The following is a 55,932-nucleotide window of genomic DNA, read 5'->3' as shown; positions in this document are numbered from 1 at the left end:
CGTGGCACTGCAGGTGCGCGAGGGCCACGCCGTGCTGAGCGTGGCCGACAACGGTCCCGGCGTGGATGCCGCGCTGGCCCTGCAGCTGCAACAGCGCTGGGCGCAGGGCGACCATGGCGTGCGCCTGGGCCAGGGCGCGGGGCTGGGCCTGTCCATCGTGTCACGCTACGCGCAGCTGATGGGCGGTCGGCTGGCGCTGGAGCCGGCGCCGCTCGGGCCGGGCCTGGTCGCCAGCGCATGGTTGCCGATCGCTGGGCCCACCGAGGGCCCGGGTGCGGCCGGCGTGTGAAGAGCCCGTTCTACGGTGCTGCCTGCTTCGACGCGGCACTGCGCTGGGCGAACCGCTCAGCCCACTCCGACACCGGCATGAAGCTCGGGTCGGTGCGCACCACGCGCTCGGTCTGCGCCCAGATGGCCTCGTCGTCCTGGTCCAGGTCCAACGGGTCGCCGTGGGGCTGGCTCACGTACCAGGGCGTATCCAGGTACACCTCCACGGTGTTGTCCTCGGGGTCCATGCAGTAGATGGAAATGGCATTGCCGTGGTTCAGCCCGCGCATCTTCGTCGCGCCCAGGGCCAGGGCGCGGCGGCGTGCCTCGCGCAGGTGGTCGATAGTCTTGACCTTGAAGGACAGCTGCATCACCGTGCTCGGCGCGTCGGCACCGCGCCCGCCGGCCAGCACCAGCTGGTGGTGCTGGTCCTCGCGGCCGCTGAGGAACACGATCTCGAAGCGGAAGGTCACGCCCTCGCCGCGGTCGGTCTCCTGCATGTCGAACACGCCGGTGTAAAAGCGCTTCATCACCTCCAGGTCGCGGCAGAAGATGCCGCAGTGCGACAGGTTGGCGGTGTAGGGTGGGTTCATACGGACAAGCTCCGGGAGATCAAGGGACGAGAACCAGCTTGCCCAGCGTGCCGCCGCTGTCCAGCAGCTCGTGGGCTTGGCGTGCCTGGGCCAGGGGCAGGCGCATCGCACGCGGCGCACGCACCTGGCCGCTGGCCATGAGCGCAATGGCCTGCTCCATCAGGCCGCGGCGCTGCACGATGTCGGCATCCACCGCGTGGATGGAGAAGGTGCGGATCGCCAGGCTCCTGGCGAGCAGCTTGCGCAGCTCGTCGAACACGTCGGCCGAGGGTGGGCCGGCCAGGATGTTGTACGACACCGCCATGCCCGAGGGCGCGAGCGAACGCAGGCAGGCGATGAAGAGTTGCGCGCCCACATGGTCGAAGGCCAGGTCCACGCCGCGCCCGCCCGTGAGCTCTATCACGCGCTGCGGCAGCGCCTGCAGATCGCCGCCATCGACCAGGTCGGTGACACCGTTCTCCAGCGCAAAGGCCCGCTTCTCCGCGCTGGAAGCGGTGCCGATCACGCGCAGCCCGCGCGAGCGCGCCACCTGGGCCAGCGCCGTGGCCACGCCGCCAGCGGCCCCTGGCACCAGGATGGCCTGGGCCGGCAGATTGCCGTTGCTGGCCAAGAGCGCCAGCGCCAGCTGAAAATTGCCCAGGCTCACCGCATCGTCGAAGGCAATGCTGGCGGGCAGCACGAAGGGCACGGCCTGGTCCACGCAGATGGCCTGCACGTAGCAGCCGCCGCGCTGGGGCAGCTCGCGCGCGCTCACCAGCACCCGCTCGCCCACGGCCAGGCGCTCCACGCCCGGGCCCACGGCGTCCACCACGCCGGCCAGCTCGTTGCCGGGCACGGCGGGCAGCGGAGGCATCCATTTGTAGGTGCCGTTGCGGATCAGCACGTCGGGCCCGCCCGCGCCAATGGCATGGGCGCGCACGCGCACCTGGCCCGGGCCAGGTTGGGGCAGCGGCAGATCGACCAGGGACAGGACTTCGGGGCCGCCGGTGGCCTGCAGTTGCACGGCCTGCATGGTGGTGTGTTCAGCCATGTTCAGCGCTGCCCGTCGTGCACCGAGACCTGCTCGCGCGTGAGCCCGCCCAGGCGCGAATGGATGCGCCCGCCATCGGCCATCACCAGCGCGAAGAGGATCTCGTCGGGGCGCGGCGCGTCCTGGATGCCCACCTCGGCGCTGTTGAAGTGGCTGCGCACATAGGCCGCGTGGATGTAGTGCAGCGGCACCATGAGCCGGTAGCCCGTGGCCGCCACGGCCTTGGCCGCCGGCACGATGGCCTTGGGCTCGCCCAGCACCTGGCGCATGGCCCAGCCACCGGCCTCGTGCCAGACGGCGCCGTGCTCCAGCTCGCCGTTGACGCCGACGATGGCCGCCTTGCTGTAGGCCTGCACATTGTCCTTGCCCAGCGTGGCCACCAGCTCCTCGGCCAGCAGGGTGCCCAGGCTGCGCAGCTCGGCCATGAAGGGCAGCAGGTCCGGCTCGTAGCGGCCGGCGTAGGGGTTGCGAATCACAGCGCAGGCGGAGGCCACGCGCAGCGGCGTGTCGGCCGGGGGCCCGCCCTCGTGGTACACGGTTTCGATGGTCAGGCTGCGTTTGCGGATGGCGATCAGGCTCATGCGAAAGGTCTTTCAGTCAAATCGGTGCTTCATTGTTTCGGTATCTTGGCATCGGCCACGACCTGCTGCCACTTGTCGATCTCGTGGCTCACCATAGCCTTCATCTCCTCGGGCGTGCTGCCGCGCGCCTCGCCGCCCATGTCCTCCAGGCGCTGGCGCACGGCCGGCGCCTGCAGTGCGCGCAGCACCTCGGCATTGAGGCGGTCCACTACCAGCCGGGGCGTGCCGGCAGGCGCCAGCAGGCCGGCCCACGAGCGCACGTCGTAGCCCGCCACGCCCTGCTCGGCCACGGTGGGCACATGGGGCAGGCCCGGCCAGCGCTGCGGGCCTGTGGTGGCAATGGCGCGCAACTTGCCCGCCTGGATGTTGGACATCACGGCCGTGGGCGGGGCGATGATGAAGGGCACCTCACCGCCCAGCAGGGCAGTGAGCGATGCTGCATCGCCCCGGTAGGGCACATGCATCAGGCTCACGCGCGCCATCTTGGCCAGCAGCTCGCCCGCCAGATGGTGGGTGGAACCGACCCCGGCCGTGCCGTAGGCCACGGTGCCGGGCGCGGCCAGCGCACTGGCCAGCACCTCGCGCAGGCCCTGCACCTTGGAGCTGGCATTCACCACCACCAGGAAGGGGAAGAAGGTGACGGTGGAGACCATCTCGAAGTCCGCCACCGACTTGTAGGGCAACGTGTTGTACAGCGCCCCCGCCACCGCATGCCCGCCCGTGGCCAGCAGCAGGGTGTAGCCGTCGGGCTTGGCGCGCGCCACGGTGGTGGCCGCGATGGTGCCGCCCGCGCCGGACTGCGCCTCCACCACTACGGGCTGGCCCAGGGCCTTGCCCATCTCCAGGCCCACGGCGCGGGCGATCGCGTCGGCATTGCCGCCGGGCGCAAAGCCCTGGTAGAGCTTGATGGCCCGCTCCGGGTAGCCTTGGGCCAGGGCCGGCAGCGCAGGCCACCCCAGGGCAGCCGCACCGCAGGCGGCCAGGATCTGTCTTCTGTGCATGGTGCTTGTCTCCAGGGGGCGGCGGCCGTCTTGGGGCTGCGCTCTGCCCGTGTGAGGTGAATGGATGGATGCCCGTTCTCAGCCTTGTGCGACTACCGGGTTGCGCAGCAGGCCGATGGCTTCGATCTCCACCTCCACCACATCGCCGGGCTTCATGAACTGCGGGGGCTTCTTGCTCCAGCCCACGCCGGCCGGCGTGCCCGTGATGACCACATCACCCGGCACCAGCGTGAAGATGGTGGAGGCATAGGCGATCAGCCGCGGGATGGAGAAGATCATGTGCCCGGTGTGGCTGGACTGCACCACGGCGCCGTTCAGGCGCGTCTCCAGCTTGAGCTCGCGGCCGGGGGCGATCTCGTCGGCCGTCACCATCCACGGGCCGAAGGCACCGGTGGACTCGAAGTTCTTGCCCGATGCGATCTGCTTGGCATGGAACTGCCACTCGCGCACGCTGGCGTCGTTGTAGCAGCTGTAGCCGGCCACATGGTCCCAGGCATCGGCCTCGGCGATGCCGCGCCCGGGCTTGCCGATGATGACGGCCAGCTCGCCCTCCCAGTCCAGCGACTCCGACACATGCGGGCGCACGATGGGCCCCTGGTGCGGCGTCTGCGAGCGCCACACGCGCAGAAAGATCGGCGGCTGCTCCGACAGCTCGCGCTGCATGCCGGCGGCCAGCACTTCCTGGTGGTGGTCCATGTAGTTGCGCACGGCGCAGACGATCTTTTCGGGGCGCGGGATCACGGGCAGAAAGACCACATCGGACAGCTGTGCGTCGGCAGCTAGGCCCGCCACCAACGCATCGCGGCGCGCGAAGTCGGGGCTGGCGATGAAGTCGGCCAGCGTGGCATGACCGGTGCGCGCAGCCAGTTCGGCCACGCCGTTGCCGACAACGGCACCCCAGGTGTCGCGGCCGGAGATCGAATAGGACATCAGTTTCATGGTTTTCCTTCAAGGGGATGGGAGTGATCGGACGCACGCTGTCCGGCAATCTGCCGGCACACCTTGTTCAGTGCATGAAGTTATTTTTATGCATAAAAATAACTTCATGCATAGTGGTTTATACCGAGCACAAAAATTGGAACCAAGCCGCGGGGATGGAATCGCCCCTGCCCCTGGCCTGGAAAGCGCGAGGAAACGCGAGAGAGAGCCCCGGAACGACAAAGCCCCGCGTCGGCGGGGCTTGGGGAGGGCGGCGCTGCGTTGGGCAGCACCAGGTGGCAGGAAGCGGGTTCAGCCCGTCTGCTGGCGGTGCTCCACCTGGTCGAGCACAGCCAGCACATTGCGCTCGGTGCTCAGGATGTGCTCTTCGAGCAGCGCGCTGGCGGTGTCCGCATCGCGCCGCAAGGTGGCGTCCATGAGCTTGCGGTGCTCGTTGGACTTGCGCCGCGAAGTCTTGCGAAAGCGCGCCGAGTAGCGGCGGTAGCGCTCGGCCTGGTCGAACAGGCTGGCGCTCCAGGTGCGCAGGCGCTCCGACGGGCAGGCGCTGATGAGCGCCATGTGGTAGGCCGTGTGCAGGTCGGTCCAGCCCTCGTCCAGCACCACGGGGCCATCGCCGAGGCGGGCTTCCACCTTTTCGAGCCGGTGGAAGGCGCCGACCACGGCCGCCTCCCATGCATCGTCGCCATGGGCGATGGACTCGCGCAGCGCCTGCACGTCGAGCATCACGCGCATGCGCGTGATGTCGGCCAGGTCCGCCGCCGAGATCGCCGCCACCCGAAAACCCCGCCGCTCGTCGGCGCGGATCAGGCCCTCCTGGGCCAGGCGGCTCAGGGCCTCGCGCAGCGGGCTGCTGGAGAAGCCATAGGCCGTCTGCAGCTCATCGAGCTTGAGCTTGGCACCCGCGCCATAGGTGCCGCCCAGCACATCGCGGCGCAGTTGCGCGAAGGCCTGGTCGACCAGGGGGGGTGTACGCGTGGGTTGTTCTTTTTCATACATGATTTCAATTTTATGCATAAACTCGCCCCATTGAAAGAAGGAGCAAACCCTAGTGACCGCCGATCTGAACGCCCCCGTCCGCCTTGTCGCCATCTCCGGCAGCATCCGCCGCGCCTCGCACTGCACGGCCGTGCTGCGCAGCCTGCACCCGCTGCTGCCGCCCACGGCGACGCTGGAACTCTTTCCGCTGGACGAGGTCCCCATGTACAACGCCGACCTGGATGGCGACACCCCGCCAGCCCCGGTGGCAGCGCTCAAGGCCGCCATCGCCAGCGCTGATGGCCTGGTGATCTGCTCGCCCGAGTACAACTACGGCATCCCAGGTGTGCTCAAGAACGCCATCGACTGGGCCTCGCGCCCAGGATTCGCCTCGCCGCTCAAGGGCAAGCCGGCGCTGGTGATGACGGCATCGCCAGGCACGGCCGGCGGCGTGCGCGCCCAGGCCCAGATCCGCGACGCGCTGGCCGCCACGCTGGCACGCTCCCTGGTGCGCCAGCACATCGCCATCGCAGGCGTGGCGGCACGCATCCAGGACGGGCGCCTGACCGATGCGCCCACGCTGGAGTTCATCCAGGCCGGCCTGGTGGACTTGCTCGACGAGATCCGCGGGCTGCGGGCTGCCCGCCAGCCACAGGCCTGAAACCCTGGGCCTATGCCCGGCGCGCCCCCATCAGCACGAACAGCATGGTGGCAGGCCGGTCCGTGTGGTTGCGCCAGGCATGGCGGTTGCCATGCTGTACCGCCACGTCGTGCCGGCGCAGCAGCACCTGCGCGCCATCGTCCAGCTCCAGCGTGATCTCGCCGTCCAGTACCACGTCGTAGTCGATGCTGTCGGTGGTGTGCATGCCGGGGCAGTCGGGCTCGAAGCGCTCGGCCAGGCCCGGCACCTTCTGCGCAAACTCCGCACCGAAAGCCGCGCCGTCGAAGTCGGCGCGCATCATCACCGAGTCCGGTGGAAAGGTGACGAACATCAGCAGCGTCTCCCCCACCCCGGGCACAAAGCCCGTCTGCCCGGTGCGGTCGGCCACCGCCCCCCGGCCCAGCGCCTCGCGCGCCGACGTGGCCCACAGCAGCGCCGCAGCAAAGCCCTGCGCACTCTCGAACGCCACCGCCCGCGGCGCCGCCCCATCCGCAAACACCTGCGAGCGGCCATCCCCACCGACCCCCGCCACGACTCTTCTGATCTGCATAACGATTACCTCCAGTTGAAGTTATTGCGCGCAGCCCCCGCAAACGCACGGCACAGGCCAGGGCCGCCCTGCAAGGCCCCCCCGCCGCAGGGGCGGCGTCCCCCTGGGGGGATGGCGCGAAGCGCCTCAGGGGGTTAGGGGTTTATGACGAAATTGCTGAACCCGCCATTGCGCGAGGCAATGCCCGAGATCGCCTCGTTGATGCGCTCCAGCGGGTGGCACACATGCTCGAAGACCGAGAGGTCCAGCGTGCCGGCCTCGGCCATGTCGGCCATGTCCTGCCCTTCGCCGGCGGTGAACCAGGCCGATCCTTCGATGGACTGCTGCTCGTCCATCATGGTGTGCAGGTCCATGCCCACCATACCGGCAATGGCCCCAATGTTGTAGGCCCGCCCGCCGCGCTTGAGCGCACGCACGCCCTGCTGCAGCGTCTCGTGCGCGGCCCCGGGGCCCAGCGCGTCGAAGAAGGCATCCACGCCCAGGCCCTCGGTGCGCGACTTCACCCAGGTGTCGATGGCCCCGCCATCGGCGTTGGAGAACACCTCGATGCGGTCCGGCGCCAGCGCCTTGACCCGGTCCAGCAGGGCCTGGTTGCGGCCCGTGCCCAGGATGCGCGTAACCCCCATGGCCAGGCCGAACAGCGCCCCTCCAATGCCCAGGGTGCCGCTGATGCCGTTGACCAGCATGCTCTTGCCCGGCCCCATGCCGGCCTTGCGCATGGCCGAATACATGGTGCCCAGGTAGCCGAAGCGCGCGGCTTCGTTGAAGCCCACGTTGTCGGGCAGCTTCACCAGCGCGTACTGCGGCGCCAGCATGTACTCGGCCAGGCCTCCGCCCGGGTAGTTCTTGTACAGCTTGAGCGAATTCTGCGAGAAACCGAAGTAGCCGCTGAACGCATAGTGCGTGCAGTTGATCAGATCACCGCTGCGGCAGGCACGGCAGCCGCCGCAGTACAGGCCGGGGTTCACGTACACCCGGTCGCCGGGCTTCCAGGCATGCACATGGGAGCCCACCGCCGTGATCTCGCCCGCCGGGTCCAGGCCGAAGACGGCGGGCAGCGGGGGCAGCGGCAGCTCGGGGAACCAGGTGGTCCAGTTGGCCAGGATGTTGCCCAGGTTGGGCACGATGCCGCAGGCGCGCACACGCACCACCACGTCGTTGGCCGCAGGCGTGGGGATGGGCAGCTGTTCGATCTCCATGGGAGCCCCGACCTGGTGCAGGCGGGCCGCTTTCATCATCGACATGTCGTCTCCTTGGTTGAATGCATAAATGCACAAAATTGTTTTTATGCATTTTTCATTCACCACAGCAGACCGGCATCGGGATCAACCCTGAATGCACATTTCAATTTTTTATGCACAATTTTGTTTTATTGCACCAAGGTGACTAACGCAACCCAGCCTGCCCCGGAAGGCGCCACGAGGGTTGTGCCAGCTTCTTTGGAAACCACCCATGACTTCCCTGCCCCCTTCCGCCTCCACAGACGTTGCGATCATCGGCTTCGGCCCGGTGGGTGCCAGCCTGGCCGCCCTGCTGGGCCAGCGCGGCTGCCGTGTGGCAGTGTTCGACAAGTCCGAACAGATCTATCCCCTGCCCCGCGCCTTCGCGCTGGACCACGAGGCCATGCGCACCTTCCAGCAGATCGGCATTGCCGGCGCGCTGGCGGCGCACATCACGCCCTACCGCCCCACCATCTACCAGGGCGCCGATGGCCAGCCCATCCAGCACTTCGACATGGGGCCAGCGCCCTACCCGCTGGCCTGGGCGCCCTCCTACACCTTCAACCAGCCGGCGCTGGAGACGGCGCTGCGTGCCGCCGTGCGCGCCCTGCCCCATGTCGAGGTGCACCTGGGCCATGAAGTCACCGCCGTACAAGAGGCCGCAGCCGATGGCGCCGTGCTCACGGTGCAGGCATCCGACGGCCGCCAGCACACAGTGAACGCACGCTATGTGGTCGCCTGCGATGGCGGTACCAGCCCCACACGCAAGCGGCTGGGCCTGCGCCTCAAGAGCCTGGACTTCGACGAGCCCTGGATCGTGGTGGACATGCATGTGGAAGAGTCCGTACTGGCCCGGCTGCCGGACACCAACATCCAGTACTGCAACCCCGCGCGCCCCTGCACCTATGTGGTGGGCCCGGGCACGCACCGGCGCTGGGAGTTCCTGCTGCTGCCGCACGAGGCTGAACGGCGCGAGATGCCGCCAGAAGCCATATGGCAACTGCTGTCGCCCTGGCTGGCACCGGGCGAGGCCCGCATCTGGCGCGCGGCGACCTACCGTTTCCATGCCGTGGTGCTGGAACAATGGCGCCAGGGCCCGGTGCTGCTGGCCGGCGACAGCGCCCACCAGATGCCGCCCTTCCTGGCCCAGGGCATGTGCCAGGGCCTGCGCGACGCGGCCAACCTGGCCTGGAAGCTCGACTGGGTGCTCAAGGGCCATGCGGACGATGGGCTGCTGGACAGCTATGGCGCCGAGCGCGGCCCGCAGGTGGAGGCCGTGACGGCCACCGTCAAGCGCCTGGGCCAGATCATCTGCGAGCGCGACGCAGGCCGCGCCCGCGAGCGTGACGAAGCGCTGCGCGCCCAGCAGGGCCACCAGGTGCGGGTGCAGCTGCGCCAAAGCCTGCTGCCAGGCATCCACCACGGCCTGATCGACCGCGACCAGCTGCCCATGGGCACGCCGTTTCCGCAGCCCGTGTGCCGCATCGGCGATGCGGGCCACGAGCAGATGATGGACGACCTGCTCGGCCATGGCTACGTGCTGGTACTGCGCGATGCCCCCACGGCGGAGCAGATGGCGCCATGGGCAGCCGCCTTGCGCCGGCTGCAGGCGCAGGTGGCCAGCATCGCCCCCTTGCCCCAGGCAGACGGCGTGCAGGTGCTGCACGAGGCCGACGGCATCCTCGCGCGCTGGTTCGCCCAGCATGGCTGCAGCGCCGCGCTGGTGCGGCCCGACCACATCGTGCAGGGCATTGCACACGGCGCCGAGCAGACCGGCGCGCTGCTGCAGCGCGCCTGCGATCAGCTCGACCGGCAGCCCGCCCCGGCGCTCTGAGCGCCCGCGACAACAGACACAACGACGGAGACAGACTGCATGCAACCCCACTTGTACCCCCGACGCAGCCTGCTGGCCGCAGGCACAGCCCTGGCCGCCACCACCCTCATGCGCCCCGCATGGGCCCAGTCGCCTGCCGGCATGCGCAAGCTGTTCGTCGGCTTTCCGGCGGGCGGCACGGCCGACAGCCTGGGCCGCGCGCTGGCGCAGCAACTGGCCGACGCCAGCGGCGGCTATGTGGTGGAGAACAAGACCGGGGCCTCCGGCCAGCTGGCGGCCGATGCGGTGCGCCTGGCGGCGCCCGACGGCACGGCCCTGCTGCTCACCCCATCGTCGGTGATGACGCTGGTGCCCCAGCTGTACAGGAAACCCATGTACGACACGCAGCGCGACTTCGTGCCGGTGGCCTGCGTGTGCGACCACTCCTTCGCGCTGGCGGTCAACGGCAACTCGCCGCACACCAGCCTGGCCTCCTTCATGGCCTGGGCCAGGGCCAACCCGTCGGCCGCCACCTATGCCACGCCCGGCCCCGGCAGCGGGCCGCACTTCCTGGGCACCATGGCAGGCCGGGAACTGGGCGCTCCGTGGGTGCACGTGCCCTACCGGGGTGTGGTGCCCGGCCTGCAGGACCTGATGGGCGGCCAGGTGGCCTGCACTTTCAACCCACTGCCCACCATGCTGGAGTACCACCGCGCGGGCCGCATCCGCATCCTGGCGGTGACCAGCCCGCAGCGCCTGGCCAGCCTGCCCGAGGTGCCCACCTTCGCCGAAGCCGGCCACCCCGGCCTGCAACTGGTGGAGTGGTACGGACTGTTCGCATCGGCCAAGGTGCCCGCCGCCACCGTCGGGCGGCTGGGCGGCGAGGTACACCGCGCCATGGCCGCGCCCGAAATGCAGGCCGCCGCCCGGCGGCTGGAGGTGGTGCCCCGCTACGAGGACGGCCTGGTGCTGGCCCGGCTGGTGCAGCAGGACCAGGAACGCTGGCGCGGCCTGGTGACCAGCACCGGCATCCAGCTGGAATGACCCGGCGCATCCATCCTCTCTTCCCCTTCACACCCGACGACCATGACCACCGACACCGAATCCCTGCTGCTGGACCTGGAAACCCAGCGCTGCGACGCCATGAAGCGCGCCGACTATGCGCGGCTGCGCGAAATCCTGCATCCTGGCCTGACCCATGTGCACGCCAAGGGCCAGACCGATGACTACGACAGCTATTTCCGATCCGGGGGCACGCATGTGGACTACCAGCAGATCGACCGCTCCGATCTCAAGGTGCAGGTGCTGGGCCACAGCGCGGTGATGACCGGCCGCCAGATGCTGGTGGCCGTGCGCAAGGACGGCAGCGGCACCGTGCGCATCGATTCGCGCGTGCTGCAGGTGTGGACTCAGGACGGCGCCCAGGGCCCCTGGCGGCAGATCGCATTCCAGACCACGCCGCTGGCGATGAGCATCACCTGATTCGGCGACCACCGCCCCTGCTTGCCGCCATGCAGCGCGGCTACTCGAACTTCACGTTGTGCTGGCGGACCGTGGCGCCGAAGGCGTCGTACTGCGTGCGAAAGAACTCGGCGAACTTTGCAGGGTTCATGCCATAGCCCTCGAAGCCCTGCTGCACCAGTTGTGCGTGCACCTCGGGCCGCTTCAAGGTGTTCTGCAGCTCGCGCGACAGCTTGTCGGTGATGGTCTGCGGCAGCCCCGGCGGCCCGAAGAAACCGGCCCAGGGCGTGATGGTGAGCGAGCCCAGCCCGAGCTCGGTGCCCGTGGGCACTTCGGGCAGCAGGCCGCTGCGCTGGGGCAGCAGCGTAGCCAGTGCGCGGATGCGCCCCTCCTTCACAAAGCCCGGCGCCAGCGTGCCGGTGGTGAACATCATGTGGATCTGCCCGCCCAACAGGTCGGTCATGGCCTGCATGTCGCCCTTGTAGCGCGCGTTGACCACCTTGCGCTGCTCGCCCAGCAGCTGCAGCATGGCCAGTTCCGAGGCGCTGTTGCTCGATGCCGAGTTGTAGGCGCCGGGCTTGGCCGCGACCAGGGCCAGCAGCTCACTCACGCTTTTGGCCGGCAGGCTGGAGGGCACCACCAGGAACATCGAGAACTGGCCGGCCGAGCTGATGGGCGTGAAGGCCTTGAACGGGTCGTACGGCGGCGTGGGCCGCAGCGTGGGCGCGGCCACCATGGCGGTGTTGGTGCCCATGAGCAGGGTGTAGCCGTCCGCCTTGGCGGACGACACGGCCTGGGCCGCCAGCACGCCATCGGCGCCGGGGCGGTTCTCCACGATCACCTGCTGGCCCAGCTGCTTGGACAGGCCTTCGGCGATGATGCGCGTGAGCGAATCCGCCCCACCGCCGGCCGCAAAGCCCACGATCATGCGCAAGGGCTTGTCCGGAAATGGCTCGGCCCCGAAGGCCTGCGCCGCCGGCAGCGCTGCGCCGGCCGCCAGGGTGATGAGCTGTCTGCGTTGCATGTGCCGCCCCCTTTCTCAGAAGAGGTGGCGCACGCCGAATTCCCAGCCCGACGAGCTGCGCCCGCTGGCCGGTGCGGCGCCGCCGCTGACCACGTAGCGCGCCTCGCCCTTGTTCGAAATCCGGGCATAGGTGCCGTAGAGCGCCGTGCGCTTGGACAGGTTGTGCACGTAGCCGGCGCCGAGCTGGCGCGCGTCGTCGCCGCTGCGCGCCAGACCACCCGCAGTGCGCAGGCCGCTGTCGCTGCGGTCGTCCAGAACGGCATAGCTCAGCCGGATGCGGCCCACCTCACCGGCCGGGATGTGCGCGCCGATCTCGGCCGTGTTCTTGCGCACCGTGCCGGCCGCAAGCTTGACCGTGACCCGGTTGTAGAGCGCAAAGAACTTGGCAAAGCCCGCATCCCAGGTGCCGCCGATGTTGGCATGCGTGTAGTTGCCGATGGCGGCCGTGCTGCTGAACTGCGAGCGCGTAACGGCCGCCGCGATGTCAAAGGGGCCCGAGGCATAGCCCAGGCGCGCCCCGGCAAAGTTGCCGTCGTCGCTGTTCGCCACGCTGGAATCGTTCTCGCCGGTGCCCGCCATGGCCATGCCGTAGACACCGCCGAGCTTGCCCGGCAGCCAGTAGCTCACCGTGTTGCTGCCCGTGATGGCCGTGGGCAAGGGCCCGGTTCCCACACCCGCAAACGTGAGGTTGCCGGCCCGCGCCACGCCGTTGGCGTTGAACGGGTCGAAATAGATGCTGTTGTAGTGCGTGGGAATGAAGTCATGGCCCAGGCGAACCTCGCCCCAGCTGTCGTGCGACAGGCTCACGTAGGACATGCGGTCGAAGGTAAGCCCCCCCGCCGTGGTCGCGCCCGTGGGCTGGTTGTTGGTGTTGGTCGCGCGGCCGGTGCCGCTGTCGGGGTTCAGGCTGCCTTCGAGCCAGAAGCCCGCGCGCAGGCCGCCGCCCAGGTCCTCGGTGCCGCGAAAGCCGATGCGGCTGGTCGAGAGGCCGCCATTGGACAGTGCCCTGACCGAGCCGGCGCCCGCGCCCTTGGTGTACTGGACGCCCAGGTCCACCACACCGAACAGGGTGACGCTCGATTGCGCGTGCGCCGCGCTTGAGGCCAGTGCAATGGCCGAACAGATCCACAGTTGCTTTGTCTTCATGGTGCTTTGTCTCCTGCTTCTTTCTTCTCTGGGTTGAACAACTCGCTCACTCGAAAATCGCGCATGGCTGCGCCACCGGGGGCGGACACAGGTCCGCACCGGTTGGCGAAGGCCGGGGGAAAGGGGCTTAGCCGGACAGCTCGGTGCGTTCGGTGCGCACCAGCACTGCGCCCTTGGACAGCGGGCTCACGTTGCGCCGGTACTGCTGCAGCCAGCCGGTATCGAAGGCCGGCGCTGGCGCCTGCCAGTCGGCGCGGCGCGCCTGCAGTTCGGCATCGGTCAGCGCGATATCGAGGCGCCGCGCATCGAGGTCGATGGTGATCACGTCGCCATCGCGCACCAGTCCGAGCGGCCCGCCCAGCGCCGCCTCGGGCGAGACCTCGGCAACGACCAGGCCCTTGCAGACCAGGCCCGAGAGGTGGCCGTCGGTCAGGATCGCGACCTGGTCGCCCAGGCCTGCGCCATCGACCGCAAAGACCACGCGCGAGGCACCGCCGCCCATGGCCGGGCCACCGCAGGCGCCGGCACCGCGCATCACCACCACCTGGCCGGGCACAATGCTGCCGGCCTTGAGTGCGGCTATGGCCGCATCCGACGTCCAGAAGCACACGGCCGGGCCGGTGAAGCGGCGCACCTTGCGCTCCACGATGCCGGTCTTGATCAGGCCCGACTCGGGCGCCAGATTGCCGCGCAGCAGCACGATGGCCGGCAGCGGCGCCACGGGCTTGCCGATGGGGCGGATCACCTCGGCATCCGCCACTTCGGCATCGCGCAGGTTGTCGGCCACGGTGGCACCCGTCACGGTGAGCGCGCCGGTGTCAAGCAGCGGCGCGAGCTGCTTCATGAGCGCACGGCAACCGCCCGCGGCCTCGAAGGCCTCGATGGAATGCTGGCCGATGGGCCGCACGCCCGCGAGCACCGGGGTCGTCGGGCCCAGGCTTTCGAACAGGCCGTAGACGTCGACCCCGGTCTCGCCCTCGGTCGCCACGGCCTGCAAGTGCTTGGCGGTATTGAGCGAGCCGCCGATGGACAGCACTGCGCGCACCGCGTTGGCAAAGGCGCCGGGGGTGAGGATGTCGCGCGGCTTCAAGTCATCGAGCACCATCTGCACGATGCGTGCCCCGGCCGCGCGCACGTCGGCCATCATCTTGGTGCTCAGCGCGGCCACCGGCGCGCTGCCGGGCAAGGCCAGGCCCAGCGCCTCGCACACGATGTGCATGGAGTTGGCCGTGCCCAGGCCCGAGCACACGCCCGGCCCACGGATGGCCTCGCGGCTCATGCCCACCAGTTCCTCCACCGGCAAGTGGCCGGTCACGGCATGCATGGCGCCGATGAACACTTCCTCGATGTCCATGTGCTGGCCGCGGTACTCGCCACTGGGCTGGTAGCCGCAGGGCACGAGCAGCGTCGGTATGTTCAGGCGCGCCGCCGCCATGAGCTGGCCCGGCACGGTCTTGTCGCAGGACGTGAGGCAGACCATGCCGTCGAGCTGCGCGCCTTCGACCGCGACCTCGATGTCGTTGGTCACCAGGTCACGCGCCCCCAGCATGTAGGCGCCGCGCGCCCCTGCGCCGGTGATGAAATCGCTGGGCGCGGCCGTGCGGATCTCGAAGGGCACGCCGCCCGCGGCGCGGATGGCGGTCTTGATCTCGGCCGCCACCTGGTCCAGGTGACTGAAGCAGGCGGCCAGTTCCGAGGAGCTGTTGACGATGGCGATCTTGGGCTTTTCGCAGTCCTCCTCGGGGATGCCGAGGGCGCGCCAATGCGCATTGCGCACCGACCAGAGGTAGGAGCCGCGCGGGAAATTGCTGCGCAGGGGGCGGGTCATGGGCGGTCTCCGGTGGTGGGGTTCTTCTTGGTGATCTCGACCACGCCGCGATCGGCGTCCACACGCACCCAGTCGCCGGTTGCTATGCAGGCCAGCGGGTCGCGGTCGAAGTCGGTCATGGCCGGCGCGTGCGTGACCACGGCGCCCAGCGCCATCTTGGTCGTCATCTCGTTGAACAGAAAGGCTGCCGGCGCCACGTTCATGAGCCGCGTCATGTGGAACATGGCCGACCAGCCCGACGAGCCCTTGGCGCCGGGGAACACCAGCACCTTGCCGGCAAAGCTCTGGCCGCGCAATGCATGCCGGGTTTCAACGACGGTGCCGGTGCGCGGGTCGATGCCGCCCCAGCCCGAGATGCGGTCGCGCGTGACCAGGGCCTCGCCCTCAGCCACGCCGCCCACCACCTTGCGGCCGCGGATCACCAGGGCGCGTTCGATCACGATGGTGCTGCCGCTCATGCCTGGCCCCCGTTCCAGCGGCCGGTGCAGGCCGCATCGATGCATTCGGCCGTGCTGCCGAACCAGGCCTGCACGCCAAGGATGGCGGGCAGGTAATGCGCCTGCTTGGCCGAGTCGAGTGCCACGGTCTTCGTGCCCTTGGGCACGGCGCGGCTCATGGCCGAGCAGCTGTCGGTCATGAGGATGCCGCCCGCGTCTTCGATGATCTTCGTATACCCATTGCGGTCGGCCAGCGACTTGATGGCGCGCGGCGTGAATATCCACAGTTCGCAATCGGGGTGCACCTTGCGGCCCTCGATGAGCTGGGCCGCCTCCCAGATCTGCTCGATGGTGTAGTGCGGGCAGCCCAGCATCACGTACTGGATCTCGGCGTTCTTGCCGGTGGCGTTGATCTTTTCGTAGGTAGCGCGGCGCTCGGCCGCGCCGTAGCGCAGCACCTGCACCGGCTTGCGCCCGCCCAGGGCCTGCTCCAGCGTCAGCGCCTCGGGCGTGACGCCGACGATGTGGTACATCTCCACCCCGCCCGAAGACGAAGCCGCCGCGCCGAAGTGCTTGAGCCGCGGCAGGTTGGGCACGCGGCCAATGCCGCCCTTGCGGTGCACCACGGGCACACGCTCCTGCACATGCTCGCCCATGAAGTAGCCGAGCAGGCCCCAGTCCTGCACCGATTCCACCTCGACATCGAGCTCCACCACATGCGTGGCATGGCGGTTCTCGTCCAGGTGGTAGCCCCAGTAGGGAATGCGGCCCGTGAGCATGGCGGCGCCGGTGCTCTCGCGGCCTTCGGTGTTGGTACGCGCGCCCAGCACCGAGTTGCAGTACACCACGGCCGACGACTCCATCCACGCGCAGTGCTCGCCGCGCGTGGGGATGTTGCCCACCTGGTAGGGCGTGCAGGTGTTCATGATCTGCGCGCCCAGGCCGGCCGCGTGGCGCTCGCTCTCGTGGTAGAAGTTCACGACCGCCTCGCTCACGCCCATGCGCTCGGGCTGGCCGGGGTCAAAGCCCAGCTGCAGGTGGCTGGTGAAGACCTTGAATTTGGGGATCTGCACGGTCTCCTGGCTGTCCAGGCTGAATTCGGAGAACACCGCGTCCATGCCGCCGCCCTTGGCCAGCGCGAAATCGCGCTGGAAGGGCGTGGTCGAGGTGATGCTGGCGCAGACGTTGCGCGTCTCCACCAGGCGCTCGGCGCCCAGGGCCTCGCCGTAGCGCACCAGCAGGTCCATCGCCTTCTGCAGGGCCGGCCCGTCGCGGCCGTCCAGCATGGCTTGTTCTTCATCGCTCAGGTACATGGCCTGTTGTCTCCGTTCTTTTTCGTGGGGTTCGGCCGGGGCTATCCCGGCAAAGGGGTCGGCACATGGCCGCCGATGTCGCGCGCAATGGAGAGCGCGATGTCGTGCAGGCGCGGCGCCAGTTCGCTGCGCAGGCGCTCTTCGGTGAAGACGAAGCCCGCCCCGCCGCCGTTGAGCGCCATCACCTCGCCATCGGGCCCGATCAGGGGCACCGACACCGAATTGATCTCGCGGTGGAATTCGCCGAGCGACAGGCAGTAGCCCAGGCGCCGGGCCTCGCCGATGGCGCGGTTCATGCCGGGGGCGATGCTGTCCCATTCGGGGCCGCGCAGCAGGCGCATGGAGTCGATCAGTTGGTTGCGCTGCGCCTCGGGCAGGGCCGACAGGTAGGCGCGGCCCAGGGCCGAGTTGGCCAGCGGCGCGCGCGAGCCCACGTCCAGCCGCGCCGACAGCATCGACGAACGCGGCCGGCAGGCCTCGATCAGCACCATCTCCATGCCGTCGCGTATCGCCAGGTAGACCGAGGCACCCACCTCCTCGGCCATGGCCTGCATGCTGGGGCGCGCTGCGGCGCGCACATCGAGGCTGCCCAGGAACACGCGCGACAGCGACACCACGCCCGGCCCGAGCATGAAGCGGTCGGCCGCCTGCGCGGCCTTGAGCATGCCCAGCGAGAGCAGCGTGGCGACCAGCCGGTTCACCGTGGGCCGCGGGATGCCGGTCATGCGCGCGATGTCGGCATGGCCGAGCACCGGGCGGTCCTCGCTGAAGCAGCGCAGCACCGAGATGCCGCGCTCCAGCGCGCTCACGGTATCGGAGCGGTCGCCGCGCGCGTCGGCGGATTCGGCGGCGGACAGGGAGGCGTCGTTTTTGTCAGTGGACATGGTGGAAGAACCCTTTGCAAGACTCTGCACTGTAGAGGCTGGCGAAGGAGAATCGGTCAGGTGCACGGCAAATCACTCATGCACTGGCTTCGGCCGCCACGGGCACCTGGGCGCCCTGCCCGGCACCCGGGCGCAGGTACACGCCCTGCGCCAGCAGCGCAGCCTGCAGCGCCGCCACGTCCACCGCCCGCGGCTGGATTCCGCCTTGCGAGGCCAGGGCCGCCGCCACGCCGGCCGCCTGGCCGGTGATCCAGCACTGCGGAATCTCGCGCATGAAGCCGTGCGAGTTGCGGTCGCACGAGATGTGGCGCCCACAGGCCAGCAGGCCGTCGAGCTGCTGCGGAACCAGCGCCCCGTAAGGGATGGAGATGTTCGGGAACTTGGGCGACACCGCGGGCGTGACGCCGATCTCGTCGGACAGCGCCACGCCGTCGGGCCACTGGCTGCGCAGTACCGCGCCCACGCCGGTCAGGCGCCGCGCATGGCGCACGCCGATCTGCGGCGCGCTGAGCATCAGGAAGGCATCCTCGAAGCCCGGCGCATGGGCACGGAAGTAGTCGAGGTGCGCGGCCATGGCACGGTGCGAGCGCACCTCCACGGCGGTGAGGTCGTCCACATCCAGCGCCGAATAGCCCGACTGGCGCGGCCCCATGAACAGCGCCACATCGTTGCGCCAGGAGACGAAAGGCCGCTCGAACAGGCCGAGCTGTGCACGCCCCTGGGCCATGAAGGCCGAGAAGGCCTCGGGCTGGCCGGCCTTGAAGTCGATCCAGCGGTTCATGTCCACGCCGCCGAACAGCCAGGAGGTGTTCATGCAGTGGTGCACGTCGGCTTCTTCGATGTCGTTCACGTAGGCCGCACCGGCCCGGGCGAACAGGTCGCCGTCGCCGGTGGCGTCGACCACCACGTCGGCCATGATGGCCATGCGGCCTTCCTTGCTCTCGAACACCACGCCCTTCACAACCCCGTCCTGCACGATGGGGATGGCGGCCCACGAGTGGTAGATGAGCTTGACCTTGCGCTCCAGCACGATCTCCTGACTCAGGAGCTTCAGGCGCTCGGGGTCCACCGTGGGCGACCAGGTGACCACGCCATGGTAGGCGGCGGTGCGCTGCGACCAGTGCGCGGCCTTGGCCGCGTCCTGCGAGCCCCAGTCCTCGCGCACCGGGCCGGCAATGGCGTCGGCCGGCAGGCGGTCGAACAGCTCCTCGGCAAAGCCGCGGATCACGAGCTGTCCCTCCCAGTCGGTCATGCGGTCGATCCAGATCACCAGGCCGCCGGTGGACAGGCCGCCCAGGTGGTTGTAGCGCTCGAGCAGCGCCACATCGGCACCGGCCCGTGCAGCCGCAGCGGCCGCCGCGGTGCCCGAAGGCCCGCCACCGACCACCAGCACGCCACAGCGGTGGTAGACCGGAATGTCCTTGCCGGGCTCGGCCCAGCTGCCGTGGTCGGGCCGCTTGGTGCGGCTGTCGCGGTCGAAGATGTCGGAGGTCAGGATGCGCTCGTCGGTGCGGACGACTGTTTTCATGGAGTAGCTGCCTTGGTGATCGATTTCGCTGAATTATGATTTCATCTTCCATTTTGTCAAAACAAAAAGGCCTGAACTCCGGGTTTTCCCGGACTTATATGGACTTTTTGTGATTTCAAAGATCAAAATACAAACAACAACCAAGGAGACATCGATGAAGCAACTTCACGGCACCCGCCGTGCCTTCGGCCTGGCCGTCGGCGCCGCGGCCCTTCTGGTCATGGCGCCGCAGGCCATGGCACAGGACTTTCCGGCACGCGGCAAGCCGATCCGCATCGTCGTGGGCTTCACGGCCGGTGGCGGCACCGATGCGCAGGCGCGCATCGTGGCGCAGAAGCTCGGTGAGGTGCTGGGCACCAGCGTGATCGTCGACAACCGGCCCGGCGCCAGCACCATGCTGGCGGCCAGCGAGGTGGCGCGCGCGCCTGCCGACGGCTACACCCTGATGTATGCGCCCTCGTCCACGATGGCGCAAAATCCCCACACCTTCGCCCAGGTGCCCTACGACCCGTTCAAGGATTTCACGGCCATCTCGATGGGCGGGCGCGGGCCGCTGGTGCTGTCGCTGAGCACCAGCGTGCCGGTGAACAACGTGAAGGAACTGGTCGCCTACGTGAAGGCCCACCCCGGCAAGGTCAGCTACGCATCTTTCGGCGCGGGCACCTCGTCGCACATCTATGGAGAGGCCTTCGTGAAGAAAACCGGCATCGACGCGGTGCACATCCCCTACAAGGGCGGCTCCGACGCGGCCAAGGACCTCATCGGCGGGCGTGTGCAGTACATGTTCGACTCTGCCTCGTCGGCCATCATCACGGCCGGCACGGGCAAGGTGAAGGTGCTGGCCGTGGCGGCCAGTGCGCGCATTCCGGCACTGCCCGAGGTACCCACCCTGGCCGAGCAGGGCTATGCAGGCCTCGATCTGCCCAGCTGGCTGGGCTTCTACGGGCCGGCGCGCATGCCGCAGGCCGTGGTCGAGAAGCTCAACACCGCGCTGGCCCAGGTGCTGGCCATGCCGCAGGTGCGCGAGTTCTACCGCAACGGCGGCTACGAGGCCGGCAGCACCACGCCACAGGAGTTCGCGAGCATCACGCGCACCACCTACGAGCAATGGGGCGCGATGGTGCAACAAGTGGGGTTGACCAAGCAATGAGCACCCTGCCCCACGACCTTGCCCGCCGGCGCCTGGCCACCGGGCTGGCGCTCGGCGCACTCGGCGCGGCCCTGTCGCCACTGGGCGCCCCGGCCGCCGAGCCCTTCCCCGCCAAAGGCCGCACCATCCGCATCGTGCTGGGCCTGGCGGCCGGCGGCGCCTCCGATGCGCAGGCGCGCTTTGTCGCCACCAAGCTCGGCGAGGTGCTGCAGACCCCGGTGATCGTGGAGAACCGCCCCGGCGCGAGCTTCATCCTCGCGACCGAAGAGGTGATACGCGCCGCGCCCGACGGCTACACCATGATGTATGCGCCCTCTTCCGTGGTCGCGCAGAACCCGCAGACCCTGGCCAACGTGCGCTACGACCCGTTCAAGGACCTCACACCGATCTCGCTGGGCGCGCGCGGCCCGCTGGTGCTGACCGTGCACACGAGCGTGCCCGCGCGCTCGGTGCGCGAGCTGGTGGACTACATCCGCGCCAACCCGGGCAAGATCGGCTATGCCTCCTTCGGCACCGGCACCTCGTCGCACATCTACGGCGAGGCCTTCGTGCGCCAGGCCGGGCTGGACGCGGTGCACGTGCCCTACAAAGGCGGCGCCGACGCGGCCAAGGATTTTCTCGCGGGCCGTGTGCAGTTCTACTTCGATGCCGCGCCCAACGCCATCCAGAACACCGCCACCGGCAAGGTGCGCATGCTGGCCGTGGCCGCCCCCCAGCGCAGCCCCTTGCTGCCCGATGTGCCCACCATGGGCGAGCAGGGCGTGAACGGCATCGACATGGCGAGCTGGCTCGGTTTCTACGGGCCGGCGCACATGCCGGCACCAGTGCTTGACAAGCTCAACGCGGCACTGGCCCAGGTGCTGGCCATGCCGGCCACGCGCGACTTCTTCCGCCAGGGCGCCTACGAGGCCGAGTCCTCCAGCCCCGCCGCACTCGCCGCGCTCACGCGCGCGACCTACGACCAGTGGGGGGCAACCATCCGCAAGCTCGGGCTCACGAAACAGTAGCGGCGGATGCCAGGCTCTCGTGCGGCACGGTGTGCAAGCGGACGCAAAAAAAGAAAGGAAAGCAGTGAGGAAGGGGCCAGGCCCGCAAGGTGATTGCGGTACAGCGGCGGAAATTTCGGCATAGCCAGCCATGCAATGGATAGCTGCAAACCGTCATTGGTGCCCCGAGCCGGGGTCGAACCGGCACGCCCCTTTTCAGGAAAGCGGCGGATTTTAAGTCCGCAGTGTCTACCAATTTCACCATCGGGGCGCTGGCTGCAGGCATTGCAGCACAGCGTGGGCACGCACATGCAGGCCTGCCGTGCTGCCCTGTCGCATCCGGTCACAAGGCACCACCACGGGCCCCACCTTGCAACACCAAGAAAAAAGGGAAGCCTAAGCTTCCCTTTTGAATCTGGAGCGGGAAAAGAGTCTCGAACTCTCGACCTCAACCTTGGCAAGGTTGCGCTCTACCAACTGAGCTATTCCCGCATTTTACTGTGCTGCTTTCGTTACCGTCAGTCTGCATCAGCAAGACTCAAATTATAGCGCCATTTTTCTGGCTTGCAAACTTCGGCGCAAAAAAATTTGCGCACGAGGTGTGTTGCCCTCCATCCAGCCCTGTGCGCTTCTCACAGGTCGGGCGTGCTCCGCGCGGAAAAAAGCCCGTATGGAGACGGGCTTGAACTCGTGCTGGTCACGAGGGAGGAAGCCGCTGGTGCTGCGGCGCTTCCATGCTACTACGGAACCGGTGTGAAGTGTGCAGGCCCGCACACGAACCAGCCCCTCCCCGAAGGATTGCGCTGCGTCGGCGCGGAAAAAAGAGAGCGCCACGCCACTGCACACAGGCTCCCCGTCTACTGTCAGAACTGACAAACACAGGCGGGCCGCAGGCCGTTCCAATTGCCGGTTGTTCTTCTTCCATCAGCAAAGGAATGACCATGCACATCAGCACACAGCGTGTTGCCCTTTTTGCCTCCACGGCGATGGCACTGGCCCTCACTGGCTGCGGCGGCGGCAGCGATGAGGACAACGGCCCCCCCCCGGTCGGCGACGGCTACACGCTCGGCGGCAGCATCAGCGGCTTGGCCACGAACGGCCGCCTGGTACTGCAGAACAACGGCACCGCCGATCTCGCGGTCAATGCCAATGGCGGCTTCACCTTCGGCCGCCGCATCGCTGCCGGCAGCACCTACGCGGTGACGGTGAGCAGCCAGCCGGCCGGCCAGACTTGCACGGTGGCCCAGGGCAGCGGCACGGCCAACAGCAACGTGGGCAACATCGCAGTGCAGTGCGGCAACCTGCCGCCCGCGCGCTTCACCGTGGGCGGCAACGTGAGCGGCCTGGCCGCAGGCACCAGCCTCACCCTGCAGAACAACGGCGGCGACGACCTGGCGGTGGGCAGCAACGGCGGCTTCACCTTCCCGGCGGCGCTGGCCGGCGGCGCGGCCTATGCCGTCACCATCCGCACCCAGCCCTCCGGCCAGGGCTGCACCGTGCGCAATGGCAGCGGCACCGTGGGCAGCGCGAATGTGGGCGCGGTGGAGGTGGCCTGCGCCACGAGCGTCGCGCTGCCCGATGGCGACTGGCAGCAGGACCTGTGCAGCCAGGTGCGGCCAAACCAATGGGGCCGCAACCTCTGGCGCATCACGCGCGAGAGCGAAACCCGCGTGAACGTGACGCTCGGCCTGGTGATGTACAGCGGCGCCAACTGCACGGGCACGGGCAGCGCGGCGCCCGGCCCGGCCGGTGGCGGCGGCAGCTTCGTGCTCGCCCGCACCGGCAGCACCGCCACGGCCACCGCCTTCTGGGGCACCTGGACGGTGCCCGCCGCGGTCCCCGTGGTCACCCCCGCAGTCTGGGCGCGCAAGGGCGCATCGCTGTGCATCCTGGCCGACAGCACGCCATCCGTACTGCCGGACGCGGCCATCGTCGAGCGCACGGCCGACCTTTCGATCGCGGGCAAGGGCTGCTACACGCGACTCTGAAACGCCCAGGCCAGCGCGCACCTTCTTCTGGTGGGCGCCTGGACACCCGGGTAGCGGCGGGCAAAGGCAGGGTACACGACCTCCTGCCTGCTGCGGCCTGGCTGCGGTGGGCCGCCTGGGCGCGAAGTTCAGGGCGTGCGGGCAGGCGGCTGCGGAAGGCGGCACAGCACCCCTAAGACGCCGCGCACTTGCGCACGGTTTCCAGCGTTCTTGTGGTGATGGCCTTGCCGAATTTCCGCTCCAGCAAGGCCCCGAGCGCAGTGCCCTTCTCGTCCGGAACATAGGCCGAAAATACTTCTGTCCGCTCCAGCTTGAAGATGGAGGCCTGCGCCTGCTCTATCGGAAGCACGATCTCTCCTTCATAGGGCCTGCGAAGAAAGGTGATGACCGGTTTCGCCTTAGCGGAGAGCGTGAAGTCCGCGAACGGCTGTCGCGCCACAAGACCCTGAAGGAATGAAGACGGGCGGACAATGGTTTGAAAAATCCGCCCCAGGTGTTCTTCCATCGCGGCTTCGGCTGCGCTTTCCAGGATGGGAACGATCTCGGGCTCGGCCGAAAACGCCACGTTGCCACTGGACAGAAGCGTCTTCACATCGCCAAAACCGGCAGCCTCGAAACAGCGCTTGAGCGCTGGCATTTTGCAGTTCATGGGGCTGACGCCCCGCAGAAAAGCGACATAGCGTTCCACAATCACTCCGGAGGTGGTTTGCCAAAAGTCTACTGCCGTCGGAGCGCCCACCGGCGGTGGCGGCTGTCAAAACACAGCGACAGGCATGACCAGCCGACCCTCCAGTAATCCAAAAGTGAAAAAGCCTGCTACCGATTCGATAGCAGGCTTTTCAGTACTGGCTTGGTAAATTCTGGAGGCGCGAACCAGAGTCGAACTGGTCTAACCGGATTTGCAATCCGGGGCATAACCGCTTTGCTATCGCGCCGTGAGCCTCAGATTCTAACCGAATTTGGAGCGGGTCTGAAAAATGCGCCTACGCCAGCGCAAAGTCCACGGCCGCCTTGGCGTGCAGGGCGGTGGTATCGAGCAGCGGCAGGGGGCTGTGCGCCTGCTGCACCAGCAGCGCAATCTCGGTGCAGCCGAGCACGATGGCCTCGCAGCCTTGGCTCTGCAGCGCCGCGATGGCTTGCTGGTAGAAGGTGCGCGAGGCCTCGCGCACAACGCCCTGGCACAGCTCTTCATAGATCACGCGGTGCACCTCGGCACGCGTAGCGGCGTCCGGGGTAAGGATTTCCAGGCCATGCGCCTGCGCCAGGCGGTCCTTGAGGAAGGGCTGCTCCATGGTGAAGGCCGTGGCCAGCAGGCCCAGCCGGCGCACGCCCTGCGCCCGCGCCGCCTCGCCCACCGGGTCGGCAATGTGCAGAAAGGGCAGCGGCGTGGCTGCGGCGATGGTGCCGGCCAGCTTGTGCATGGTGTTGGTGCACAGCACGATGGCATCGGCGCCGGCGGCATGCAGGCGGCGCGCGCTGTCGGCCAGCAGGGCGCCGGCATCGTCCCAGCGGCCCTCGTGCTGGGCCTGGGCGATGGGGCCGAAGTCCACGCTGTGCAAGATCAACTGCGCCGAGCGCAAGGGGCCCAGGCGGCTGCGCACCTCCTGGTTCATGAGGCGGTAGTACTCGGCGGTGGATTCGGCACTCATGCCGCCGATCAGGCCAATGGTCTTCACATGGATCTCCTGCTGGAAAGCTGCCATGATCCGCAGCGTGCACTCCATCGTCTATCACGGAATTTCAGGGCCCGGCGGCGTCACCGTGGAGCTGCTCGCGCGGGCGCCCTACAGCGCACGGGACGATGTGCTGCACGCCACCTTCGGCATCGCGCTGGAGCGCCAGCGCGGTGTGCACTCCATCGGCGGCGACCGGCGCGAGGACTTCGACACCTGGATGGGCACCATGTCCTTCACCCCGCCGGGCATGGACGTGTTCTCGGAATCCGCCACCGGCGGTGAGTACCTGGCGATCCGCTGGAACGAAAAGGGAGGCCGGGGTGGCAGCCATCGCGCGCTGTCACGGCCGCAGCGCACGGCCCAACCAGCCTTGCTGCAGCAGGCCCTGGCCTTGCGCCGGCTGCTCGTGGGCCAGGCCCCAGCTTCGCAGATCGAGGCACGGGTGCAACAGGTGCTGGCAGGGCTGGATGCCCTGCTGCAAAGGCCCGCCCCCACACGCGCCCCTTGGGCCGCGCTGCGGCCGGCCTATGCGCAGGTGCTGGAGCGCATCGACGATGAAATCGGCCACCCCGCGGAAGACCTCAGCCTGGCCGCCCTGAGCACCCAGGTGGGCGAAACCCCGCTGGCCTTCTTGCGGCATTTCAAGCAGTTGACCGGCATGACGCCGCACGCCTACGTCAACGAACGCCGGCTCCAGCGCGCGCGCCGCGAACTGCAGGCACCGCAGGCCGTGCTGGCCGACGTGGCGGCGCTGGCGGGATATGCCAGCCAGTCGCACATGGGCACAGCCATGCGGCGCGCACTGCACCTCACGCCGGCAGGCTGCCGGGCGCGGGCCCTGGCGGGCCTTGTGCCGGCCTGACCCGCCTGACCGGCCTGCTTGCCACACCATGGCCCCGCCTTCCGTGCCCGTGCCCACCTGGCAGTACCTGTCGGCGCCCCGCAGCGCCTTGCTCTCGCACTGGGATTGCCGGCTGGCCGGCTTCCATGAGAACCTGGGCCGGCCCGTGCAGCGGCTGGAGGTCGCCAGTGCACGCGTGCGGCTGCTGTTCGGTTTCGAGGCCCGCTACCGGCTGGCCCCCGCGGGCGCGCCCGGTGCGCCGGGCGCGGCACGCAGTTGCCAGGCCTTCCTGATCGGCATGGCCGGCAGCGCGATGACGACGGAGCACCCGGCGATGCAGTCCTGCATCGAGGTGGACCTGCCGCCCTGGGCTGCCTTCAGCCTGCTGCAGGGCGACGGGGCCGCAGTGGGCGCGGGCCTGCTGGATCTGTCCGAGCTCTGGGGGGCGCAGGTCGGGTCGCTCGCCGATGAACTCAACAGCCTGCCCTGCTGGGAGGTCCGCTTTGCGCGCGTGGAGCGCTTCCTGGCCGGGCGCCTGCAAGCACCCCGCCGGCAGGTGGATGCGCGGCTGCAGCAGGCCTGGGCGCAGATGGCGCTGCAACACGGCCAGGGGCCTATTGCAGCCCTGCGCGAACACACCGGCTGGAGCGCTCGGCACTTTGCCCAGCGTTTTGCCGCCCACTTCGGCCTGACCCCCAAGGCTGCTGCCATGCGCCAGCGCTTTGCGCGCGCCCATGCCCTGCTGCTGGCCACGCCCACGGCCGGGCTTGCCGATCTGGCGGACCGGTGCGGCTACAGCGACCAAAGCCATTTCACACGGGAGTTTCGCCACTTTGCCGCCTGCTCCCCCGCAGCCTACGCACGGGCCGACCTGGGCGATGTGCCGGGCAAGCCGGCATCGTTGGTGGGCCACTGATGCGCGGACTGCGCTGCCGGATCGCCTGGCGCTGGCACATTAAGATCCCCCATGCTGGACGCCCCGCTGCCTTCTTCCACTCCATGCAAATGCCCCGCTGAGCGCTGTGATGCACGGACCCACGACCACCACCCACCACCACGCGAGGACAGCCCCACCATGCGGCCGCCATCCACCACGACACCGCCTCCAACCGCCCACAAGCTCCGCCGTGGACTGGCCCTTTGCGTACTGGCCCTCGGCCTGGGCGGCAGCATGACGGGCCACGGCGCCAGCGCCGCACCAGAGCGCCCAGCCGCCGGCACCGACGTGGATGAAACCCGCAGCGTGGTGCAACGCAGCCGCGCACCGGCGGACTGCCTGTCGGTGGTGCTCGAGGGCGTCACCGTGCTGCTGGACCGCAGCGAACTCAGCCGCCAGGCCAGCGCCAAGCCCACCGCCTGGAAGACCGAGGCCGAGCGCATGGCCCTGATCGAGGGACGCCGCGCCGCGGCACTGCTGCAGGCCGCCACGCCCGCCAAGGACGGCCAGACCACCTGCCACCAGGTCACGCAGACGCTGGATGGCGAAGACCAGTTCGTGGTGCTCGCCCACCTGGAGCGCGGCGCCGCCGCCGTGTTGCCCGCGGGCAGCCGGCAGCCCGTGCCCGCGGTCGCCATCCGCTACCTGGCCCAGCGCTGCGGCCCCACCTGCGGGCGGGGCCACATCATGGTGTCCGTGCCGGGGCAGCCAAGGCCCTTCCTGGTGGCGGACTGGTGGGCGTCCTGACGGGGCTGCGATTGCGCGGCCCTGTGGCACTGGCCTTGGCCGTGCCGGCCCTGGCAGCTGCGCTCTGGTGGCTGGTGCACCAGGCGCACACACCCGCCAGTGCCATCGCCGAGGCCCAGGCCTTTGTGCGCGATGTGGAGCAAGGCCGCTTTGCGGCCGCCCATGCGCGCACCGCACGCAACGCGGCCACCGGCACCACGCTGGAACAGTTCCAAGCCCATGCAGCGCGCCAGCTGTGCCCGCCCGCCCAGGTGGGCTACACCCTGCCCTTCCAGTCCCATGGCAACCGCCTGCGGCGCTGGCTTGCAGGGCGCGAAGTGGACGAGCCCCAGGTCACCGTGGAGTTCCAGGGCAGCCCCTGCCTGTTCGGCATCACCTTGCGGCGAACAGCACCGGGCCAGTGGCGCATCGTGCGCTTTGCCAGCCACGCCGGTTGAACCCGGCAAAGCCCCTTCGCATGGCACTGTGATCGCACAGGGCGGCTATGCTTGGTGTCCCATTCCACCGCCGATCCAGAGGCCTGCGTGCTCCTCCCATCCCGTCTTTGCGCCCCGCTGCTGTGCTGTATTGCCCTTGTGCTGTGCAGCACCGGCGTGCAAGCGCAAGGCACCACCCGCACCACCTCCGCCACCGGCCCGGCCGTTCCCTGCAGCAAGCACATGAGCCCTTCCACCTGGCAACTCCTGCCCCGCCAAGGCATCTCCTGCGGCCCCCTGAAGATCGACTTCGGCCAGCCGCGTGCGGCGTTGCGCAGCGCCATGGTGGCCGCCGGCTTCGTGCCGCCCAAGCCCGAGCGCTACCAGGACGAGGACGACTTCCAGAGCACCGACAAGACCACCTTCATCCGCGTGCGCTACGACGCCGGCGACAAGGTGCAGGACATCGAGTTCCTGGGCGGCGCGCTGGCCTACCAGGGCGCGCCGCTGCACGGCGGCACCACCTTTGCCGACGTGAAGAAGCGCTTCAAGGCGGCCAAACTGCAACTGCGCGATACCCAGTGGCTGGGCGATGGCCAGGACTGCCCGGAGCTGGGCATCAACATCGCCACGCGCGAGGACGTGGGCGGCGATGGCGACGGCATCGAATGGGTGATCCTGAGCAGCACCTTCAAGTGATCCGGCACCGCGAGGTGTGCACCGGCGCGTACTCCATCTCCAGCGCCACCCAGTCGCGCGTGCCCGCGCCATAGCGCTGGCCGATGTCGCACAGCGCGGCATCGAGCACCCGGGCCGGGGGCACATCGGCGTACAAAGGCAGCGCAGGAAGCGGCGCCAAAACACCACCGCCCTGCGGCTGCACCACGCTCAGGCCGCTGGCCAGGCGCACACCCTGCCCGGGGCCTGCCGCCATCGGCTCGACCACCAGGCCGGCGATGCGGTGGCTGCGGCTCCATGCATCCATGGCCAGGGCCAGGCGCAGGTCATCCATGCCATCCGCGATGCGCACCACCATCTGCCCACCGGCCCAGCCCCGCAGGCGGTTGGCCAGGTACACGGCCACCCGCGGCGGCGTGAGGCCAAAAGCCTGGCCTGTGTGGTCCGGTGCCCAATCCACCATGCCGATCTGCTGCGCCAGGGCCTGCGCCGCCGCCGTGCCGCCCAGCGCCTCCACCAACGCCAGCGACAAGGGAATGGAGGCCGACACCCCCGTGGTGGTGGCCACGCCCTTGTCGATCAGGTAGCGCTGGCTGGGGACATGCATGGCCGTGGGGTGGCGCGCCTGCAGGGTGCTGCGGTCGTGCCAGTGGCCGGTGAAGCGGCGCCCATCGAGCAGTCCCGCCTGGCCCAGCACCCGCGCGCCAGAGCACACACCCACGATGACCGCACCCCGCGCAGCCTGGCGGCGCAGCCATGCCAGCAGCACGGGCTCATCGTCCACCAGCATGGCGGGTACCACCACACAGTCGGCGCCCTCTGGGTGCTGGGCATCGAAATCCTCCAGGCTGCACGGCACCAGCACCTGCAGCGCCGGAACCAGTTGCACCGCGCCGCTGCGCAGCGCCACGGCCTGCACCCGGGCCACGCCCGAGCGGGCGAGCAGTGCATGGGGCACGAGAAAGTCCGTGATCTCGGTGCCTACGTTGTGCGCAAGCACCGCGACCACGGGAAGGCGCGATGCGCCCGCTGGACGGAACACCTGCCGCAATGCATCAACAAAGGCCTGCAGCGGCTGCGCAGGCACGGCAGGGCTGGCGGGCACATCGGCTGTGCTGCTGCAGCCACCGGTGGCGCCGGCCAGGGCCAGGCAGCCTGCCAGGGCCTGGCGACGATTGAGAAGAGAGGTAAAAGGCATGGGCGAGAGCAGATGTCTGCGAGAAAGATGCAATGCGGCGACGATAGGCAGGCCGGCGCTGCGCCGTTGGACAAATCACCTGCAGTTCCTGCCAAGTGCCGCGCTGCCGGCCCCGCCCTCCGCCCCCCGGGGCGCGATAGCATGCGCACCCATGCCCTCTGACACCGCCTCCCGCCCGCCGCCGCCCTTCGTCGACGTGGCGTTCATCGCCTTCGATGGCGTGCAGATGCTCGACGTGGCCGGCCCCATGGAAGTGTTCGCCGTGGCCAACGAGCACCTGCCACCCGGCGCACGGCCCTACCGGCTCACACTGGGCTCTCCCACCGGCCGCCCCCTGGGCACCCACGCGGGCCTGCAGTTGGGCCCCGTGGTGGCCATGCAGGACCTGCCGCCGGGCACCGACACGCTGGTCGTCACGGGCGGCAGCGAGCAGGCCCTGCTGGCCGCCGCGGCCGACCCCATGGTGAAGCCCTGGATCCAGGCACGCGCGCAGGCGGCCCGCCGCGTGGTCGGCGTCTGCACCGGCGCGCTGGTGCTCGCCGCCGCCGGCCTGCTGGACGGCCGCCGCGCCACCACGCACTGGAACCGCTGCGCCCTGCTGCAATCGCTGGGGCAAGGCATCGTGGTGGAGCCCGACGCCATCTTCGTCGCCAGCCACCCGGTCTACACCTCGGCTGGCGTCACCGCCGGCATCGACCTGTGCCTGGCGCTGGTGGAGGCCGACCATGGCGCCGCCACAGCGCTCGCGGTGGCGCGCGAGCTGGTGCTGTTCCTGCGCCGACCGGGCGGGCAGTCGCAGTTCAGCGCGGGGCTGCAGGTGCAGGCTGCAGCAGCCCCGCCCATCAAGGCCCTGACCGCCGCCTTGCTCGCCGACCCCACGGGCGACTGCAGCGCCGCAGCGCTGGCCGGGCGGGCAGGCATGTCCGAACGCACCCTGGCGCGCGCCTTTCGTGCAGAGACCGGGCTCACCCCCGCGCAGTTCGTGGAAGCTGCGCGCGTGGAACGTGCCAAGGCCTTGCTGGAGAGTTCCACCTGGCCACTGGCCCGCGTGGCCCAGCGCGCGGGCTTTGCCAGCGTGGACGCGCTGCAGCGCGCGTTCGCCAAGCGCGTGCGTATCACCCCGGGGCAGTACCGGGAGCGCTTCGGCCCGCCGGCACCGGGCCGGTGAGCAGCGGTACGGCGAGGGCACCAAGCCGCACGCTCCCTGCATCGGGGCCGGTGGTCTATAGTGCGCCCACCAGCGTGCGGGATCGGAGGGGGTAGTTCACACCATGCCAGGCGCCCAGCCCATTGCAGCCCGCGCATTGCGCGGGGCGCTGCAGTTCGCCATGGCCGCACTGCTGCCGGTGCTGGCGGGCCCGGCATCGGCCCAGGACTGCCTGCGCCTGGACTGCGGCCCCGGCGAAGAGTGCAGCATCCGCCCCGCCCGGCTGACGGCACGCATGCCTGGGGGCTTTGCCATCACCTCTATCCGCGGCCACAGCGCCATCGCCACGCGCGGCGACGCCGGCTCGGCGGTATGCCAGCCCGTGCAGCAACTGCCCCAAACCCTTTCGCTCGACCAGGCCAGCCTGTATGGGTCGGTGCAGATCGCGGGCCGGCTCCAGGCCCCGGGCACGCTGCGCTTCGAGCCCCACGATGGCGGTGCACTGGAGTTCCGGCCCGCCCGCGCAGCCTTCCACGGCACCGGCCCCTTCTTCCGCGCGCACTTTGGGCGCATCAAGCTCGATGCGGCCCAGCCCCCGGTGGCCATCACCCCACCGCGGCGCCTGGCCCAGGCCGACTGCTGGCAGGCCCAGGCCACGGCCGAACTGTCCGATTTCTCGGTGCTGGTCGGCGACACCTCGGCAGCCGGCACCTACCCGCACCGCGCGCGCATCACCGCCATCCACGGCTTCACTGCATGCACCTGGGGCGGTCCCTGACATTGCCCCATCTGCCATCGACCGCCATGCCCCAGCCTCCCGCCGACCCGGTTCTGCGCTGCACCGCCACCCTGGCCCGCAAGGACCCGCGCCTGCCCGTGTACGTGGTCATTCCGCATGCGGTCGTCGCGCTCTGGGAGCTGCAGGCCACCACGGTGGTGGAAGGCTCGGCCAACGGCCATGCACTGGGGCGGCGCACGCTCAAGCGCTGGGATGCCTCCCCCAAGTCTCCCTGGTTCCTGGAATTCACCGCGCCCTGGTGCAAGAGCGCCGGCGTGGCCGTGGGCGATGCGCTGCAGCTGGAGCTGACCCGGGCGGACACCGAGGTACCCGCAGAACTGCAGGCGCTGCTGGCGCAGGCACCACAGCTGGCTGCTGCATGGAAGAAGCGGAGCGATGCCCTGCGCCGCGCCGCCATGGAGCACATCCGCGCGGGCAAAAGCGCCAGCACGCGCGAGCGCCGTGCAGCCTTGCTGGCACAGCAGCTGCGCGATGGCCTCTGAGAGGGGCACGGGCGAAAGAAGACCCAGGCGCAGAAAACAAAAAAGGATCCCGAAGGATCCTTTTCGTTTGCCTGCTGCACACCGTGTGTGCAGCCTGCGATGTATGGAGCGGGAAAAGAGTCTCGAACTCTCGACCTCAACCTTGGCAAGGTTGCGCTCTACCAACTGAGCTATTCCCGCATTTACCGAAGCCTTACATTGTACATCGTTTAGTACGTTGTGTGCTGCGATGGAATGAATTGTAGCGCACTTTTTGGGGGTCTCCAGAAAAAAGTGCAATTTCTTCATTCCATCGCCATTTTTTCTCCGCTGCTCAGTGCTTGAGCCCGTCGGCTGCCGGGGCGCCAGCCTTCTCGGGCGCAGGCGCCACCGAGGCCGCGACCTCCTCGTCCGTCAGCGGCACGGGCCGGCTGGCCAGCGCCACTTCCAGCACCTTGTCGATCCAGCGCACGGGCACGATCTCCAGGCCGCTCTTCACGTTGTCCGGGATCTCGGCCAGGTCTTTCACGTTCTCTTCGGGGATCAGCACCGTCTTGATGCCGCCGCGCAGGGCCGCCAGCAACTTTTCCTTGAGGCCACCGATGGCAGTCACCTCCCCACGCAGCGTGATCTCGCCGGTCATGGCCACATCGGCACGCACGGGGATGCCCGTGAGCGCAGAGACAAAGGCCGTGGTCATGGCCGCACCCGCGCTCGGGCCGTCCTTGGGCGTGGCGCCATCGGGCACGTGGATGTGGATGTCGCGCTTCTCGAAGGCCTCGTCCTTGATGCCCAGGATGCGCGAGCGGCTGCGCACCACGGTGCGCGCGGCCTCGACCGATTCCTTCATCACATCGCCCAGCGAGCCGGTGCGCGTGATCACGCCCTTGCCGGGCATGGCCGCGGCTTCGATGGTGAGCAGATCACCGCCCACCTCGGTCCACGCCAGGCCGACCACCTGGCCCACCTGGTTCTGCGCCTCGGCACGGCCATAGGTGTACTTGCGCACGCCCAGGAAGTCCGGCAGGTTGTCGGCCGTGACCACGACCTTGGGTTCGAGCTTCTTGAGCTGCAGGCCCTTGACCACCTTGCGGCAGATCTTGGAGAGCTCACGCTCGAGCGAGCGCACGCCCGCCTCGCGGGTGTAGTAGCGCACCAGGTCGCGCACGGCGGCCTCGGTCACCTCGAGCTCCTCGTCCTTCACGCCATTGTTCTTGATCTGCTTGGGCAGCAGGTACTTCATGGCGATGCTGGTCTTCTCGTCCTCGGTGTAACCCGACAGGCGGATCACTTCCATGCGGTCGAGCAGGGCCGGCGGGATGTTCATCGAGTTCGACGTGGCGACGAACATCACGTCGGACAGGTCGAAGTCCACCTCCACATAGTGGTCGCCGAAGGTGTGGTTCTGCTCGGGGTCCAGCACCTCCAGCAGCGCACTCGAAGGGTCGCCGCGGAAGTCCGTCCCGAGCTTGTCGATCTCGTCGAGCAGGAACAGCGGGTTGCGCGTGCCCACCTTGGACAGGCTTTGCAGCACCTTGCCCGGCAGCGCGCCGATGTAGGTGCGGCGGTGCCCGCGGATCTCCGCCTCGTCGCGCATGCCGCCCAGGGCCATGCGCACGTACTTGCGCCCCGTGGCCTTGGCGATCGACTGGCCCAGCGAGGTCTTGCCCACGCCCGGTGGCCCCACCAGGCACAGGATGGGTGCCTTGACCTTGTCCACGCGCTGCTGCACCGCGAGGTACTCGAGAATGCGGTCCTTGACCTTGTCCAGGCCGTAGTGGTCTTCGTTGAGCACGCCCTCGGCGTTCATGAGGTCGTGCTTGATCTTGGTCTTCTTGCTCCAGGGCAGGCCGGTGAGCACGTCGATGTAGTTGCGCACCACGGTGGCCTCGGCCGACATGGGCGACATGAGCTTGAGCTTCTTGAACTCGGCATCGGCCTTCTTGCGCGCCTCGGCGGGCATCTTGGCGAGCTTGATCTTCTTCTCGATCTCCTCCATGTCCGCGCCGTCTTCGCCTTCGCCCAGTTCCTTCTGGATGGCCTTGACCTGCTCGTTGAGGTAGAAGTCGCGCTGGTTCTTCTCCATCTGGCGCTTCACGCGGCCACGGATCTTCTTGTCGACGTTGAGGATGTCGACCTCGCGGTCGAGCTGCTCGAACAGGTTCTCCAGGCGCGCCTTCACGTCCGACAGGTCGAGCACGATCTGCTTGTTCTCGAGCTTGAGCGGCAGGTGTGCGGCAATCGTGTCGGCCAGGCGGCCCGGGTCGTCGATGCTGGAGATGCTGGTCAGGATCTCGGGCGGGATCTTCTTGTTGAGCTTGACGTACTGGTCGAACTGCTGCATCACCGCGCGGCGCAGGGCCTCGATCTCGCTGGGCTTGTTCGCGTCGGCGGCCAGCTCCACGGGCGTCACGGTGGCCGTGAAGTGCGATTCGGCGTCCTCGATGGAAGTCACCAGTGCGCGCTGCTGGCCCTCGACCAGCACCTTCACGGTGCCGTCGGGCAGCTTGAGCATCTGCAGGATGGTGGAGACGCAGCCGACATCGAACATGTCAGCCACCGAGGGCTCGTCCTTGGCGGCGGCCTTCTGGGCCACCAGCATGATGCGGCGGTCGGCCTCCATGGCCAGCTCCAGCGCCTTGATGCTCTTGGGGCGGCCCACGAAGAGCGGAATCACCATGTGGGGGAACACCACCACGTCGCGCAGGGGCAACAGCGGCAGGTCGATGGGGGTGGCTGGCAGGGGGGTATGTCCGGACATGGAAATCCTCAGTTAACTCTGTGGCATATGGTCCACAAGCGGGGATTTTCAACCCCTTCCTGCAGCCGCGCCGCAAGAAGGGTTGAAGGGCAGCACAGCCGGCTGCCCGGCGCGGTGCAGGCAATCCATTGCGTGCACCGCTGGGACATCTCAGACCTCGGAGGGCCTCAGGCCTTCTTGGCTGCCTCTCGATAGACGAGAAGCGGCGGCTTGCTCTCTTCGATGGTGGACTCGTCCACCACGACCTTTTCGACGTTGCTCTGGTTGGGCAGGTCGAACATCGTGCCGATCAGCGACTGCTCCAGGATGGAACGCAGCCCGCGCGCACCGGTCTTGCGCGCCAGCGCCTTGCGGGCAATGGCCTTGAGCGCCGCGGGGCGGATCTCCAGGTCCACACCCTCCATGGCCAGCAGCTTGCTGTACTGCTTGACCAGGGCGTTCTTGGGCTCGGTCAGGATCTGCACCAGCGCATCTTCGCTGAGTTCGGCCAGCGCCGTCACCACAGGCATGCGGCCCACCAGTTCGGGAATGATGCCGAACTTGATCAGGTCTTCGGGCTCAATCTCGGTGAACACCTCGGTCAGCGAGCGCTGCTTCTTGCTCTTGACCGATGCGCCGAAGCCGATGCCCGAGGCCTCGGTGCGGTTCTCGATCACTTTCTCCAGACCCGCAAACGCGCCGCCGCAGATGAACAGAATGTTGGTCGTGTCGATCTGCAGAAAGTCCTGGTTCGGGTGCTTGCGCCCGCCCTGCGGCGGCACGCTGGCCATGGTGCCCTCAATCAGCTTCAAGAGCGCCTGCTGCACGCCCTCGCCCGACACGTCGCGCGTGATCGAGGGGTTGTCCGACTTGCGCGAGATCTTGTCGATCTCGTCGATGTAGACAATGCCGCGCTGGGCACGCTCGACCTCGTAGTTGCAGCTTTGCAGCAGCTTCTGGACGATGTTCTCCACGTCCTCGCCCACGTAGCCGGCCTCGGTCAGCGTGGTGGCGTCGGCCATCACGAAGGGCACGTCCAGCATGCGCGCCAGGGTCTGGGCCAAGAGCGTCTTGCCCGAGCCCGTGGGCCCGATCAAGAGGATGTTGCTCTTGGAGAGCTCGACATCGTCCTTGTGCGCCTTGTCCTTGTGGCGCAGGCGCTTGTAGTGGTTGTACACCGCAACGGCCAGCGTGCGCTTGGCCAGGTCCTGGCCGATGACGTAGTTGTCCAGGTTGGCCTTGATCTCCAGCGGCGTGGGCAGATCGCTCTTGGCGTCCTTGGCGAGCTCGCCCGCGGGCAGTTCGTCACGGATGATTTCGTTGCACAGGTCAATGCACTCGTCGCAGATAAAGACCGACGGTCCGGCGATCAGCTTCTTCACTTCGTGCTGGCTTTTGCCGCAGAAAGAGCAGTAGAGGGTTTTCTCGCTGGAGGAGCCTTTTTTCTCGGCCATGGGGGCAATGCCTTGTTACGGAAAGTTGTCGGGAGATGATAACCAAATAAAAAGCGGCGCTCTTTCCCGGGGAAACCGCCCTGCCAACCGGGGGTGAATGCCGTGCACCCACTCCAGGCCTCGGACAGTTTTCATAACTTACCCCCGGCGCAGCGCCAAGGCAAGTCAGGGAAACGAGCGCCGCCGCGCGATCACGCAGCCCCGGTCAGGGGCGCTGGGCGATCACCTGGTCCACCAGGCCGTACTCCTTGGCCTCGTCGGCCGTCATGAAGTAGTCGCGCTCGGTGTCGCTCTTGACCTTTTCCAGGGGCTGGCCGGTGCGTTCAGCCATGATGCGGTTCATCTGGTCCTTGGTACGCAGGATGTCGCGGGCGTGGATCTCGATGTCCGTCGCCTGGCCGCGTGCGCCGCCCAGCACCTGGTGGATCATGATCTTGGAGTTGGGCAGCGAGAAACGCTTGCCCTTGGCGCCGGCCGCCAGCAGGAAGGCGCCCATGGAGGCCGCAAAGCCCACGCACATGGTCGACACATCGGGCTTGATGAACTGCATGGTGTCGTAGATCGCCATGCCAGCCGTCACGCTGCCGCCGGGCGAGTTGATGTAGAACGAAATGTCCTTGTCGGGGTTTTCGCTCTCCAGGAAGAGCAGCTGCGCCACCACCAGGTTGGCGGTCTGGTCATTGACCTCGCCCACCAGGAAGATGATGCGCTCCTTGAGCAGGCGCGAATAGATGTCGTAGGAGCGCTCACCGCGTCCGGACTGCTCGATGACCATGGGGATCATGCCCAGGGCTTGTGTATCCAGTGAACTCATTTTTTCTCCAGTCAGGGGCGTACTGTACCCAGAAATGAAGTGGGGCTTGCGCAGCAAAGCACAAGCCCCTGTATCCGATCGTGCCGAACCGCCCGCAGGGAGCGGTTTCTGCACCAATCTTATTGCTGGCCCATCAGGTCGTCGAAGGACACGGCCTTGTCGACCACCTTGGCCTTGCCCAGCACGAAGTCGGTCACGTTGTTCTCGATGACCACAGCTTCCACTTCGGCCAGGCGTTGGCGGTCGCCGAAGTACCAGCGCACCACGTCTTCAGGCTTCTCGTAGCTGGCAGCCAGCTCGTCGATGTGGGCCTTGAGCTGCTCGGGCTTGGCCTGCAGCTCGTTGGCGCGCACCAGCTCGGCCACCACCAGGCCCAGGCGCACGCGGCGCTCGGCCTGGGGACGGAACACGTCCTCAGGGATCTCGGCCTTGTCGGCATCCTTCAGGCCGCGCTGCTTGAGGTCGGCACGGGCGCCTTCCAGCAGGCGGGCGATCTCGGCCTGCACGCTGGCGTTGGGCAGGTCCAGCTCGGCCTTGGCCACCAGGGCGTCCATCACGGCCTGCTTGTTGCGGGCCAGCAGGCGGAACTTGACTTCGCGCTCCAGGTTCTTCTTGATGTCGGCGCGCAGGCCTTCCACCGAACCATCGGCGATGCCCAGCGACTTGGCCAGGGCGTCGTTCACTTCGGGCAGGTTGGCGGCTTCGATCTTCTTGACGGTGACCAGGAAGTCAGCCGTCTTGCCGGCCACGTCCTTGCCATGGTAGTCGGCAGGGAAGGCCAGCGGGAAAGTCTTGCTTTCGCCGGTCTTCATGCCGCGCACGGCTTCTTCGAATTCCTTGAGCATCTGGCCTTCGCCGACCAGGAACTGGAAGTCTTCGGCCTTGCCGCCGTCGAAGGGTTCGCCGTCGATCTTGCCTTCGAAGTCCACCGACACGCGGTCACCGTCTTCGGCAGCGGCGCCCTGGGCGCGCTGGGCGAAGGTGCGGCGCTGCTTGCGCAGGATGTCCACGGTCTTGTCGATGGCCGAATCGGTCACGTCGGCCGACAGCTTCTCGACTTCGGCGCTCGACAGGTCGCCGATCTTGACTTCGGGGAACACTTCGAAGATGGCGTCGAAGGTCACCTGGCCTTCGGGAGCGCCTTCCTTCTCGGTGATGCGGGGCTGGCCAGCCACGCGCAGCTTGGCTTCGTTGGCGGCCACGGCAAAGGCTTCACCGACCTTGTCGTTGAGCACTTCGTACTGCACGGAGTAACCGTAGCGCTGGGCGACCACGTTCATGGGCACCTTGCCGGGACGGAAGCCGTCCATCTTCACGGTGCGCGCCAGGCGCTTCAGACGCGTGTCGACTTCGGTCTGGATCACGGTCAGGGGCACGCTCAGCGTGATCTTGCGCTCGAGCTTCTCAAGGGTTTCAACAGTAACGGACATGGCTATTCCTCTAAGACTCTAAGAATGTGATCGTGCTCGCTGCAGCGCAGTGTTCCGCAAGGTTTCACATGGTGGTGCGCGGGGGGGGACTCGAACCCCCACACCATTGCTGGCGTCAGGACCTAAACCTGGTGCGTCTACCAATTTCGCCACCCGCGCGGTTCAACAACAAACAAACAGGCGGCAGGGATGCCCGCCGCCTGTGTGAAATCGGTCAACCTTTGATTTTAACCTGTAAAGCAGGGCGCTCCAATTTCCGCATACACACGGCGTGCTGGGATCTACCCTGCCCCCGGCATCGCCCCTGCCTGCAGCAGGGGGATTGCGGGTGCCAGGCCTCAAGCCGCGGTCATACGCCGCTCATCCTCCGGCCGCTTCACGCGGAACCAGGCCGCATACATGGCCGGCAAGGCCAGCAGCGTGAGCACCGTGGCCACGATCAGCCCGCCCATGATGGCCACGGCCATCGGGCCCCAGAACACGCTGCGCGACAGCGGGATCATGGCCAGCACGGCGGCAGCCGCCGTGAGCACGATGGGGCGCAGCCGGCGCACGGCCGATTCCACGATGGCGTCCCAGGCCGGTACGCCCTTGGCACGGTCCTGCTCGATCTGGTCGATCAGGATCACCGAGTTGCGCTGGATCATGCCCATCAGCGCGATCACGCCGAGCAGCGCCACGAAGCCGAAGGGGCGGTTGAGCAGAATCAGCGCGCCCGCCACACCGGCCAGGCCCAGCGGCCCGGTCAGGAAGACCAGCATCGCACGGCTGAAGCTGTGCAGTTGCAGCATGAGCAACGTGAAGGTGATGAACAGCATGATCGGCAGGCCGGCCGCGATGGACGCCGAGCCCTTGGAGCTTTCCTCCACGGCACCCGCCACCTCGATGCGGTAGGCGCCCTGCCCTGCATCGCGCCATTTCTTCTCGATGGCCTGCAGGCCCGGCAGCAGTTGCGCGGTCACGGTGGCACCCTGCACGCCCTCGCTCACGTCGCCCTGCACGGTGATGGCGTAATCGCGGTTCTCGCGCCACATCACGCCCGGCTCCCAGGTGAACACGGGCTTGGCGATCTGCGTGAGCGGAATCGACTTGCCCGAGGCCGTGGGCAGGTAGGCGTTGGCGATGTCGGTGATGGCATTGCGCTCATCGAGCGGTTGGCGCAGCTGGATGTCGATGAGTTTGTCGCCCTCGCGGAACTGGCCCACGGTGGTACCCGACAGGATGGTCTTGGACGCCTGGGCGATGGACTGGCTGGTCACGCCCAAGGCGCGCGCCTTGGCCTGGTCCACTTCCAGGCGCAACACCTTCACGGACTCGTTCCAGTTGTCGTTCACGCCGCGCATCTGCGGGTTCTCGCGCAGCGCGGCCTTGACCTCGTCGGCATGGCCGCGCAGCGCCAGCGGATCGGGGCCGACCACGCGGAACTGCACCGGGTAGGGCACCGGCGGCCCATTGGGCAGCAGCTTGACGCGGCCGCGCACCTCGGGGAACTCCTGGGCCAGCAGCGCCGGCAGCTTGATGCGCAGGCTCTCGCGCAGCTTCAGGTCCTGCGGCACCACGATGAACTGCGACACGTTGCTCTGCGGGAACACCTGGTCCAGCGGCAGGTAGAAACGCGGCACGCCCGACCCCACCCAGGTGCTCACGGTGTTCACGCCCGGCTCGGCCAGGAGGCGCGCTTCCACGCGCTTGGTGACCTCTTCGTTGCCCGCGAAGGAGGTGCCTTCGGGGAACCACACGTCCACGATGATCTCGGGGCGGCTCGAATCGGGGAAGAACTGCTGCTGCACCTTGCCCATGCCGAAAATGCCCAGGCCGAAGGTGCCCACCGTGAGGGCGATGGTGATCCAGCGGTGGCGCACGCACCAGGTCACCAGGCGGCGGAACAGGTTGTAGAACGGGCTGTCGAACACCTCGTGCCCGCCGGCCTCCACACCATGGTGCTCCTGGGCATGGGCCACATGGGCCGGCACCTTGAGCAGCAGGGTGCCCAGGTAGGGCACGAAGTAGACCGAGACGATCCAGCTCAGGACCAGCGCGATCACCGTCACCGCGAAGATCGCGAAGGTGTATTCACCGGTGGTCGACTTGGCGATGCCGATGGGCAGAAAGCCCACGGCCGTGATCAGCGTGCCCGTGAGCATGGGCATGGCCGTGAGCTCGTAGGCGAAGGTGGCGGCGCGCACTTTGTCATAGCCCTCTTCGAGCTTGAGCACCATCATTTCCACCGCGATGATGGCGTCGTCCACCAGCAGGCCCAGGGCGATGATCAGCGAACCGAGCGAGATCTTGTGCAGGCCGATGTTCCAGTACCACATGCCCAGGAAGGTCACGGCCAGCACCATGGGGATGGTGATGCCCACCACCAGGCCGGGGCGCGGGTCGATGTACCAGCGCTTCCACAGCGGGTTCTTGCCCGGCCGCTTGTGAAAGCCCAGGCTGATGAAGCTCACGGCCAGCACGATGACCACGGCCTCGATCAGCACCTTCACGAACTCGTTGACCGAGGTGGCCACGGCCTTGGGCTGGTCCTGCACGTTGACCAGCTTCACGCCCGCCGGCAGCAAGCTGCCGATGCGGTCGGTGGCGGCATGCAGCGCCTTGCCCAGCGCAATGATGTCGCCGCCCTTGGTCATGGAGACGCCCAGGGCGATGACTTCCTTGCCCTGGTGGCGCACCTTCACGGCCACCGGGTCCACATAGCCGCGCTTGATCTCGGCGATGTCCCCCAGGCGCAGCTGCGCGCCCGAGGGCCCGCGGATGGGCATGGCCGCCAGGTCTTCGACCGCGTTGAACTGGCCGGCCACGCGCACCTGCACCTGGTCCAGCGGGGTCTGCACGGCGCCCGCGCCCTCCACGGCGTTCTGCTGGCCCAGCTGGGCCAGCACCTGGTTCATGTCCAGGCCCAGCTGCGACAGGCGCTTTTGCGAGATCTCGATGAACAGCTTCTCGTCCTGCACGCCGAACTGCTCCACCTTGGCCACGTCGGGCACGCGCAGCAGTTGCTGGCGCACGTCGTCGGCAAAGGTCTTGAGTTCGGCGTAGCTGAAGCCTTCGGATTCGAGCGCATAGATCACGCCGTACACATCGCCGAAGTCGTCGTTGAAGAACGGCCCCTGGATGCCGGCAGGCAGGGTGTAGCGCATGTCGCCGATCTTCTTGCGCACGGTGTACCAGACGTTGGCCACCTCGCCGGGTTTGGACGAGTCCTTGATCTGGAAGATGATCTGCGACTCACCGGGCTTGGAGTAGCTGCGGATCTTGTCGGCATAGGGCACCTCCTGCAGGGTGCGTTCGAGCTTGTCGGTGACCTGCTCGGCCACCTGCTGCGCCGTGGCGCCAGGCCAGTAGGTGCGCACTACCATGGCACGGAAGGTGAAGGGCGGATCCTCGTCCTGCCCCAGCTGGAAATAGGCCGCAAAGCCCAGCAGCATCAGCACCACCATCAGGTAGCGCGTGAGCGCGGGGTGGTCGAGCGCCCACTTGGAGAGGTTGAACCCCTCTTTTGGTTGGATCTGGCTCATGGCGCCCCCTTACTTCGCCGCCGCAGGGGCTGCGGCCGCGGGCGCATCGGTGGGAGCCGCCGGCAGGGCGGCATTGCCAGGCGCCGTCTGCGCCTTGGCCGCGGCGGCCCCTCCCGTCTTGGGCTGGTACACCGTGACCTTCTGCCCCGGCGAGAGCACATGCACGCCGGTGGACACCACCTGCATGCCGGGCGCCAGGCCGCCGGCCACCACGGCATCGTTGCCGTCGGCCGTGGCGATCTGCACCACCTGCGACTTCACCGTGCTGCTGGCCGCGTCGTACACCCACACCGCCGTGGCCTGGCCCTCCTGGCGCAGCGCGCTGGTGGGCAGCTTGATGGCGGACACGCCGGCATGGCTCAGGGCCTTGGGCCGGGCATAGACCGTGGCGCCCAGCGGGGGCACTTCACTGCCCTCGATGGCCACCTTGACCTGGAAGGTGCGCGTGGCCGCGTCGGCACTGGCCGCCACCTCGCGCACCTTGCCGGCCAGCTCGGCACCGCCCGACCAGCCGCGCACGGCCACATCGGAGCCCACGGCGATCTGGGCCACCTTGTCCTCGGGCACCGCGAACACCACGTCGCGTGGCCCGTCCTGGGCGATGCGTACCACGGGCGTGCCGGCCGCAACGACCTGGCCCGGCTCGGCTTCGATGCCGGTGACCACGCCCGACACATCGGCCACCAGGCGCGTGTAGGTGGCCTGGTTGCCTTGCGAGGACAGTTGGGCGCGCGCCTGGTCCAGCGTGGCCTGCGCGGCCTTCAGGGTGGCATCGCGGCGCTCCAGCTCGGCGCCGCTGATGAAGTTCTGGTCCTTGAGTGTCTGGTAGCGCTTGTAGTCGGCGGCCGCCAGGTCACGCTGCGTGGTGGCCGAGGCCAGCTGCGCGCGCGCCGAATCGGCCGCCAGTTGGTAGTCGCGCGGGTCCAGCTGCGCCAGCACCTCGCCGGCCTTCACACGCTGGCCCAGCTCGGCCTGGCGCTGCACGATCTTGCCCGCCACCCGAAAGCCCAGGCGCGATTCGACGCGGGCCCGCACCTCGCCCGCATACTCCACCTGCGACTGCAGGGCGCCCACGCCCACCGTCATCAGCTTGACGGCGCGCACCGGCTCCTCGGGCGGGGCCGGCCGGGAGCAGGCGGCCAGCACCAGGGCCGAGGCCGCCAGCAACAAAAACCTGGATGGCCGGTGAACGGGCCGCGAGGCGGAGGGTGTGCGCATGGAAAATCCGGTGAATGAAAAAGCCGACACGGAAAACAGCCAGCGCACCGCCCCACAGCCCCAGGCTGCGTCAGGGTAAACACTGGCACCAACAAGTTACTGACTGACTGGTTAGTAATCTATGAGAAACGCCCCCGCCTTGTCAAGCGACAATCACGGCCGTGAACCCTAACCCGCCCTCTTCGACCGCCGCCCCCGCGCCCCCGGCCGCCCCCGCCTCGCAGGGCGCGCCCGCACTGGCCCCGCCGGTCACGCACTACGAGAACTTCCCGGTCGCCTCGCTGCTGTGCCCGCCGCACCTGCGCCCGGTGATCGCAGCCATCTATGCCTTCGCACGCACGGCCGACGACATCGCCGACGAGGGCGATGCCACACCCGCCCAGCGCCTGGCCGACCTGGCCGCCTTCGACGCCGACCTGCATGCCGTTGCCCAGGGCCGCGCGCCCTCAGCGCGCTGGGCCGATGTGTTCGTGCCGCTGCAGGCCGTGCTCGTGAGCCACCGCCTGCCCGTGCCCCTGCTGGCCGACCTGCTCAGCGCCTTCGCCCAGGACGTGGAGAAGACGCGCGATGCCGAAGGCTACGCCGACCGCACCGAGCTGCTGGACTACTGCCGCCGCTCGGCCAACCCCGTGGGCCGGCTGCTGCTGCACCTGTACGGTGTGGACGGCGACGAGGCCCTGGCACAGAGCGACGACATCTGCACCGCCTTGCAGTTGGCCAACTTCTGGCAGGACCTGAGCGTGGACATCCCGCGCGGGCGCCACTACCTGCCGCGCGAAGACTGCGCCACCCATGGCGCCTGCCAGGCCGAGCTGCTGGAATTGCGCAGCAACCCGCAGAATGCCCGCCTCATCCTCGACCTGGCCGCCTGGGCCCGCGCCAGCATGCTGCGCGGCGCCCCGCTGGTGCACCGCCTGCCCGGCCGCGCCGGCTGGGAGCTGCGCCTGGTGGTGCAGGGCGGCCTGCGCATCCTGGACAAGGTGCTGGCCTTGAAGGGCGCCAGCCTGCACACGCGCCCCCGGCTCAATCCCTGGGACTGGTGCGTGATGCTGGGGCGGGCGCTGGTGATGTAGCCCTCGCCTCCAGCGCTCGGGCACACTCGCAGGCATACATACCGAACGACCGCGAACGCGGCACCTGCACACTACCTGGGGAGGGCCCGCTCCTTGTCTTACAAGCATCTCTTCAAGGTCCTCCAATGGGGGCTGATCCTCTTTTGCCTGGGTTTTGCCATCGTGGGCGGCGTGGTGGCCGAGCACGCACTGGAGCTGCTGCAATGCCAGCCGCACGCCGACCCCGCGCTGCGCAGTTGCTCCTGGGTGGGCAATGTGCTGGGTATGCGCCTTGTCCCCTTCCTCACGGCCGGCGGCGTGGCCGACTACCCCTTCGTGCTGCTGCGCAACTTCTGGGCGCTGATCGCCGTGTGGATTCTGGCCCTGGTGGCACTGCGCAGCGCTGAACGCAACGCTGCCAGCGCCGCAGCGGCGGCGCCGGGCAGCAGCCCGCCCGCCCACCCTGGCGTCACCAGCGCCGACGTGGCCCGATGGGCGGCACGTGCGGGCTTCTGGGGACTGCTCCTCGGGCTCGCCGGGTTCTGCATCGCCTTTGGCACACCCATCCTGGGCAACCAGGTGGCCCGGGAGGTGCTGGGCGCACTGGGTTGCTCACCCGGCACGTTCGACCCCTTCTCCTCGCCCTGCATGGCGGCCCCAGGCTTCTGGACGCACCGGTTGGCGCTCTACGTCATCCCGCTCGCGGGCCCACTGCTGGCGCCGCTATGGCTGGTGATGGCATTCTGGGATGTGCTGATCGTGTGGATGCTGCTCACGGCCGCGGCGTACTTTGTGCAAAACCACCTCGCCCGCCAGCGGCCTGGCCGCTGAGCCCCACGACTCAGGCGGCGTTGAGCCATTCGCAAAAAGCCCGCGAAGCAGCATCCTGCGCGGCGCGCGGCGAGAGCATCCAGTAGTACTTCTTGTCGCCCGAGAGCAGCCCCGGGAAGGGCATGGCCAGCAGCCCACTGGCCAGCGCCTCGCCCAGGAAACGCGGGTTGCCCAGCGCCACGCCCAGGCCCTGGATGGCGGCCTGCACGCTCAGATGGGCATGGTCGAACACCAGGTCGCCCGCGGGCTCGATGCCCTCCATGCCCGCCTCCTGCAGCCACTGCTGCCACACCAGCGGGGTGGAACGGCTGTGCAGCAGCGTGTGGCGCGCCAGGTCGCCGGGCTGGTGCACTGCCTTGCCGCCCGCCAGCAGCGCGGGGCTGCACACGGGCGTGAGCACATCGGGCAGAAAGATGCCGGCGCTGATGCCGCGCCAAGGCGTGCGCTGCTGCAGCAGGGCCAGCTCGCCATCGGCAAAGCAGCGGATGGAGACGTCGTAGTCTGCCGGTTCGAAATCGAGGTGGCCCACGGTGGTGACGAGCTGCACGTCCAACCCCGGCATCTGTGCGCAAAAGGCTGCCAGGCGCGGGATCAGCCACTGCGTGGCGAAGGTGGAGGTGGCATTCACCGCCAGGGTGTTGCGCCGTGTGGGCCGCTCGATGCCCGCGGTGGCCTGGGCCATCAGGTCCAGCGCACTGCTCAGCCCCGGCAGGTAGGCCGCCCCCGGCGGCGTGAGCGCCAGGCCCCGCCCCTCGCGCTGCACCAGGGCCACACCCAGCCACTCCTCCAGCGCCTTGATCTGGTGGCTGACGGCGCTTTGCGTCACGCTGAGTTCGCGCGCGGCCTGCGTCACGCTGAGCAGGCGGCCCGCCGCCTCGAAGGCGCGCAGCATGTTCAGCGGCGGCAGGCGGCGCGGCCCGCCGATGGCGGTGGATCCCGATTTGGCATGAGCTGATTTCATGGGTGTGCAAATTATTATCGATAGTCACCGGCACTGCCAGTGCGTAGCATCGGTTCCATGCAAGGTCACAACTGGTTAGATTTGCTCATTGTGTGCCGGGCCGTCGACCTGGCAGGGCCGCGCCCCTCTCGGGAATGCCCGCCCCCATCGGCGCCCCCTGCCTCGGCCACCGGCCAGGCGGCGGCGCATGCCACGCGCGTGGCCTTCTTCATCAGCGGCCTGGCCATGGCCGCGTGGGCGCCGCTGGTGCCGTTCACCCAGGCCCGCCTGTCCATCGGCGAGGCCACGCTGGGCCTGCTGCTGCTGTGCATGGGCGCCGGCTCCATCGTCTCCATGCCGCTGGCGGGCGCGTTCAGTGCGCGCTGGGGCTGCCGCCCCGTGCTGGTGGCATCCGCCCTGCTGGCCAGCCTGGCGCTGCCGCTGCTGGCCCTGGTGCCCAGCGCGCCCTGGCTGGGGGTGGCACTGTTCCTGTTTGGCGCCGGCATCGGTGGGCTGGGCTGTGCGGGCAACATCCAGGCCGTTCTGGTGGAGCGGGCCTGCGGCCGGCCCATGATGTCGGGCTTCCATGGCCTGTTCAGCCTGGGCGGTGTGGCGGGGGCCGGCGGCATGACCGCGCTGCTGAGCGTGCTCGGTGCATCGCTGTGGCAGGCCACCAGTGCCGTGGCGGCCTTGGTGCTGGCGCTGCTGGCGGCAGCCGGGCCGCATTTTCTGGCCCGGGGCAGCGTACAAGGCAGCGCACCCAGGGGCCCGGCCTTCGCGCGCCCCACGGGCGTGGTGCTGTTCATCGGCGCACTGTGTTTCATCCTCTTTCTGACCGAAGGCGCCATGCTGGACTGGAGCGCCGTGTTCCTCTCCCAGGTGCAGGGCCTGCCCGCCGAGCGCGCCGGCCTGGGCTATGCGGTCTTCGCCACGGCCATGACCGGGGGGCGCCTTGCGGGCGACCGCTGGGTGCAGCGCGTCGGCCCACGGCGCGCCGTGCTCGCAGGGGCCGCACTGGCGGCCGCCGGCCTGGCGCTGGCCACGCTGGCGCCCCATTGGCCGCTGGCCCTGCCCGGCTACGCCCTGGTGGGCCTGGGCTGCTCGAACATCGTGCCCGTGCTGTTCTCCCTGGCAGGCCGGCAGCGCGCCATGCCGGAAAGCCTGGCGGTGCCGGCCATCGCCACCATGGGCTACGCCGGGGTGCTCATGGGCCCGGCGCTGATCGGCTTCGTCGCCCACGGCACCAGCCTGGTGGCCGCCATGCTGGTGCTGGTGGCGCTGCTCGCGGGTGTGGCCGCCAGTGCCCGGCGCCTGGGCGCCGTGGATTGACGGAACCCCGACGCCGCACCGGAGTCACACCCCCATGGCTACCGATGGCAGCACCACCGCCCCGCCCGCCGCCACACCGGCCAGGGCCGCCGCACCGCGCGTGGCGGTGCGCTTGCGCGTGGGCGTGCGGCACGCGGCCAACTCGCTGTGCCTGCGCATCGCAGGCCTGGGCACCGCCGCCCTCCCGCCGCCCGCCCAGGACCTGGAGCACACCCTGGCCCAGGTGCTGGCCGCCGCCGACCGCCTGCTGCGCGAGGCCGGCAGCCACCGGCACCGCGTGCTCTCGTGCGAGCTGTTCGTGCGCGAGCCCGTGCACATGGCAGACGCCAGGCGCATGCTGAGCGGCTGGATGGCCGGCGGCCTGCCCCGCCCCCAGGTGGTACCACCGGCCGTGCATGCCCATGCGCCGGTGCGGCCCCTGCCCGGCGCCACGGGCGCCGTGGCCACGCCTTTGGTGGAAGTGGCCCTGGTGGTGGCCCACAGGGCCGGCGCAGGCACGGCGCTGTAAGCGCCTGTTCAAAGCGCTTGCGGGCCGGGCTTCAGCCCAGCACTTCGAGCAGGCGGTCGAGCCCGCCTTCGTTGATTGCCACATGGGCCTGCGCGCGCACCACGGGCTTGGCCCGGTAGGCCACGGCCAGGCCGGCCGCGCCCATCATGGGCAGGTCGTTGGCGCCATCGCCCATGGCGATGGCCTGCGCGGGCGCAATGCCCATCTCGGCACACACCGCGAGCAGCTTGCATTTCTTCTCCTCGCCATCGACGATGTCGCCCCAGGGCTGGGGCAGCAGGCGGCCCGTGACGCGGCCCTGCACCACCTCCAGCACGTTGGCGCGCACCTCGTCCAGGCCCAGGCGCGCCTGCAGCCGGTCGGTAAAACAGGTGAAGCCACCGGTCACCAGGATGCAACGCAGCCCGGCCGCCTTGCAGGCACCGATGAGTTCCTGCACACCCGGGTTCAGGCGCAGCCGGTGCTCGTACACCTCATCGAGCGCCGCTTCGGGCAGGCCCGCGAGCAGGGCCACACGCTGGCGCAGGCTCTCCTTGTAGTCGCTGATCTCGCCCCGCATCGCCGCCTCGGTGATCGCCTCCACGGCCGCACGGCAGCCGGCCAGATCGGCCAGCTCGTCCACGGTTTCGATGGCGATCAGCGTGGAGTCCATGTCGAACGCGATCAGGCGGTAGTCGGACAGGCGCCGGGGCAGCGCCAGCCCGCGCACCTGCAGGCCGGGGGAAAAATCAAGCATGGGCTCAGGTCTCCAGAAATGCGGGGAAAACGACCACGGGGTCACGCACCTGCATGGCCCTGCAGACCCAGCCAGTCGATGAACTGGCGCGCCAGGGCGGCCAGCGGGCTGTCCGTGCGGTACTGGGCATACACGCCCGGGCCCTGCAGGCGCGGGCGCGCGAACAGCGGGCGCAGCCGGTCGGCGTGCACATCCTCCTGCAGCAGGCACCAGGGCACCAGGGCAATGCCCAGGTCGTTCATGGCCGCCTGCATGCACAGGAACTGGTGGTCGAACACCGGGCCCGGCAGCTGCGCCGGCACCTGCAGCCCGGCCAGGCCGAACCACTGCGGCCACGCGTCCATGCCACCACTGACCTGCAGCAGCGGGTGGCCCAGGCAGTCGGCCACGGTGTGCAGGCGGTTGTTCTGGATGAAGCGCGGCGAGGCCACGGGCAGCAGGTAGTCGTCGAGCACGCGCACACAGGTGTGCTCGGGCCGCTGCATGGGCATGCGCTGTATCACCACGTCGTTGCTGGCGTCGGCACGCTCGATGAACTGGCGCCCCATGGTGGACAGCTGCACATCCACCCCCGGCACCAGGGCCTGGAAGCCGCCAAGCCGCGGTATCAGCCACTTCATGGCCAGCGAGGGCGAGGTGCACACGCGCAGCGTGCGCCGGGCCCCCGGCGACTTGACGGCGCTGGTGGCCGCAGCAATGCGGTCCAGGCTGGCCTGCACCTCGGCGAAGTACTCGCGCGCATGGGGCAGCAGCACCACGCCGCGCGCCTCGCGCGTGAACAGCGGCTGGCCCAGGTAGTCCTCGAGGATGCGTATCTGCTGGCTCACCGCGCTGTGGGTGATGCTCAGCTCCTCGGCCGCCGCGGTGAAGTTGGCATGGCGCGCAGCCGCCTCGAAGGCACGCAGGGCCTTGAGCGGCGGGAGCACGCGCGTCGCCATGCGGCCGCCCTCAGCCCTGCCCGGGCGCCGTGCGGCGCATGCGCAAAACCATCTGGCGAACGACAAGGCGGGGCATGGGCAGCGGGGCGGCTTTCAACGCAGGAGAAAAAACAATCTCTTGCATCTTAGGGGAGGACCCCATTAGAAAAACTAACCGCATACCCCATAAAAAACCGCTGGTGGCTGCGGCACCCCGCTCCCTATCATGGCCCACCAGCGGTCACCGCCCCTCCCCCACACGCCATGGCATCCATCACCATCGACGGCATCGTCAAGCAGTTCAGCGGCCAGACCGTGCTGCAAAACCTCTCCCTGCACATCCCCGACGGTGCCTTCTACACCCTGCTGGGCCCCAGCGGCTGCGGCAAGACCACGCTGCTGCGCTGCATTGCAGGCTTCTACGAACCCGATGGCGGGCGCCTGCTGTTCGACCAGGACGACGTGACCCGCGTCTCCACCCACCACCGCGACATCGGCATGGTGTTCCAGGACTACGCGCTGTTCCCCGACAAGTCGGCCTTCGACAACGTGGCCTACGGCCTGCGCGCGCGCAAGGTGGCCAGGCCCGAGATCGCGCGCCGCGTGGGCGAAGCGCTGGAGAAGGTGGGCCTGTCGGCCCTGGCCGAGCGCTACCCCGCGCAGATGAGCGGTGGCCAGCGCCAGCGCGTGGCCCTGGCCCGCGCCCTGGTGATACGCCCGCGCGTGCTGCTGATGGACGAGCCCCTGTCCAACCTGGACGCCAAGATGCGCCTGCAGATGCGCGATGTGATCCTGGACCTGGTGCGCGAGGCCGGCATCACCACCGTCTTCGTCACCCACGACCAGGAGGAAGCCCTGGCCATGTCCGACCGCATCGCCATCATGGACCGCGGCTCCATCGCGCAACTGGGCACGCCCGAGGAGCTCTACGGCACGCCGGTGAATGCCTACGTGGCCGACTTCATCGGCTCGGCCAACGTGATCCCCGTGGCGGCCCGGCGCATGGACGAGGGCAGCAGCGCCGCCGGCACGGCCGCCCATGTGCGCTACCAGCTGGCAGGCCAGGAGCTCGACGGCGTGCAGGGCAGCCCGCAGCTTGCCGGCGACAGCGTGCTCATCGCCCGGCCCGAGGACCTGTCGCTCATGGCCCCGGCCCCGCATGTGCCCAATGCCCTGCACGGCCAGGTGCTGCGCCGCCAGTACCTGGGCTTCAAGACGGCCTACCGCATCGCGCTGCAGGGCGGCCCCGAGATCCGCGTCGAGCTGCATGCCGGCAACACCGTGGCCGACTTCCAGGCCGGCGATGCCGTGCAGGTGCTGGTGCCCGCCGACAGCCGCGTGGTGGGCGCGTGAGCCCCGCATCCACCGAAAGCAAGCCATGAAAATCAACTGGTGGCCCTGGGGCGTGCTGACGCTGGTCAGCCTGGTCCTGCTCTCCTTCTTCGTGCTGTACCCGCTGGCGGTGCTGTTCGGCAACAGTGTGGTGGACGACGGCGGCGGCTACTCGCTGGCCGCCTTCGCCACGCTGGCCCGCGACAGCCAGTACCTGCAGGCCTTCAGGAACACGCTGGTGCTGGGCTTTTCCGTCACCGCCTGCACCGTGCTGGTGGGCGTACCGTTCGCCTACATGGTGGCGCGCTACGAGTTCCCGCTCAAGAACCTGGTGGCCGTGCTGCCTATCATGACCATCGTGATCCCCGAGATCATCGTCGGCCAGTCCTGGCTGCTGATCCTGGGCAACAACGGCCTGCTCACCAACTTCTTCGCCGACCTGGGGATCGAGCTGCCCTCGTTCTACGGCTGGACGGGCATGGTCTTCTCGATGACGCTGGTGTACTACACCTACATCTACCTGGGCGTGCTGGCCGCGCTGCGCGGCTTCGACGGCGCGCTCGAAGAAGCGGGCCTGAGCCTGGGCACCTCGCCCTTGGTGACCAAGATGCGCGTGCTGGTGCCGGTGATGCTGCCCGCCGTGCTGGTCAACGCGCTGGTGGTGTTCACCCTGGTGGTGGGCAACTTCGCGCTGTCCATGCTGCTGGGCAGCCGCGTGCCGCTGCTGTCGGTGATGACCTACAACACCTTCGTGAGCGAGATGGGCGGCAGCCCCGCACTGCAGAGCGCCATGTCGGTGGTGTCCATCGCCATCGTGGCCATCGTGCTGTTCTTCCAGAAGCGCGTGGTGGAGCGCAAGATGTACACCATGACCCAGGGCCGCGCACCGGCGCCGGTGCGCGTGCGCTCGGGCGCGGCGCTGCTGTTCACCGTCGCCGTGGGCCTGGTCATCCTGGCCTCCATGCTGCCGCTGCTGATCGTGTTCGTGGGCGCCTTCACCGAGACCAGCGGCCCCGTGATGCGCTGGGGCAGCTGGTCGCTGGGCAGCCTGCAGCGCGCGCTGCAGGGCGCACCCGAGCCCATCATCAACTCCATCAAGTTCTCGTCCATCGCCACGCTGGCAGGGGTGTCCTTCGCGCTGCTGGTGAGCTACCTGACCATCAAGAAGCGCAACACCTTCACCCAGGCGCTCGACTACATCGTGGTGCTGCCGCTCACCATCTCGGGCACGGTGCTGGGCATTGCGCTGGTGCAGACCTTCAACACCGGCTGGCTCATCCTGGCGGGCAGCTCGGGCATCATGGTGCTGGCCTACACGGTGCGCCGGCTGCCCTTTGCGGTGCGCAATGCATCGTCCACGCTGTTCAACATTCCGGACTCGATCGAGGAGGCCTCCATCAGCCTCGGGGTGTCGCCCTTCATGACCTTTTTCAAGGTCATCCTGCCGGCCATGAAGGCCTCGCTGATCTCGGCCGCCATCCTGATGTGGGTGACCACCATCTCCGAGCTCTCGGCTTCGGTGGTGGTCTACACCGGCGGCCTGGAGACCATGCCCATCGCCATCTTCCGCCAGGTCGATGGCGGGCGGCTGGGCCTGGCCTCGGCCTATGGGGCGGCGCTGGTCAGCGTGATCCTGCTGCCCATCGTGGTCGCCATCAAGGTCTTCCGCATCAACCTGTTTTCCAGCAAGTAAGCCCCATCCATCTTTTCACCACCGAGAGGCCTCCCATGAAGATCAAGACCCTGTTGCAATGCACGCTGGCCGCCATCGGCCTGGCCGCCAGCCTGGCCCAGGCGCAGACCGTGGTGCTGTACTCCTCCAACAACACCGAAACCATCGAGACCGCGCTCAACGTGGTCAAGCAGAAGGCCGGCTCGCTCAACGTGCAGCAGGTCACCGGCGGCACGGGCTCGCTCATGAAGCGCATCCAGGCCGAGGCCAAGAACCCGCGCGGCGACGTGCTGTGGAGCGGCGGCTTCGGCACCATGGGCGCCTACAAGGACCTGCTGGAGCCCTACAAGTCGCCCGACCTGGCCGCCATTCCGGCCGAATTCCGCGGCCCTGGCAACCTGTGGGTGGGCACCAACCTGCATGTGATGGTGCTCATGGTCAACGAACGCCAGCTCAAGGGCCTGGCCGCGCCCAAGACCTGGTCGGACCTGATGAAACCCGAGTGGAAGGGCAAGTTCGCCATCACCGACCCGAGCAAGAGCGCCACCGCCTACATGCTGGTGTACGGCCTGCTCAAGCAGTTCGGCAAGGACGGGCTGGAGAAGATCGCGGCCAACGCCGTGGTCACCTCGTCCTCGGGCACCACGTACAAGGGCGTGGCCGCGGGCGAGTACCCCGTGGGCCTGACCATCGAGTACGCCGCGCAGGAGTACGTGGCCGGCGGACAGAAGGAGATCAAGCTGGTCTACCCCGCCGAAGGCAGCTACCTGGCGCCCGAGGGCATGTTCATCGTCAAGGGCGCCAAGAACATGGAAGCCGCCAAGACGCTGTACAACGGCCTCCTGAGCAAGGAGGTGCAGGAAGCCCTGCTGGTGAAGAACTTCCGCCGCCCCACGCGCACGGACATCGCGGTTTCCAAGCTCACTGCGCTGCCCGACCTCAAGGCGATCAAGATCTTCCCTCTGGACCAGGACAAGGCCTCGCAGGAGTACGAGCAGCTCGTGGCGCTGTGGAACCTCGCTGTCACCAAGGCACGCTGAAGGCGCGTGCGAGTGTAAGAAACATTCATGGGCGGCAAGCCCGGCCAGCGACTCGCATCCCCATGGCGACGACGACCGCCTCAAAAGCCTGGACTGCTATCCAATCCATAGCAATCAGGATCTTGCAGATGCCAGGAGGCTGTTGGGCGAGGGCCCTCAGGGATAACGCCCGTACCGGGACCCGGCCGCGGGGTTAGCCTTGGCACCACGCCCGCACCAAGAATGCAGGCAGTGCGAAGACGCATGCTGTCTTGACCATGATCGCCCAGCCAGCGATGGCGCCACCCGCGCCATCGCTGCCTTGCGCAGGCCGTCGGCATGCGGCCTTCGCTGTCCACGGAACCCACCGGTATCCCATTGAAGGCACAGCATCCATGTCCGTCAGCGTTTTCGACCTCTTCAAGATCGGCATCGGCCCCTCCAGCTCGCACACCGTGGGCCCCATGATCGCTGCGCGCCAGTTCGCCTGCCACCTGCAGGCCACGGTGGGCCTGGCGGCCGTGCACGGCGTGGTGGTGGAGCTGTTCGGCTCGCTCTCGGCCACGGGCGTGGGCCACGGCACCGACACCGCCGTGCTGCTGGGCCTGGCCGGGCATGAGCCCGAGCACATCGACCCCGACCAGATCGCGCCCACCATCGCGGGCATCCGCACCGGCCGCAGCCTGGCCCTGCTGGGGGTGCACAGCGTGCCCTTCGTGGAAAAAGAGCACCTGCTGTTCCGCCGCAAGAGCCTGCCGCTGCACCCCAACGGCATGGCCTTCCATGCGCTGGACGCCCAGGGCGTGAAGATCGCCGAGCGCGAGTACTACTCGGTGGGTGGCGGCTTCGTGACCGATGCGGCGGGCGAGCGTGTGCTCAACGGCAGCGCTGGCGCCGCAGCCGGCACCGCAGGCCACGGCCAGGGCCTGCCCCACCCCTTTCGCACCGGCGCCGAACTGCTGGCCCAGTGCCAGGCCACCGGCCTGTCGGTCGCAGCCCTCATGGCCGCCAACGAGCAGCACTGGCACAGCGCTGCCGAACTGCGCCGCCGGCTCCTGGCCATCTGGCACACCATGGCAGGCGCCGTGCAGCGGGGCTGCGCGGCCACCGGCACCCTGCCCGGCCCCATGCACGTGCGCCGCCGCGCGGCCGAGCTGCACAAGAACCTCAAGGCCCAGCCCGAGGCCGCGCTGCGCGACCCGCTGTCCATGCTGGACTGGGTGAACCTCTACGCCATGGCCGTCAACGAGGAGAACGCCGCCGGCGGCCGCGTGGTGACCGCCCCCACCAACGGCGCGGCCGGCGTGATCCCGGCCGTGCTGCACTACTACGTGAACTTCCTGCCCGGCGCGAACGAGGACGGCATCGCCACCTTCTTGCTCACCGCGGGCGCCATCGGCATCATCTACAAGGAAAACGCCTCGCTCTCGGGCGCCGAGGTGGGCTGCCAGGGCGAGGTGGGCGTGGCCTGCTCCATGGCCGCAGGCGCCCTGGCCGCCGTGATGGGCGGAACGCCCGAGCAGGTGGAGAACGCCGCCGAGATCGGCATGGAGCACAACCTCGGGATGACCTGCGACCCCGTGGGCGGCCTGGTGCAGATCCCCTGCATCGAGCGCAACGCCATGGGCGCCATCAAGGCCATCAACGCGGCCCGCATGGCACTGCGCGGCGATGGCCAGCACGTGGTGTCGCTCGACAAGGTGATCAAGACCATGATGCAGACCGGTGCCGACATGAAGATCAAGTACAAGGAAACCTCGCGCGGCGGGCTGGCGGTGAACGTGGTCGAGTGCTGAGGCAGGCCAGGTGCCGGGCCCTACGCCGGTAGGGTTCCCAGGGCCCTGCCAGGCCCACAGAATCGGGCTTTTTGCCATGTTCACACTGCTTCTTGCCCGCGCGCCCTCCACTTCGCTCGCATGCCTGCCCCTGCTCGCCCTCGCCGCCCTGAGCGGCTGCGGCGGCGGCAGCGATGACCCCCAACCCGACGTCGCCCTGCTGGAAGGCGACTGGCAGCACCAGCGCTGCAATGCCGTCGAAGGCCAGGGCGAACGCAGCTTCATGCGCCTGAAGCGGGAAGACGGCACCCACTTCACGCTCCAGTCGGGCGCGCTGCGCTATGCGAACGGCGATTGCAGCGGCAA

52 protein-coding genes and 5 tRNA genes (2 of these 57 running past the window's edge) are annotated in these 55,932 nt (G+C 68.5%); 25 read left to right on the top strand and 32 right to left on the bottom strand.

Annotated features, from left to right (window positions below):
* Positions 1-289, top strand: the 3' end of a protein-coding gene (locus HNP48_RS23215; protein WP_184861544.1) for a sensor histidine kinase. It extends 1,163 nt beyond the left edge of the window; 289 of the gene's 1,452 nt are visible here — the last part of the coding sequence; its start codon lies beyond the left edge, outside the window; it ends in the stop codon at positions 287-289.
* A 10-nt stretch (positions 290-299) separates the two neighbouring features.
* On the opposite strand, the gene HNP48_RS23210 is transcribed toward HNP48_RS23215, so the two are convergent.
* The 6 genes from HNP48_RS23210 to HNP48_RS23185 form a co-directional block, all read right to left on the bottom strand.
* The gene (locus tag HNP48_RS23210) at positions 300-860 is read right to left on the bottom strand and encodes a VOC family protein (protein ID WP_184861542.1); all 561 of its coding nucleotides are present in this window, start codon (positions 858-860) and stop codon (positions 300-302) included.
* Between the two features lie 19 nt (positions 861-879).
* The gene (locus HNP48_RS23205; RefSeq protein ID WP_184861540.1) at positions 880-1,890 is read right to left on the bottom strand and encodes a zinc-dependent alcohol dehydrogenase family protein; all 1,011 of its coding nucleotides are present in this window, start codon (positions 1,888-1,890) and stop codon (positions 880-882) included.
* A 2-nt stretch (positions 1,891-1,892) separates the two neighbouring features.
* The gene (locus HNP48_RS23200; protein WP_184861539.1) at positions 1,893-2,471 is read right to left on the bottom strand and encodes an amino acid synthesis family protein; all 579 of its coding nucleotides are present in this window, start codon (positions 2,469-2,471) and stop codon (positions 1,893-1,895) included.
* A 29-nt stretch (positions 2,472-2,500) separates the two neighbouring features.
* Positions 2,501-3,472: a tripartite tricarboxylate transporter substrate binding protein gene (locus HNP48_RS23195; RefSeq protein WP_184861537.1), complete on the bottom strand. Its 972-nt coding sequence runs from the start codon at positions 3,470-3,472 to the stop codon at positions 2,501-2,503.
* Between the two features lie 78 nt (positions 3,473-3,550).
* A complete protein-coding gene (locus HNP48_RS23190; protein ID WP_184861535.1) occupies positions 3,551-4,411 on the bottom strand; it encodes a fumarylacetoacetate hydrolase family protein in 861 nt (286 codons plus the stop codon).
* A gap of 291 nt (positions 4,412-4,702) precedes the next feature.
* Positions 4,703-5,425 carry a GntR family transcriptional regulator gene (locus HNP48_RS23185; protein ID WP_184861532.1) on the bottom strand — a complete coding sequence of 241 codons (723 nt, stop codon included), beginning with the start codon at positions 5,423-5,425 and terminating at the stop codon, positions 4,703-4,705.
* Positions 5,426-5,459: 34 nt separating this feature from the next.
* On the opposite strand from HNP48_RS23185, the gene HNP48_RS23180 reads away from it, so the two are divergent.
* The gene (locus HNP48_RS23180) at positions 5,460-6,047 is read left to right on the top strand and encodes an NADPH-dependent FMN reductase (RefSeq protein WP_184861531.1); all 588 of its coding nucleotides are present in this window, start codon (positions 5,460-5,462) and stop codon (positions 6,045-6,047) included.
* A gap of 10 nt (positions 6,048-6,057) precedes the next feature.
* On the opposite strand, the gene HNP48_RS23175 is transcribed toward HNP48_RS23180, so the two are convergent.
* Positions 6,058-6,597 carry a cupin domain-containing protein gene (locus tag HNP48_RS23175; protein ID WP_184861529.1) on the bottom strand — a complete coding sequence of 180 codons (540 nt, stop codon included), beginning with the start codon at positions 6,595-6,597 and terminating at the stop codon, positions 6,058-6,060.
* A gap of 134 nt (positions 6,598-6,731) precedes the next feature.
* The gene (locus HNP48_RS23170) at positions 6,732-7,841 is read right to left on the bottom strand and encodes an alcohol dehydrogenase catalytic domain-containing protein (protein ID WP_184861526.1); all 1,110 of its coding nucleotides are present in this window, start codon (positions 7,839-7,841) and stop codon (positions 6,732-6,734) included.
* Positions 7,842-8,049: 208 nt separating this feature from the next.
* On the opposite strand from HNP48_RS23170, the gene HNP48_RS23165 reads away from it, so the two are divergent.
* The 3 genes from HNP48_RS23165 to HNP48_RS23155 are packed head-to-tail and all read left to right on the top strand — an operon-like array spanning position 8,050 to position 11,112.
* Positions 8,050-9,651 (top strand): bifunctional 3-(3-hydroxy-phenyl)propionate/3-hydroxycinnamic acid hydroxylase, encoded by a 1,602-nt coding sequence (locus HNP48_RS23165; RefSeq protein ID WP_184861524.1) that lies wholly within the window; start codon positions 8,050-8,052, stop codon positions 9,649-9,651.
* Between the two features lie 39 nt (positions 9,652-9,690).
* Positions 9,691-10,674: a tripartite tricarboxylate transporter substrate-binding protein gene (locus tag HNP48_RS23160; protein WP_184861522.1), complete on the top strand. Its 984-nt coding sequence runs from the start codon at positions 9,691-9,693 to the stop codon at positions 10,672-10,674.
* 42 nt (positions 10,675-10,716) lie between these two features.
* Positions 10,717-11,112 carry a nuclear transport factor 2 family protein gene (locus HNP48_RS23155; protein ID WP_184861520.1) on the top strand — a complete coding sequence of 132 codons (396 nt, stop codon included), beginning with the start codon at positions 10,717-10,719 and terminating at the stop codon, positions 11,110-11,112.
* Between the two features lie 40 nt (positions 11,113-11,152).
* On the opposite strand, the gene HNP48_RS23150 is transcribed toward HNP48_RS23155, so the two are convergent.
* The 7 genes from HNP48_RS23150 to HNP48_RS23120 form a co-directional block, all read right to left on the bottom strand.
* Entirely contained in the window at positions 11,153-12,115 is a 963-nt protein-coding gene (locus HNP48_RS23150; protein ID WP_184861518.1) for a tripartite tricarboxylate transporter substrate binding protein, read from the bottom strand.
* Positions 12,116-12,130: 15 nt separating this feature from the next.
* Positions 12,131-13,261: a porin gene (locus HNP48_RS23145; protein ID WP_184861516.1), complete on the bottom strand. Its 1,131-nt coding sequence runs from the start codon at positions 13,259-13,261 to the stop codon at positions 12,131-12,133.
* Positions 13,262-13,388: 127 nt separating this feature from the next.
* On the bottom strand, positions 13,389-15,089 hold the full coding sequence (locus HNP48_RS23140; protein WP_184861514.1) for a dihydroxy-acid dehydratase: 1,701 nt from the start codon (positions 15,087-15,089) through the stop codon (positions 13,389-13,391).
* A complete protein-coding gene (locus tag HNP48_RS23135) occupies positions 15,086-15,547 on the bottom strand; it encodes an aconitase X swivel domain-containing protein (RefSeq protein WP_184861512.1) in 462 nt (153 codons plus the stop codon). Before HNP48_RS23135 ends, HNP48_RS23140 begins: the two co-directional genes overlap by 4 nt.
* Positions 15,544-16,839, bottom strand: coding sequence for an aconitase X catalytic domain-containing protein (locus HNP48_RS23130; RefSeq protein WP_184861510.1), 1,296 nt, complete (start codon positions 16,837-16,839; stop codon positions 15,544-15,546). The genes HNP48_RS23135 and HNP48_RS23130 overlap by 4 nt, the downstream gene beginning before the upstream one ends.
* A 41-nt stretch (positions 16,840-16,880) precedes the next feature.
* On the bottom strand, positions 16,881-17,723 hold the full coding sequence (locus HNP48_RS23125; protein WP_184861508.1) for an IclR family transcriptional regulator: 843 nt from the start codon (positions 17,721-17,723) through the stop codon (positions 16,881-16,883).
* 76 nt (positions 17,724-17,799) lie between these two features.
* On the bottom strand, positions 17,800-19,251 hold the full coding sequence (locus HNP48_RS23120; RefSeq protein ID WP_184861506.1) for an FAD-dependent oxidoreductase: 1,452 nt from the start codon (positions 19,249-19,251) through the stop codon (positions 17,800-17,802).
* A 154-nt stretch (positions 19,252-19,405) separates the two neighbouring features.
* On the opposite strand from HNP48_RS23120, the gene HNP48_RS23115 reads away from it, so the two are divergent.
* Together HNP48_RS23115 and HNP48_RS23110 are read left to right on the top strand one after the other, a co-directional pair.
* Positions 19,406-20,401, top strand: coding sequence for a tripartite tricarboxylate transporter substrate binding protein (locus HNP48_RS23115; protein ID WP_184861504.1), 996 nt, complete (start codon positions 19,406-19,408; stop codon positions 20,399-20,401).
* Entirely contained in the window at positions 20,398-21,408 is a 1,011-nt protein-coding gene (locus HNP48_RS23110; RefSeq protein WP_184861502.1) for a tripartite tricarboxylate transporter substrate binding protein, read from the top strand. Before HNP48_RS23115 ends, HNP48_RS23110 begins: the two co-directional genes overlap by 4 nt.
* A gap of 157 nt (positions 21,409-21,565) precedes the next feature.
* Here the strand turns inward: HNP48_RS23110 and HNP48_RS23105 are convergent.
* Together HNP48_RS23105 and HNP48_RS23100 are read right to left on the bottom strand one after the other, a co-directional pair.
* A tRNA-Leu gene (locus HNP48_RS23105) sits at positions 21,566-21,658 on the bottom strand.
* 145 nt (positions 21,659-21,803) lie between these two features.
* Positions 21,804-21,879, bottom strand: a tRNA-Gly gene (locus HNP48_RS23100).
* A 449-nt stretch (positions 21,880-22,328) separates the two neighbouring features.
* Here HNP48_RS23100 and HNP48_RS23095 point away from each other — a divergent pair.
* Positions 22,329-23,375 carry a hypothetical protein gene (locus HNP48_RS23095; RefSeq protein WP_184861500.1) on the top strand — a complete coding sequence of 349 codons (1,047 nt, stop codon included), beginning with the start codon at positions 22,329-22,331 and terminating at the stop codon, positions 23,373-23,375.
* Positions 23,376-23,547: 172 nt separating this feature from the next.
* Here the strand turns inward: HNP48_RS23095 and HNP48_RS23090 are convergent, their stop codons facing one another.
* The 3 genes from HNP48_RS23090 to HNP48_RS23080 all read right to left on the bottom strand — a co-directional run bounded on the left by HNP48_RS23090 (position 23,548) and on the right by HNP48_RS23080 (position 25,078).
* Positions 23,548-24,063 carry a DUF1697 domain-containing protein gene (locus HNP48_RS23090; RefSeq protein WP_184861498.1) on the bottom strand — a complete coding sequence of 172 codons (516 nt, stop codon included), beginning with the start codon at positions 24,061-24,063 and terminating at the stop codon, positions 23,548-23,550.
* Between the two features lie 173 nt (positions 24,064-24,236).
* Positions 24,237-24,310, bottom strand: a tRNA-Cys gene (locus HNP48_RS23085).
* Between the two features lie 48 nt (positions 24,311-24,358).
* Positions 24,359-25,078: an aspartate/glutamate racemase family protein gene (locus HNP48_RS23080; protein WP_221480315.1), complete on the bottom strand. Its 720-nt coding sequence runs from the start codon at positions 25,076-25,078 to the stop codon at positions 24,359-24,361.
* Here HNP48_RS23080 and HNP48_RS23075 point away from each other — a divergent pair.
* From HNP48_RS23075 to HNP48_RS23055, 5 genes are all read left to right on the top strand, one after another.
* The gene (locus HNP48_RS23075) at positions 25,077-25,913 is read left to right on the top strand and encodes a helix-turn-helix domain-containing protein (protein WP_184861496.1); all 837 of its coding nucleotides are present in this window, start codon (positions 25,077-25,079) and stop codon (positions 25,911-25,913) included. The two genes, HNP48_RS23080 and HNP48_RS23075, sit on opposite strands and share 2 nt — an antisense overlap.
* A 28-nt stretch (positions 25,914-25,941) precedes the next feature.
* The gene (locus HNP48_RS23070; protein WP_184861494.1) at positions 25,942-26,808 is read left to right on the top strand and encodes a helix-turn-helix domain-containing protein; all 867 of its coding nucleotides are present in this window, start codon (positions 25,942-25,944) and stop codon (positions 26,806-26,808) included.
* Between the two features lie 159 nt (positions 26,809-26,967).
* Positions 26,968-27,576, top strand: coding sequence for a hypothetical protein (locus tag HNP48_RS23065; RefSeq protein ID WP_184861492.1), 609 nt, complete (start codon positions 26,968-26,970; stop codon positions 27,574-27,576).
* 23 nt (positions 27,577-27,599) lie between these two features.
* A complete protein-coding gene (locus HNP48_RS23060) occupies positions 27,600-28,013 on the top strand; it encodes a hypothetical protein (RefSeq protein ID WP_184861490.1) in 414 nt (137 codons plus the stop codon).
* A gap of 222 nt (positions 28,014-28,235) precedes the next feature.
* On the top strand, positions 28,236-28,691 hold the full coding sequence (locus tag HNP48_RS23055; RefSeq protein ID WP_184861488.1) for a hypothetical protein: 456 nt from the start codon (positions 28,236-28,238) through the stop codon (positions 28,689-28,691).
* Here the strand turns inward: HNP48_RS23055 and HNP48_RS23050 are convergent.
* Positions 28,684-29,868 carry a DJ-1/PfpI family protein gene (locus HNP48_RS23050; RefSeq protein WP_184861486.1) on the bottom strand — a complete coding sequence of 395 codons (1,185 nt, stop codon included), beginning with the start codon at positions 29,866-29,868 and terminating at the stop codon, positions 28,684-28,686. The two genes, HNP48_RS23055 and HNP48_RS23050, sit on opposite strands and share 8 nt — an antisense overlap.
* Before the next feature lie 151 nt (positions 29,869-30,019).
* On the opposite strand from HNP48_RS23050, the gene HNP48_RS23045 reads away from it, so the two are divergent.
* From HNP48_RS23045 to HNP48_RS23035, 3 genes are all read left to right on the top strand, one after another.
* Positions 30,020-31,036, top strand: a complete 1,017-nt coding sequence (locus HNP48_RS23045; RefSeq protein WP_184861484.1) for a GlxA family transcriptional regulator — start codon at positions 30,020-30,022, stop codon at positions 31,034-31,036.
* 103 nt (positions 31,037-31,139) lie between these two features.
* Positions 31,140-31,793, top strand: coding sequence for a hypothetical protein (locus HNP48_RS23040; RefSeq protein WP_184861482.1), 654 nt, complete (start codon positions 31,140-31,142; stop codon positions 31,791-31,793).
* Between the two features lie 26 nt (positions 31,794-31,819).
* On the top strand, positions 31,820-32,296 hold the full coding sequence (locus HNP48_RS23035) for a YdeI/OmpD-associated family protein (protein ID WP_184861480.1): 477 nt from the start codon (positions 31,820-31,822) through the stop codon (positions 32,294-32,296).
* A gap of 104 nt (positions 32,297-32,400) precedes the next feature.
* Here HNP48_RS23035 and HNP48_RS23030 read toward each other — a convergent pair.
* The 8 genes from HNP48_RS23030 to HNP48_RS22995 form a co-directional block, all read right to left on the bottom strand.
* Positions 32,401-32,476 (bottom strand) — tRNA-Gly (locus HNP48_RS23030).
* Positions 32,477-32,609: 133 nt separating this feature from the next.
* Entirely contained in the window at positions 32,610-35,036 is a 2,427-nt protein-coding gene (gene lon, locus HNP48_RS23025; RefSeq protein ID WP_184861478.1) for an endopeptidase La, read from the bottom strand.
* Positions 35,037-35,203: 167 nt separating this feature from the next.
* Positions 35,204-36,469 carry an ATP-dependent Clp protease ATP-binding subunit ClpX gene (clpX, locus tag HNP48_RS23020; protein ID WP_184861476.1) on the bottom strand — a complete coding sequence of 422 codons (1,266 nt, stop codon included), beginning with the start codon at positions 36,467-36,469 and terminating at the stop codon, positions 35,204-35,206.
* Positions 36,470-36,674: 205 nt separating this feature from the next.
* Entirely contained in the window at positions 36,675-37,283 is a 609-nt protein-coding gene (clpP, locus tag HNP48_RS23015; protein WP_184861474.1) for an ATP-dependent Clp endopeptidase proteolytic subunit ClpP, read from the bottom strand.
* Positions 37,284-37,402: 119 nt separating this feature from the next.
* The gene (gene tig, locus HNP48_RS23010) at positions 37,403-38,713 is read right to left on the bottom strand and encodes a trigger factor (protein ID WP_184861472.1); all 1,311 of its coding nucleotides are present in this window, start codon (positions 38,711-38,713) and stop codon (positions 37,403-37,405) included.
* Positions 38,714-38,785: 72 nt separating this feature from the next.
* Positions 38,786-38,872: transfer RNA gene (locus HNP48_RS23005), tRNA-Leu, on the bottom strand.
* Between the two features lie 179 nt (positions 38,873-39,051).
* Positions 39,052-42,237 (bottom strand): efflux RND transporter permease subunit, encoded by a 3,186-nt coding sequence (locus HNP48_RS23000; RefSeq protein WP_184861470.1) that lies wholly within the window; start codon positions 42,235-42,237, stop codon positions 39,052-39,054.
* 9 nt (positions 42,238-42,246) lie between these two features.
* Positions 42,247-43,455 carry an efflux RND transporter periplasmic adaptor subunit gene (locus HNP48_RS22995; RefSeq protein WP_184861468.1) on the bottom strand — a complete coding sequence of 403 codons (1,209 nt, stop codon included), beginning with the start codon at positions 43,453-43,455 and terminating at the stop codon, positions 42,247-42,249.
* Positions 43,456-43,616: 161 nt separating this feature from the next.
* Here HNP48_RS22995 and hpnC point away from each other — a divergent pair, with 161 nt between their 5' ends.
* Both hpnC and HNP48_RS22985 read left to right on the top strand, forming a co-directional pair.
* Complete coding sequence (hpnC, locus tag HNP48_RS22990; RefSeq protein ID WP_311773850.1) at positions 43,617-44,528, top strand: squalene synthase HpnC; 912 nt, start codon at positions 43,617-43,619, stop codon at positions 44,526-44,528.
* A 93-nt stretch (positions 44,529-44,621) separates the two neighbouring features.
* Positions 44,622-45,338 (top strand): hypothetical protein, encoded by a 717-nt coding sequence (locus HNP48_RS22985; protein WP_184861466.1) that lies wholly within the window; start codon positions 44,622-44,624, stop codon positions 45,336-45,338.
* Positions 45,339-45,348: 10 nt separating this feature from the next.
* Here the strand turns inward: HNP48_RS22985 and HNP48_RS22980 are convergent, their stop codons facing one another.
* A complete protein-coding gene (locus HNP48_RS22980; protein WP_260420346.1) occupies positions 45,349-46,299 on the bottom strand; it encodes a LysR substrate-binding domain-containing protein in 951 nt (316 codons plus the stop codon).
* 57 nt (positions 46,300-46,356) lie between these two features.
* Between HNP48_RS22980 and HNP48_RS22975 the strand changes: the two genes are divergently transcribed.
* Complete coding sequence (locus HNP48_RS22975; protein WP_184861463.1) at positions 46,357-47,607, top strand: MFS transporter; 1,251 nt, start codon at positions 46,357-46,359, stop codon at positions 47,605-47,607.
* A 34-nt stretch (positions 47,608-47,641) separates the two neighbouring features.
* The gene (locus tag HNP48_RS22970; protein WP_184861462.1) at positions 47,642-48,115 is read left to right on the top strand and encodes a hypothetical protein; all 474 of its coding nucleotides are present in this window, start codon (positions 47,642-47,644) and stop codon (positions 48,113-48,115) included.
* Positions 48,116-48,146: 31 nt separating this feature from the next.
* On the opposite strand, the gene serB is transcribed toward HNP48_RS22970, so the two are convergent.
* Positions 48,147-48,851 (bottom strand): phosphoserine phosphatase SerB, encoded by a 705-nt coding sequence (gene serB / locus HNP48_RS22965; RefSeq protein WP_184861460.1) that lies wholly within the window; start codon positions 48,849-48,851, stop codon positions 48,147-48,149.
* 41 nt (positions 48,852-48,892) lie between these two features.
* Positions 48,893-49,789 carry a LysR substrate-binding domain-containing protein gene (locus tag HNP48_RS22960; protein WP_184861458.1) on the bottom strand — a complete coding sequence of 299 codons (897 nt, stop codon included), beginning with the start codon at positions 49,787-49,789 and terminating at the stop codon, positions 48,893-48,895.
* Positions 49,790-50,032: 243 nt separating this feature from the next.
* Between HNP48_RS22960 and HNP48_RS22955 the strand changes: the two genes are divergently transcribed.
* From HNP48_RS22955 to HNP48_RS22935, 5 genes are all read left to right on the top strand, one after another.
* Positions 50,033-51,121 (top strand): ABC transporter ATP-binding protein, encoded by a 1,089-nt coding sequence (locus tag HNP48_RS22955; protein ID WP_184861456.1) that lies wholly within the window; start codon positions 50,033-50,035, stop codon positions 51,119-51,121.
* Between the two features lie 25 nt (positions 51,122-51,146).
* Positions 51,147-52,793, top strand: a complete 1,647-nt coding sequence (locus HNP48_RS22950; RefSeq protein WP_184861454.1) for an iron ABC transporter permease — start codon at positions 51,147-51,149, stop codon at positions 52,791-52,793.
* 35 nt (positions 52,794-52,828) lie between these two features.
* A complete protein-coding gene (locus HNP48_RS22945; protein WP_184861452.1) occupies positions 52,829-53,812 on the top strand; it encodes an ABC transporter substrate-binding protein in 984 nt (327 codons plus the stop codon).
* Between the two features lie 374 nt (positions 53,813-54,186).
* A complete protein-coding gene (locus HNP48_RS22940) occupies positions 54,187-55,587 on the top strand; it encodes an L-serine ammonia-lyase (protein ID WP_184861450.1) in 1,401 nt (466 codons plus the stop codon).
* A 76-nt stretch (positions 55,588-55,663) separates the two neighbouring features.
* Positions 55,664-55,932: the beginning of a hypothetical protein gene (locus HNP48_RS22935; RefSeq protein ID WP_184861448.1), read on the top strand. Its footprint extends 334 nt past the window's final position; only the first 269 of its 603 coding nucleotides appear in the window; its start codon is at positions 55,664-55,666; its stop codon lies beyond the right edge, outside the window.

The sequence above is a fragment of the Acidovorax soli genome (genome assembly GCF_014207955.1).
Classification (GTDB): Bacteria; Pseudomonadota; Gammaproteobacteria; order Burkholderiales; family Burkholderiaceae_C; genus Acidovorax; species Acidovorax soli_A.
This window is presented reverse-complemented; position numbering and strand designations above follow the sequence as displayed.

Coding starts and splice junctions, on each gene's coding strand:
- HNP48_RS23210 (WP_184861542.1), bottom strand. CDS start 860: ATGAACCCACCCTACACCGCCAACCTGTCGCACTGCGGCATCTTCTGC.
- HNP48_RS23205 (WP_184861540.1), bottom strand. CDS start 1,890: ATGGCTGAACACACCACCATGCAGGCCGTGCAACTGCAGGCCACCGGC.
- HNP48_RS23200 (WP_184861539.1), bottom strand. CDS start 2,471: ATGAGCCTGATCGCCATCCGCAAACGCAGCCTGACCATCGAAACCGTG.
- HNP48_RS23195 (WP_184861537.1), bottom strand. CDS start 3,472: ATGCACAGAAGACAGATCCTGGCCGCCTGCGGTGCGGCTGCCCTGGGG.
- HNP48_RS23190 (WP_184861535.1), bottom strand. CDS start 4,411: ATGAAACTGATGTCCTATTCGATCTCCGGCCGCGACACCTGGGGTGCC.
- HNP48_RS23185 (WP_184861532.1), bottom strand. CDS start 5,425: ATGCATAAAATTGAAATCATGTATGAAAAAGAACAACCCACGCGTACA.
- HNP48_RS23175 (WP_184861529.1), bottom strand. CDS start 6,597: ATGCAGATCAGAAGAGTCGTGGCGGGGGTCGGTGGGGATGGCCGCTCG.
- HNP48_RS23170 (WP_184861526.1), bottom strand. CDS start 7,841: ATGTCGATGATGAAAGCGGCCCGCCTGCACCAGGTCGGGGCTCCCATG.
- HNP48_RS23165 (WP_184861524.1), top strand. CDS start 8,050: ATGACTTCCCTGCCCCCTTCCGCCTCCACAGACGTTGCGATCATCGGC.
- HNP48_RS23160 (WP_184861522.1), top strand. CDS start 9,691: ATGCAACCCCACTTGTACCCCCGACGCAGCCTGCTGGCCGCAGGCACA.
- HNP48_RS23155 (WP_184861520.1), top strand. CDS start 10,717: ATGACCACCGACACCGAATCCCTGCTGCTGGACCTGGAAACCCAGCGC.
- HNP48_RS23150 (WP_184861518.1), bottom strand. CDS start 12,115: ATGCAACGCAGACAGCTCATCACCCTGGCGGCCGGCGCAGCGCTGCCG.
- HNP48_RS23145 (WP_184861516.1), bottom strand. CDS start 13,261: ATGAAGACAAAGCAACTGTGGATCTGTTCGGCCATTGCACTGGCCTCA.
- HNP48_RS23140 (WP_184861514.1), bottom strand. CDS start 15,089: ATGACCCGCCCCCTGCGCAGCAATTTCCCGCGCGGCTCCTACCTCTGG.
- HNP48_RS23135 (WP_184861512.1), bottom strand. CDS start 15,547: ATGAGCGGCAGCACCATCGTGATCGAACGCGCCCTGGTGATCCGCGGC.
- HNP48_RS23130 (WP_184861510.1), bottom strand. CDS start 16,839: ATGTACCTGAGCGATGAAGAACAAGCCATGCTGGACGGCCGCGACGGG.
- HNP48_RS23125 (WP_184861508.1), bottom strand. CDS start 17,723: ATGTCCACTGACAAAAACGACGCCTCCCTGTCCGCCGCCGAATCCGCC.
- HNP48_RS23120 (WP_184861506.1), bottom strand. CDS start 19,251: ATGAAAACAGTCGTCCGCACCGACGAGCGCATCCTGACCTCCGACATC.
- HNP48_RS23115 (WP_184861504.1), top strand. CDS start 19,406: ATGAAGCAACTTCACGGCACCCGCCGTGCCTTCGGCCTGGCCGTCGGC.
- HNP48_RS23110 (WP_184861502.1), top strand. CDS start 20,398: ATGAGCACCCTGCCCCACGACCTTGCCCGCCGGCGCCTGGCCACCGGG.
- HNP48_RS23095 (WP_184861500.1), top strand. CDS start 22,329: ATGCACATCAGCACACAGCGTGTTGCCCTTTTTGCCTCCACGGCGATG.
- HNP48_RS23075 (WP_184861496.1), top strand. CDS start 25,077: ATGATCCGCAGCGTGCACTCCATCGTCTATCACGGAATTTCAGGGCCC.
- HNP48_RS23080 (WP_221480315.1), bottom strand. CDS start 25,078: ATGGCAGCTTTCCAGCAGGAGATCCATGTGAAGACCATTGGCCTGATC.
- HNP48_RS23070 (WP_184861494.1), top strand. CDS start 25,942: ATGGCCCCGCCTTCCGTGCCCGTGCCCACCTGGCAGTACCTGTCGGCG.
- HNP48_RS23065 (WP_184861492.1), top strand. CDS start 26,968: ATGCGGCCGCCATCCACCACGACACCGCCTCCAACCGCCCACAAGCTC.
- HNP48_RS23055 (WP_184861488.1), top strand. CDS start 28,236: ATGAGCCCTTCCACCTGGCAACTCCTGCCCCGCCAAGGCATCTCCTGC.
- HNP48_RS23050 (WP_184861486.1), bottom strand. CDS start 29,868: ATGCCTTTTACCTCTCTTCTCAATCGTCGCCAGGCCCTGGCAGGCTGC.
- HNP48_RS23045 (WP_184861484.1), top strand. CDS start 30,020: ATGCCCTCTGACACCGCCTCCCGCCCGCCGCCGCCCTTCGTCGACGTG.
- HNP48_RS23040 (WP_184861482.1), top strand. CDS start 31,140: ATGCCAGGCGCCCAGCCCATTGCAGCCCGCGCATTGCGCGGGGCGCTG.
- HNP48_RS23035 (WP_184861480.1), top strand. CDS start 31,820: ATGCCCCAGCCTCCCGCCGACCCGGTTCTGCGCTGCACCGCCACCCTG.
- lon (WP_184861478.1), bottom strand. CDS start 35,036: ATGTCCGGACATACCCCCCTGCCAGCCACCCCCATCGACCTGCCGCTG.
- clpX (WP_184861476.1), bottom strand. CDS start 36,469: ATGGCCGAGAAAAAAGGCTCCTCCAGCGAGAAAACCCTCTACTGCTCT.
- clpP (WP_184861474.1), bottom strand. CDS start 37,283: ATGAGTTCACTGGATACACAAGCCCTGGGCATGATCCCCATGGTCATC.
- tig (WP_184861472.1), bottom strand. CDS start 38,713: ATGTCCGTTACTGTTGAAACCCTTGAGAAGCTCGAGCGCAAGATCACG.
- HNP48_RS23000 (WP_184861470.1), bottom strand. CDS start 42,237: ATGAGCCAGATCCAACCAAAAGAGGGGTTCAACCTCTCCAAGTGGGCG.
- HNP48_RS22995 (WP_184861468.1), bottom strand. CDS start 43,455: ATGCGCACACCCTCCGCCTCGCGGCCCGTTCACCGGCCATCCAGGTTT.
- HNP48_RS22980 (WP_260420346.1), bottom strand. CDS start 46,299: ATGAAATCAGCTCATGCCAAATCGGGATCCACCGCCATCGGCGGGCCG.
- HNP48_RS22975 (WP_184861463.1), top strand. CDS start 46,357: ATGCAAGGTCACAACTGGTTAGATTTGCTCATTGTGTGCCGGGCCGTC.
- HNP48_RS22970 (WP_184861462.1), top strand. CDS start 47,642: ATGGCTACCGATGGCAGCACCACCGCCCCGCCCGCCGCCACACCGGCC.
- serB (WP_184861460.1), bottom strand. CDS start 48,851: ATGCTTGATTTTTCCCCCGGCCTGCAGGTGCGCGGGCTGGCGCTGCCC.
- HNP48_RS22960 (WP_184861458.1), bottom strand. CDS start 49,789: ATGGCGACGCGCGTGCTCCCGCCGCTCAAGGCCCTGCGTGCCTTCGAG.
- HNP48_RS22955 (WP_184861456.1), top strand. CDS start 50,033: ATGGCATCCATCACCATCGACGGCATCGTCAAGCAGTTCAGCGGCCAG.
- HNP48_RS22950 (WP_184861454.1), top strand. CDS start 51,147: ATGAAAATCAACTGGTGGCCCTGGGGCGTGCTGACGCTGGTCAGCCTG.
- HNP48_RS22945 (WP_184861452.1), top strand. CDS start 52,829: ATGAAGATCAAGACCCTGTTGCAATGCACGCTGGCCGCCATCGGCCTG.
- HNP48_RS22940 (WP_184861450.1), top strand. CDS start 54,187: ATGTCCGTCAGCGTTTTCGACCTCTTCAAGATCGGCATCGGCCCCTCC.